Origin of the sequence: Aestuariibacter salexigens DSM 15300, assembly GCF_000429145.1 — a bacterium.
Classification (GTDB): domain Bacteria; phylum Pseudomonadota; class Gammaproteobacteria; order Enterobacterales; family Alteromonadaceae; genus Aestuariibacter; species Aestuariibacter salexigens.
Genome location: NZ_AUBH01000001.1, coordinates 1 through 57,671 on the forward strand (window position 1 = coordinate 1; position 57,671 = coordinate 57,671).

The following is a 57,671-nucleotide window of genomic DNA, read 5'->3' on the forward strand; positions in this document are numbered from 1 at the left end:
GAGCTGTTTAATACGTTGTTCCGGCGTCAACTCTGTTTCTTGCTCGCTCATGGTTGCTCCCCGTTTAAAAAACCTGGGTGTGCCTAAGGACCAATCTAGACGACCATGCCTGCGAAGCCAAACTAAAACTGTCGAACTACCCTGAATACCATACTTGTATTGAGCTTGTTGATACGTCAACTCTCCCTTTTCTACCTGATCAACAACTGCCAATTTAAAAGCGAGGGAATAATCACGCTGAGTTCGTCTATTTATTGAATGCATTACACTCTCCAAAAAAGGTTGGAAAAGTGTCAACGCTATTTAGGACGGGTCAATACCAAAAAAAAGAGAGGTAACCCTCTCTTTTTTTAATGCTCTCATTATTCTTCCGTAAAACGTTACCAGACGATTCCGCCTGTTTTTGGCTTGTGCTTGACCTGCGTGCTGCTGGCTTGAGCAGGTTTTGCCGGAGCATCAGCGCCCTCAACATTTTTGTCCGCAACTGGGGCGGATGTACTCAAAACAAGCGCGACTGCGTAAGCTTTCAACATGTGAGTTTCCTCTTTATTATTTGCAAAACAATCCAACTGACGTTTTTCTGTCAGCAGAGGAATAAGAGCGAGGATTGTGCCAACTCCGCAACTATGCCAATAAAATTGATAAGTAAAGGTGGAAAAAGACTACGACTTCATCGTGGAGTTGGAGCTAACGCCACTAAATAGTTGAGGTCTAGCTGTGTTGGATAAGGTTGTGTAATTCAGCGTTTTCTTTCAGCAGCCTTTCAAAGCGTGCTGAGCTAAGCGGTTTAGAGTACAGGTAACCCTGTAACATCTCACATTCATAGCGACGTAAAATTGACAGTTGGTCTTCTTTCTCAACGCCTTCTGCGACGACTTTCAGTCCAAGGTTGTGCGCAATGTTGATGATCGCGGCCGCCATATGCCTGTCGACGCTACTGTTAGCAATGTCGTCAATAAAGGCCTTATCGATTTTAAGCGTATTCAGCGGGAACTTCTTCAAATAGGCAAGTGACGAGTAGCCGGTACCAAAATCGTCCAGCGCAAGGTGTATGCCTTTTTCACGTAAACGGTCCATCATGCGCAGGGCATGGTCAGGCTGTTCCATCAAGGTCCCTTCAGTGATTTCACATTCGAGATGTAATGCTGACAAGCCTACTTCCCGCAATACGCTTTCGATGCGGTCATCTAGATCTGGCAGCTCAAACTGCTTGGCCGAGATATTCACCGCCACACGCCCCGTGAACAGGCCCATTTCTACCCAACGCTTGGTATCTTTACAGGCTTTTCTTAGAACCTGCTCACCTATTTCTATGATTTGTCCCGTGTTTTCAGCTAGTGGAATGAATTGACTTGGGCTGACGAAACCTTTCTCTGGATGTTCAAATCGCACCAAGGCTTCCATGCTAACCAGCTTGCCAGACATAATGTCTACCTTAGGTTGGTAGAACACTGTGAACAAATCTTCTTTCAGGCCGTGGCGGATGAGGTTTTCAATTTGCAGTTGGCGCACAGCACTCTGGTTCATTTCGCCGCTAAAGAACTGGTATTTATTGCCGCCGCTGTTCTTGGCAAAGTACATCGCTGTGTCGGCATTTTTTAACAACTCCTGTGACGAATGGCCGTCTTCAGGATAAAAAGCAATGCCGACGCTGCCGCCCAGTACGAATTCTTGTTTGTTGATAATAAACGGGCGGGCCATATCATCCAGCATGCGCTGTGCAAAATGAGTAATACTGTGCATATCAGGGTGATTTTCCAGTAAAACAGCAAACTCATCGCCGCCCAGGCGGTAACATGTTGCCGACGTACCGGTAATCTTTTGCAGCCTTTTTGCAATCTGTTTGATCAGAATATCGCCGGTTTGATGGCCCAGAGAGTCGTTAATTTTCTTGAAATTATCCATATCCATGCAGATCAGTGCATGAGGAGTATTTTTTCTCACCAGGTTCGAATGGCTAGCCTGAAAGAAAGAGCGGTTAGGCAGCTCCGTTAGCGGGTCAGTGTTGGCCAGCTTCAGTAATTCTTTTTCCGTACTTTTTCGGTCAGTGATGTCGGAGAAAACGCCCACGTAATGACTGTTTTTTCCGTCTTCATCTTTAATCGCATCAATGTTGAGATCGATGACATATCGCTCTCCATTGACACGACGTGACTCCACTTCACCAAACCAGTTACCTTTTTGCCGCAGGGCTTTTTTGACTTCCTCGGTAAATGCTTCCGGATATTGGTGAAAACGCAGAAAGCTCGCCAGTGCCTGCTCTCTGGTCTCGCCGGTGTATTTGCAATATGACTTATTGATGGTGATAAATTTGAAATTGGTGTCGGCGATAAACACGCCATCAGAGATGGTTTCTACCGATCGCTGGAACAATTTAAGCTGTTCTTCAGCTTGTTTCAGATGGCTGATATTCTTGAGTGTTCCTGTCATACGCAACGGCTGACCATTGCTGTCCCGGCGTACCACTTTTCCGCGATCCAATAGCCATATCCACTCACCTTTGAACGTTTTTGCCCGATACGTCGTTTCGAAGTGCTCAGTTTCTTCTTTAAGATGGGCGTTTAAAGTGTCCTGTACACGCTTAATATCGTTGGGGTGAATATTTGCCTGATACGCGCTGTTGGTGCGAATGTCGTCCTGAGGAAAATCAAGAGTGCCCCAGGTATTCGATCGGATCACTTGTCCCTGATGTAAATCCCAGTCCCACAGTTCGTCGCCGCTACTCCACAATGTCAGTTTGAGACGCTCTTCACTTTCTTTGATGGCCTGCTGCTGTTTTTTGCGGGTGCTGTACTGCTTGAACCAATATAACAGTAGTAAGCTACTGAAAAACGCATAAAAAATCAGTGCATTAGGGTGGAACCAAACGGGAGGCTCTACATAAATATCCAAAGACCTGATGCGAGACCACGGACCATCTTCATACCGAGCTCTTAACTGAAGTTTGTGGTGGCCATAGGGGAGGTCATTAAATTCAATGTTTCTATTATTGTTGGCTCTGATCCACTGGTTATCACGACCGTCGAGTTTATATTCGTAATAAACGCGTTCAGTAGCGATGGGGTTGAGCGATGCAAAGTTAACGTCAAAAGGAAAATCGTCATGCTTCAACGTAACACGCTCAGCGAGGTGTGTGGGTGCTGTCAGATGTTTACTTTCTTCATTGAATGCAATGGGATCGTTAAACACTTCCATGCTTGTAATGTAGGGAATACCTGGCGCGGAATCATCAGTGTTTAATTTTTCGTTCGGATTAAAAATGTGAAACCCGTAGGTACCACCGAAATAAATACGTCCATCATTTGCGATGAATGCAGCACCCTCTGCCAAGTCATTGCCTTGAAGAATGTCATTGTTGAGGTGCTCAAGTATTTCACCGTTCTCCAATGATATGCGTAATACGCCTTCACGACCGGCTAGCCATGCTTCTCGCCCGATAAACAAAGCGGAAACAAGATAATCTTCTTCTGTATAAACATTTCTTATTGGCCTGCCTTGCATTTTTAAGTGGCGATCGACTTTTATTATGCCGTGCTCTGATGTGGCCATTAAGTAGCCTTCATCATACTCATGGACAGCGATGAGACGGGGTTCATCTAGCGGCGTACTAACTTGCTGCATAGACTGAGTATCTGGGTCAAAAACATTTATGCCAAGGTTAGTATCCAGCCACAAACGCCCCTTTTTATCTTGATGAACAAGTCCAACCTTGTTTAATTTCTTTTCATTAAGGGATAGCGTACTTATCTGCAATGTTTCAGGATTGATTGAAGCAAGAATATCTCCGCCAGCCCAGAGCATTACGGAGCTTGAAAAAAATTCAATACGATCAATCAGGTTATTGTCTAGTAACGTAGCGACTTCAGTCAGACCATTTCGAGCGGAATACTCATAAATATGAATGCCACTCGAGGATGCGAGCCAAATACGGTCCGACTTATCTATGACTATGTCAAAGTACTTGAGGTCAGAATCTAGTAAGTAGTTTTCAAACTGTCTGTAAAGCGGATCGAACATCACCAGTCCGGCAGAGAAAGTTGCCATCCATATATTGCCATCGGACGTCTGTTCAATGCCCCACACGAGGTTGTCAGTGACCTTATGCACATCACTCTTTACAAGCTCCCGATAACTTTCGACGCGCTCGAAAAACTGACTAGATTTGAAAACCCCTTTTGCAAATGTCCCTATCCACTGGTCGCCATTCTTGTCAGTGAAGGTGCTCTGTATGGCTGCATTACCCAGTTCCATGTCTCTGGTTACTTTGCCTTTGTGCGAAAGTAATGAAAGGTGTTGAGATTTGAAATCGTAAAAATAAAGTCCTTCCATCGTTCCCAGAAGCAAAGAGGTGCGCTTGAATGGCTCAATAGTTTTAAAAGCAATATTGCTTTTATCGCTATTCATGTAATTCAGCGACGTTACCTTGGCTGATGTACGCTCAAGAATATTGAATGTGTAGAGCCCTTGTTCCATAGCGACAAAATGCTGATCACCGACACGTTTGATGTCATTTACCTCACCGACATAATCGATAGTTATACCCAAAGAGTTGGGCATAGCCATCGAATAAAGGGTGTCAGAAGCGCCATCAATGAAAAATAGGCCGTCATATTTGGTACCAACCCAGATAAGGCTGCCATCTTTTTTTAACATTTTAATGCTAGACGGAACCTCTACCGTTCCGCGAAGGTTATAGTCTTGCAGTTCACCGGTGCTTATATTGAATTGCTTTATCTGCCCTCCAGTGGCATATAACAATTCTCCTGTCTGAAGTTGGCTCAATGCGGCGGCACCATCGGAGGTTTCATTGACAACGACAGTAACAAACTCATCTTTGCTTTCGTCGTAAACACTTAAGCCTTTGGCCATCGCGGCCCACAGGCTCCCCTCTTCGTCGATAAATAGGTCAAGCACCTCGCTTCGGATACCTTTACCCTTGCCATATTCGACAAAGTCATACCCGTCAAAGCGAGAAATGCCGTTATCCGTGGCTAGCCAGATAAATCCGATGTCGTCTTGAATGATCCCGTGTACAGAATTTCTTGAGGTATCGGTATCGTCATTGCTTTTAATTGCCTGAAGGGCAATAAACTCTTTAGATTGCGCAAACGTGCTCATAGTCAGCGCGCCGGGCGTTGCGACGAGCAAAATCAGAGACAATAAAACACGTTGTAGCAGAGGTGTTCGCACAAGATACCTTGGGTAGTGTGTCTACCGTTTTATTATTTTTCTATTTGTTGAACCGGCTCACCCACCGGTTACTGCGATAGCGCTTGGTTAAAGGCTTCGTCCTTCCTTTGGCGAAACATAACAAATATGCCGAATTTAGCGCTCTAGGACAAGTTTTTTTACAGTTGAATCACCCCGTTTGCGGGTTAGATGACCTGGCTAATTTCAAGCGATATAACGTGCGTCATGTTTAAAGGATGCCAACTGTTCAATAGAAATTGCATCGTTAGCCCATGTATTTTCGAGCACACTACCGGTATACAGGATAAGCTGACCGAAGCCATCTCTGTTATTCAGCGCGCTGGCAAAGTCGATGATTTGCTCAAGACCTATCTGGTTCACACTGTCAACCAGGCGGCGGTGTCGGTTAAAGTCTACGTCATCCTTGCCCATTGCAGACCACAGGCGCTGACTTTTCATTGCTAAGCTGGCGTCTTTTTCCATGAGCTGATTGCAGACGCTTTCCTTCAGGTTCTTCCATACCGGTGCATACTCATTAATGTGCTTATCCGCTTGTGCGATGAAGTCACTGATGGCCTTAACCAATCTGTTTACTTCATGCTCGGGAGACTGCACGTAAAACGCCAGGCCCGGGTGCTGATTGAAGGGGAAATAACCACTGCCAACTACGTAGCCTAATTGCTGCTCTGTGCGCAGCTGATTAAAAAACGGGGTTGCTAACAGTTGCTCTAGCAGTATAGTCTTGGCCATATCTGACAGCGACGCACTCGGTGATTGAAAATATACCACCACAGCATGTTCGTTATGGTGACTTTCCACTTCATGCACAAACCCATGCGAGTTGCGCAGATCGGCGACTGCGCGAGGGTTCCTTGAACAGTGGCTGTGGCATTGGTAACGGTCGCCCATGCGCCGATAAAATATCTCTGCCTGCTGTTTGTTCCAGTTACCATGCAGCAAACTCTCCATATGATAGCCAGACAACAACGACTGTTGCACCTTGGCAATATCATCGACAGTGGCGTGTTTGACAATATCCAGACTGTCGACTGGTGCATAGGTGTGCTTCTGCATGAGCACAGAAAGTCTGGTAAACAGGCGGTTTATTGGTTTGTTCAGCAGACTGTTTTGCAGACTCTGCCACTGACGTTTTTTCAATAATTCAAAGTTCGCGGAAAAGTCCGTGCGAGTGTGAATGTCCTCCAGAATGTCTTCTACAAGATGAAGCTGCCGTTCACTAAAACCACTGGTATGCAATGAGAAGCCACCCTGGTGGCTGTACACATGAAAGTTAAGTCCTGCAATACCAGCCTGATAAAATCTTTCATTTAGATCGTCCATCAAACACGCTATCCATAACCGTTTGTGCGTTATGACGCGGATCCCTTGCTGCACTGCTTCGCAATCAAACGAAATGAAGCAGTCACCTTTAGGCTGTTTGTACTTATCATCCTGTAAGAACCAGAAGCTTTGATTTTGCGTCTGGATAACTGCCGTTGGGTTCTCTGCTTTATCTGGCGCGGGCAAGATATTTAGCTGTTTTGGCATATGTGGATTGCGAGACGGCAGGCTAAGTGGCAGGTCAGTCAGTGGTGCACATAAGCGTTCAAGTAACGGCTTGGCAAGCGGCGAGACCTGGTAGCGAGTGCCGTACCATTTGGCTTCTCGGTCGGTACGCTGCTCAGGAGCGATTAACTTGACTCGCATGTTTTCAGGTGTGAAATACGTAAGCATGTCATGCATTGCGTTAGGATTTGCTTCGTCCATAATAACGTCTGCGACTAACGCATGTTCGGCCGGATAATGGAACAGGTTTTCTGAAAGGTGCACTGCTTCGTCAATGGGCTTTAAGCGTTCACCGTATCGCTGTGCAAGCGCTGCCAATGTTGCTTTCTCTTCAAATCGCCATTGTTCATCTACGGCACGTTTTACCAACCTTAATGTGCTGAACATTGCTTCGAGAATAGCGTCAACTTCTTCAACACCTTGCTCAGTAAGCTGCAAATTGACATTAAAATCTTTAAAGTTACTACCTTGAATGCCTCCGCCAGCACTCAAACTGGTTGCCCAGCCTTTTCGTTTCAAATAATCCAGCAAACTGCCTTTCGTTTCATCACCTAAAAGATGGCTGATGACGTTCAGGGGCTTGCTGCGATAGTAAGGGTAAATGCTTGGCAAAGCGAAACTGACGATTAATCTGCGTGCCTGCTTAAGTGGTGCTATGTTGATTTGCACACCAACGTCTTGTGGCCGATATAACGGTGGATAAACCGGGCAAATCCAGCCCTCTGGGGAAGGAGGGACTCGACTGAATACCTCTGCCAGGAGAGACAGCAGTGCATCCGGGATTTGAGGGCCGATGACGGCCAATTTGATATTGCGAGCATGATAATGGGATTGATGAAACTGCACTAATTTTTGCTGAAGCTGTTCAAGCGACATACTGCGAAACACGTCATCATTACCCACTGAAAACTTGCTAAAAGGATGTGCTGGGTTACAGGTTTCTTTATGCACCTGATACAGCCTGCGCAATTCATCATTTCGTTTTAACTTGAACTCGGCATCGATAGCACTGATTTCCCTGTCTAGCGCATCGCGCTCAAATAATGGACAAATGAGCATGCTGGCGAGCTGAACGGTGGCCAGTTCCAACCCTTCAGGCTGGCAATCAAAGTGAAAGTTGGCGAATTCAGTGCCGGTCCAGGCATTAACAGACCCGCCACAGGTACTGACGTGTTCATGCAGTTGATTTGGCTCGGGAAAATATTTATTTCCCAGAAACAGCATATGCTCAAGTAGGTGGGCTAAACCAGGGCAATCATGGGGATCATGAAAATGTCCTGCGCCAATACAGACCGACATGGCGTAACGCTCAATATCCGTGTCCTGCACACAAAACATTTCCAGACCATTAGGCAGATTATGAATTTGCCAGGGACGATGATCGGAAAAGTCGTTGAGCACATTTATTGACCAGTTGTTAACATTATTCGTTAGCATAACGCAAAATATCTAATGGCAAGGAAATTTCGCCGATTTATTTGTTATATTAAACATTGCGTTGTGTAGATAACCCTTTTTGAAAGAGAAACAAGTGCATGTACGTTTTTGTGATGCGACACGGTGAAGCGCAGTTACCGGCAGCGAATGACAGAGAACGACAGTTGACAGAAAAAGGCTATGCGCAGTCGGCTGCCACCGCACAATGGCTTGCACAACATTACCTGACAGGCAATAAGATTGAGCGAGTATTCAACAGTCCATTCAGACGCACAAGACAAACGCAAAGCGTGATCGCCGATTATTTCGACATCGCAGTAGAGGAAGAAAGCGAGGACATCACGCCTTCCGGCAACCCGCATCTATTTCACGACTATCTCGACCACATAATCGACACCGAACATCTTACTTGTTCAGTAATGATCGTGAGTCATATGCCATTCGTCAGCTATATGGTCGACGCGCTAACCCAACATCATCATTCAATGTTATTTGCGACGGCGGGAGTAGCGGTAGTGGAATATGATGCTAAAAAATCAACCGGAAAGCTGGTGGATCATTTTCATCCAGTTGTCTCGGTGTCTGATAGCTAAAAACTATACAGAATTTCTGATTTTTACCGATACCCTCAGTGAAGGGGAGAGGTATGTCAGAAAAATCATTTCCAGCGTATTTACATGATCAGCTTACACGTCAGATAGACCGAGACGTGGAAGATGACAGTAGTGAAATGACTGAATTGTTAGTAAAGCTTAGCGACCTGAGTGATAAGGTTGAAAGCGTGAAACGGCAGATCATGAAAAATCGCGAAAAACGTCTTCATCAGGGCTGACGCGAACTGATGCTCGCGCCACGGCGCTGATGCTAAAAGTAAGTTTATGCTTTGCTGGTATTATCGGCGTCGACAACGGTGGCTTCGCGATAGTACTGTGGCATCACCCTTACGGTCTTAATCATATTTCCCTTTATCTCAACCAGCTCCAGTGGATACCCCGCGAGTCGCAGGCTAATGTTGTATTCCGGAATATCTTCAAGATACTCCAGAATAAGTCCATTGAGCGTTTTGGGCCCTTCAGTAGGGAAGTTCCAGTCCATTTCCTTATTCAGTTCGCGAATGTTGGCACTACCGTCGACCAGAACGCTGCCGTCCTGCTGGATGTTCGCTTCTTTACTGTGTACCGGTAGCATAGTGGTGGTGAAATCCCCGATGATTTCCTCGAGGATATCCTCCAGCGTAACAAGGCCCTGAATGTCACCGTATTCATCGACGACCAGTCCGATACGTTCCTTCGCTGCCTGGAATTTATACATCAAGGTATGTAAAGGGGTCGATTCTGGCGTGAAGTAAATATCCCGCACCGCGCGCAGCAAACTTGCTTTGGTAAACTGGTTCTTGGATAACAGACGTAATGCGTCACGCATGTGCACGAATCCTACCGCGTCATCAATCGTATCGCGATACAGCAGTACTCGGGTGTGCTGGGCGTTAACCAACTGGCGCTGAATGTCTTTCCAGTCGTCATTGATGTCAATGGCGACAATGTCACTGCGCGGCACCATGATGTCTTCGGCCGTGACCTTTTCAAGATCCAGGATGCCAACCAGCATATCCTGGTGCTTTTTAGGGATCATTGCGCCGGCTTCATGGACCACCGTACGAAGCTCTTCTCTGCTAAGCGCATTGTCTCCACCATCAATGGGGCTGATTCTGGCCAGCGCCAGAATACCGTTAGTGATGCCATTAACGAAATACACCACAGGGTAGAGCAATGTCAGCAACGGCAACAGAATAAACGAACTTGGGAACGAGATTTTCTCAGGATGCAATGCTGCCAATGTTTTAGGGGTAACCTCGGCGAACACCAGAATAACGAGAGTCAAACCAATGGTGACAAGCACCGGCCCCCATACAGGACCAAAAAGACGCATACAGATTTCGGTCGCGACCACCGTTGCGGCGATATTAACAAGATTGTTGCCGATTAATATCAGGCCGATAAGTCTGTCTGGACGGTCGAGTAGTTTCTGCACTCTGAGTGCGCCGCTGTGACCTTCATTAGCCAGATGTTTGAGGCGGTACCGGTTGATCGACATCAATCCGGTTTCGGAGCTGGAGAAATACGCAGAGAGTAAAATTAAAATGCCGAGCACGATGTATAACGTACTCGTGGAAATATCGTCCAACTATGTGGGTCCTTTATCGTTCACCGACTGGCAATGTAAGGGGTTCATTGTCAGGATTCAAGTGTTAAGCAACACTTCGCGCACAAAGCGGCTGCCGAAATAGGCTAACGTAAGCAGGAATGCCCCGATAAACGTGGTGGTTAGCATCGAGCGCCCCCGCCATCCCCATTTAGCGTGCCCAATCAAAACGGCAACATAAAGCACCCATGCAATCAATGACAAAATGGTCTTATGAGCCTGATGTTGCGCGAACATATCGTCTAAAAACACAAATCCACTGGCCAGCGAGAGAGTGAGCAACAGGGTACCGACCAGCAACAATTTAAACAGAATGTGTTCAACGGCCATTAGTGGCGGCAGGGATGAATGCAGCAGTGACGCCTTTTTCTGCTTTAGGCGACCGTTGATATAGTTTAGTTGAATGGCATACAACATAGCGATCATCAGACACCCATAGGCGAACAATGCAAGGGAAATATGGATAATAAGCTCAGGGTGCAGCGCAATGTTGACGATGTATTGGTCAGGAATAAGCACGCCGCCAGCCACGACTAGTGCGCTGAAGCCATAAACGACTGGCAGAAGAATCGCATTTGGCAAATAAAAAGACGAGCTGAACATCGCCAATGATACCAGCCAGGCAACCAGCGAAATGACGTTGATAATGCTCATGTTCTGACCCGGTTCGGCGGTCAGACTCTGCGTCAGTAATACAAAGTGTAATGCCAGTGCTGCGCCGGATAACGCTGTCGTAAGCCGCGATTTTGGGCCTTCTTGGTGAAACAAGCGGGACGTCATTATCCCGGCAGTGACGGCATAGCAAAGTAAGCAGAGAAGTGGGAGCACAAACGTCATGAAAAACCTGAATCCGACTTTTTAATGATAGAGAGTAACACCGAACAACTCGTTAAGTGAATGTTGTCGCAGTGAAAAGCTCACCTACTATCGATTTTTATCGCAGAATGGATAATTGTCATGCCATGTTCGATTCTGCATGACGTTTAGGTATACTGTGCGCCTTACATTCACAACCGACAACGCTGCACCGCAATGTTTGAAAATTTATCAGAACGGTTAGGAAAAACGCTACGCGATATAAGCGGACGTGGCAGGCTGACCGAAGACAATATTAAAGACACCCTGAGAGAAGTGCGCATGGCGCTGCTCGAAGCCGACGTGGCACTGCCTGTTGTTCGCGACTTTGTTGCACAGGTAAAAGAGCGTGCATTGGGGACGGAAGTTAACAAGAGCCTCAAGCCTGGGCAGATGTTCATCAAGATCGTTCAGGGCGAGCTGGAATCAGTGATGGGGCAGGCCAATGAGCGACTGAACCTGTCTGCCCAGCCTCCGGCGGTGGTGATGGTTGCTGGTTTACAGGGTGCTGGTAAAACCACCAGTGTGGGTAAGCTGGCAAAATACCTGAGCGAGCGCGAAAAGAAAAAAGTGATGGTTGTCAGTGCCGACGTGTATCGTCCGGCGGCTATCAAACAGCTTGAAACTCTTGCATCCGAAGTGGGCGTGACATTCTGTCCGTCTTCTACACTGCAAAAGCCTATCGATATTGTTAATACCGCCATTGAACAGGCTAAAACACAGTTTTTCGATGTGTTGCTGGTCGATACGGCAGGTCGCTTGCACGTTGATGGCGAGATGATGGCGGAAATTAAATCACTGCACGAGGCGGTGAAGCCGGTTGAAACTCTGTTTGTGGTAGATGCCATGACAGGACAGGATGCCGCGAATACTGCCAATGCGTTTAATGAAGCGTTGCCACTCACTGGTGTGATCCTGACCAAAGCAGATGGTGATGCCCGTGGTGGTGCAGCATTATCAGTACGTCATATCACGGGTAAACCCATCAAGTTCCTGGGTATGGGCGAAAAGCTTGATGCGCTTGAACCTTTCCACCCAGAGCGCATTGCCTCTCGGATCCTCGGTATGGGCGATGTGTTGTCGCTTATCGAAGAGGTCGAGCGTAAAGTAGACAAGCAAAAAGCTCAGAAGCTGGCCAAGAAGGTACAGAAAGGCAAAGGCTTTGACTTGCAAGACTTCAAAGAGCAGCTTGAGCAGATGCGCAACATGGGTGGCATGATGTCGATGCTGGACAAACTGCCGGGTATGGGCAATATGTCGGCTCAGATAAAAGACAAGGCTAACGACAAGCAGTTCGTGCAAATGGAAGCGATCATCAATTCTATGACACCGCATGAACGTCAGAAACCCGAAGTCATCAAGGGCTCACGCAAAAAGCGCATTGCCGCAGGGTCGGGTACGCAAATCCAGGATGTGAACCGCCTGCTCAAACAATTTATGCAAATGCAGAAGATGATGAAGAAAATGTCGGGCGGTGGCGCGAAGAAGATGATGCGTCAGATGAAAGGCATGATGCCACCCGGCGGTATGGGCGGCCCAGGCGGGATGTTCCCACCCCGTTAATCCATCACCTCTCCAGAAAAGCGGACGTCATGTCCGCTTTCTCCCCTCTAAGCCGTGATTTGGCTTGCAAAATAGACTGATACGCGTATACTTCGCCGACCTTTTTTCTTGGTATCAGTAATGATCCCGTAAAGAAGGTAAGTTAACGGTAACGCTACAACGAGTTTGAGGCATTTATGGTTACTATTCGTTTACAGCGTGGTGGCGCTAAAAAGCGTCCATTTTATCAGGTAGTAGTAGCAGACAGCCGTCGTGCACGCGATGGTCGTTTCATTGAGAACATTGGTTTCTTCAATCCTACTGCCAGAGGTCAGGAAGAGCGTCTTCGCTTGGACCTTGACCGCGTTGAGCACTGGGTAAGCCACGGCGCAGGTTTGTCTGACCGTGTTGCTCGTCTGGTTAAAGACGCAAAGAAAGCGGCAGCTTAATTTTAGCTGCTATATAACTGTTTTAGAGGTATAGATGAGTCGCGCGTCTGAGACACTGATTGTTGGCAAAATCGGCGCACCTTATGGTGTGAAAGGATGGGTCAAAATCAACAGCTATACCGAAGAACAAGCCGGCATCTTTGATTATCAGCCTTGGCAACTTGGCGATGGCAAAGAGTACCGTGTTGATCAATGGCGTGTGCACAATAAAAGTCTGGTTGCCAAACTAGATGGGGTAAACGACCGGAATGAAGCGGAAGCTATCAAGAATCTTGATATCCGCATTCAGGCCGATTTGTTGCCCGATCTGGACGACGATGAGTTTTATTGGCGCGAGCTACTTGGTATGAAAGTTGTAACCGAACAGGGTTATGACTTGGGTACCGTTAAAGAGCTGTTTGAAACCGGTGCTAACGACGTCATGCTCGTTAAAGCCAATATCAATGACGCATTTGGTCAGAAAGAACGCATGCTGCCGTATTTACCAGAACAGGTGATCAAGCATGTGGACAAACAGGCGAAAACCATCACGGTGGATTGGGATCCGGGATTCTAATGACACCTGACAAGTGGTTTGGTGTGGTGTCGCTGTTTCCGGAAATGTTCAGTGCATTAACGGAGCAAGGGGTAGTTGGGCGCGCTGTAAAGCAGGGCGCCATTAATGTGGAATTTTTTAATCCACGTGATTACGCCCATGACCGACACCGAACTGTGGACGACCGGCCTTACGGCGGTGGTCCAGGCATGTTGATGATGGTTCAGCCACTAACAGACGCGATTCACGCTGCTCGTAAGGCAGCGGGAGACAAAAGTACAGTGATTTACTTGTCTCCGCAGGGAAAAAAGTTGGACCAGCAGGGCGTCAAAACCTTGTCCCAACACGACAAGCTGATTCTGGTTGCCGGTCGCTATGAAGGTATAGATGAACGGGTTATCCAGAGCGAAGTCGACGAGGAATGGTCAATTGGAGATTATGTACTGAGCGGCGGTGAACTGCCGGCGATGGTACTGATGGATGCAATTGCCCGCTTTGTGCCTGGCGTATTAGGACACGAACAATCTGCAGAGCAGGATTCGTTCACCAGTGGTTTACTGGATTGTCCACACTACACCCGGCCAGAGATTCTCAACGGTCAGCAAGTGCCTGCGGTATTGTTAAGTGGTAATCACGAAAAAATCAGGCAGTGGCGCCTACAACAGTCGCTGGGAAGAACCTGGCAACGGCGCCCTGAGTTGTTAAAAGACCTAGCTCTGACTGAGGAGCAAACGGCACTACTCAACGAGTTTGTGCGTTTGCAGCAAGATGACAGTTAACTAGGATGAGAGGATACGATGAGTAAAATCAATCAAGATATCATCAAGAAAATTGAGCAAGCACAGCTCAAAACTGATGTACCAGCGTTTGGTCCTGGTGACACAGTAGTCGTTAAGGTACGCGTTAAAGAAGGTGATAAAGAGCGTCTTCAGGCTTATGAAGGTGTTGTTATTGCGAAGCGTAACCGTGGTCTGCACTCGTCTTTTACTGTCCGTAAGATTTCAAGTGGCGAAGGCGTTGAGCGTGTGTTCCAGACACACAGCCCAGCGGTATCTGCTATCGAAGTCAAGCGTCGCGGTGCTGTTCGTCGTGCGAAGCTGTACTACTTGCGCGAGCGTTCAGGTAAATCTGCACGTATCAAAGAAAAGCTTAATTAAGATTAATCCCGCGTTACTGTTAACTTTGAAAAAGCCCGCAAATATGCGGGCTTTTTTATGCCTGTTGCTTTTTTGTGGTGCTGGCCTGTGGCACACTCTTGCAGTTAAAAAATATCTTCCAAAATAACAATAAACAGGGAATCCATCGTTATGTCTACGGCAGAATCAACCTGGGTTACACGGGCACTGGATAAAGTCGAACGGGTAGGGAACAAATTGCCCGATCCGGCCATTATTTTCTTTGTCTGCTTACTGATTGTGTGGGGTTTATCAGCCCTGCTGTCTAACTTTACCTTCGACGCTATCGACCCTCGCACAGGCGAAGCGGTGGTGGTGAATAACCTTCTTACCGGCGCATCATTGGCAGATTTTCTGTCCAGGATGGTCACCATCTTTACCGGTTTCGCGCCTCTTGGTGTCGTACTGGTCGCAATGCTTGGGGTTGGCGTGGCTGAACACTCAGGTTTCATCAGCGCTGGTCTCAAGCGCATGCTCGATACCACCCCTGCGAAGTTACTGACCCCCATGGTGGTGCTGGTTGCGATAGTCAGTCACACCGCAACAGATGCCGGATACGTGTTGGTTATTCCGCTGGCTGGCGTGATTTTTTACGCTATGGGTAGGCATCCACTGGCGGGCATTGCGGCGGCATTTGCCGGTGTCAGCGGTGGTTTTTGCGCAAACTTTATTCCATCAGCCATTGACCCGTTACTGCAGAGCTTTACACAGAGTGCGGCGCAAATTATCGATCCTGCGATTCAGGTCAACCCGCTGAATAACTGGTTTTTCAATTCTGCATCCAGTTTGTTGATTATCGGTATTGCCTGGTATCTCACTGATAAAGTGATTGAACCCCGTCTAAAAGATGTTGAAGTAGATGGCGATCCGAATGATATCCCAAAATTCGCCGACCTCACCGAAAAAGAAAGTCGCGCTTTGCGTGCAGCGTCCTGGGTCATGCTGGCTGGTATTGTCGTTTTAGTCGCAATACTGGTACCTGAAAACTCGCCAATGCGCGATCCCAGCGGCCAGCTGACGTCTTTTGCTGCACCGGTTATGCAATCAATCGTGCCGCTGATTTTCCTGCTGTTTTTGCTTCCCGGCGTGGTATACGGCTACATGTCTGGGACCTATCAGTCGACCAAAGACATGATAGACAGCATGACTAAAGCTATGCAGGGCATGAGTTACTACATTGTAATGGCGTTCTTCTGTGCCCTGTTTATCGATGCGTTTGGTAAATCTAACCTAGGGGCACTGCTTGCCATTGAAGGGGCGCAGGTACTCAAATCGTTGGCGCTGCCAAGTATGGTGACCATCGTAGGGATTATTTTCCTGACGGCATTTGTTAACTTGTTTGTCGGTTCATCTTCCGCCAAATGGGCGCTACTAGGTCCTATTTTTGTGCCCATGCTGATGCAGTTAAATATTTCACCGGACTTAACCCAGGCGGCCTATCGTCTTGGTGACTCGTCATCGAATATTATTACGCCGTTGATGCCTTACTTTCCGCTGGTCGTGGTGTACTGCCAGCGTTATGTGAAATCCACCGGGATTGGTACGCTATTGTCAATGATGCTGCCATTTACGATCACGCTGCTGCTCGCCTGGACCGCATTCTTACTGCTTTACTGGGCACTTGGTCTACCATTGGGTCTGCAAGCCAGCTACGTGTATCCAGCAGGCTAATCCCAACAATACCCCCTCGCTGCTGTGCTTTTAGGCAGCGAGGTTTTCCTGCCAACAGCATTGATTGTCTGCATAATCACATTTAAGGGTTGTGTTGCAAAATGGATGCTGTTAAAAAGTCAATACCTGCTGAAAACTGAGCTTTCTGCACTGTATTTTAAAGTTTACATTCGCGGGCGGTGCTCAGACAGGACAGGCGATACGACACTCTTCTGCGCCATCGTTATCGCGCGCACCCATTTTTACTGTTGAGAAACCATGCTACAAAATTCAATCAATAACGTTAACGTCACATCTGAAAGCGTGCTAATTACGCCTGATTCACTCAGTCAGGAATTGCCCGTCTCCGAGCACGCACTGGACGTTATTAAACAGTCACGACAGACGATTGCCGACATTATTCATCGTCGTGATCATCGTTTGCTGGTGGTCAGCGGCCCCTGTTCAATTCACGACGTGGAGGCGGCAAAAGAGTATGCGCTGAAACTCAAAGAATTGCATGAAGCATGTAAGGACACGCTATACATCGTGATGCGGGTCTATTTTGAGAAGCCACGCACAACAGTGGGGTGGAAAGGACTGATCAACGATCCCCATCTGGATGGCAGCTTTGATATTGAAACTGGCCTGCGTAAGGCTCGCGAGCTGCTTATCTGGTTGGCTGAACTTGAGATACCTGTGGCTACCGAAGCGCTGGACCCCATCAGCCCGCAATATCTGGCTGAGCTATTTAGCTGGGCGGCTATTGGCGCTCGAACGTCTGAATCACAAACTCATCGCGAGATGGCCAGCGGTCTGTCCATGCCGGTTGGCTTTAAAAACGGCACAGACGGGAGCCTGGATATCGCTATCAATGCGCTTAAGTCGGCGGCGTCCGGCCACTCATTTATGGGCATAAACAAACAAGGGCAGGTCAGTTTAATCCAGACACAGGGCAATCCGGACGGACACATTATTCTGCGCGGTGGCAAACAGCCTAATTATGACTCGGTCTGTGTATCAGAATGTGAGCAGGAGATTGCTGCAGCGAATTTACAAGCCGGTTTAGTGGTAGATTGCAGTCACGCCAATTCGTCCAAGGATTTTCGCCGTCAGACGCTGGTCGCGCAAAACGTGGTGAATCAGATACTTGAGGGTAACCAGTCAATTATCGGGATCATGTTGGAAAGCCATTTAAATTCAGGTAATCAGCCCAGCGACGGTAAAAAGCCCGGCGAGTTAGCATATGGAGTATCGATTACCGATGGCTGCATTGACTGGGCCACGACGGATGAGCTGATTTCCAATACACGTGATAAGCTTATTACTGTATTACCCATGCGCCTTAAGAAAAGGCATAACCTGGATTAATCAGTAATGACCTCACCTGAACAATCATTGGAGCATTTGCGTGCCCAGATCGACGATATCGATGAACAGTTTGTCAAATTATTGGCAAAGCGTTCAGAACTAACCCGTCGGGTAGGTGAGATTAAAAGTCAAACCGGCATGCCGATTTATGTGCCAGAGCGCGAAGCACAGCTGCTGGCGGATCGTATGCAGGAAGCCGAACAAGCAGGCGTGTCGCCAGCGTTGATTGAGGATTTGCTCAGGCGCATCATGCGTGAATCCTATCAGACCCAGACCGCTCGTTATTTGTGTGTGAATCCAGACATCAAAAAAGTGGTAGTGATAGGCGGTAAAGGCGCGTTGGGACGTGTGTTCGTACAGTTGTTCGAGCGCAGTGGTTATCCGGTTGAGGTTCTTGAGAAAGACGACTGGCCTGAGGCTGACAGGATCCTTGCTGGCGCCGGGCTGGTTATAGTGTCGGTGCCGATCACGCTCACCGTGCCTGTCATTGAGAAACTCGGCAGTTTGCCCGAAGACTGTGTCCTTGCTGACATTACCAGTATCAAAGCAAAGCCGCTGGATGCCATGTTAAGTGCACACCGAGGACCGGTGGTCGGCTTACACCCCATGTTTGGTCCTGATGCACCAGGCATGGTGAAGCAGGTTGTGGTGGTATGTGACGGCCGTTATCCCGAACGCTATGCCTGGCTGATAAAGCAGATGGAGATTTGGGGCGCGTCCCTGCATGACTGCACGGCCCAGGAACATGATGAAGCCATGGCATTTATTCAGGTCATGCGTCACTTCAACACCTTCGTGTATGGGGCTCATCTGGCTGGTGAGAGCCCGGATCTTAAACAGCTTATCGTCTTTTCCTCGCCTATTTACAGGCTTGAACTGGCCATGGTCGGGCGTCTTTTTGCTCAAGACCCTGAACTATATGCCGACATCATCTTTAATAATCCTGATAACATCGAATTGCTGAAGCGATTTCGCGACCGTTTCAATCAGGCCATTGGTTTGTTAGAAGCCGGTGATAAAGGGGAATTTATCCACCGCTTTTTCAGAATAGGCTACTGGTTTGGTGACTATGCCAAGCGTGCCCTGGTGGACAGTAAAAAACTGCTGCAAAAAGCGGACGACGATAGAACAAACTAAACTTCACTTTTGTCTAGTTGCATGAGATGTTAATGACAAGACAATTTGTTACTCGCTGTGTCAAGCTACAGCGCGTCATGAGGAACTAAGATGTCGTTAAAGCTGCGCATACTATTGGTATTTATCTCTCTGATCGTGGTGTCGATTTTGGTAATGGCAATAGTGTCAGTCAATGTGGCCGTCAGTGAATCTGGCGAAGCGTTAAAAGAGTCAGCACAGGAAAAATTGCTCAGCCAGAATGTGCAGACCCGCGAAGCGCTTGATGAGTATATAAGTGGGATAGAATCACAGATCCGTGCAAAGTCATACAGCCTGACGATAGTGGATGCCGCTGCTGCGTTCGTTCCGGCGTTTCGAAACTATGCCAGTCAGCGTGGGGCAATCACGGCGAGTCAGGAATCAGCGCTGGAGTCCTACTACCGTGACGCCTTCGCTGGACGATTTGCTGATTTGAATCCGACGCGATTGAATAACCCGCTGCGCCTGCTTGAGCCGCTAAACGCAGAATCCAAAACACTGCAATATGACTTTATCGCCGGCTCTGATTTTCCTATCGGTGAGAAGGATGGACTGGAACGCCTAAACAACGCTTCAGACTACGCCAGCGCCCACGCAAAGTATCACCCGACGCTGCGTAAATTCCTCTACGAATTCGGTTATTACGACATCTTCATTGCTGACATCGACACAGGCAACATTGTATACAGCGTTTTTAAAGAGCTCGACTATGCTACCAGTCTGAAATCAGGCCCTTACGCTCAAACCGGCATTGGTGAGGTATTTAAAAAGGCCGCACAGCTAAATGACGCGGATGGGGTAGTATTCAGTAAGTTTGATACGTATCTGCCCTCCTATAACGCGCTGGCCGGGTTTGCTGCCAGTCCTATCGCCGATCAAAACGGTCGAATTATCGCGGTACTTATTTTTCAGATGCCGATGGATCACATCAATGATTTGCTGACTCATGAGCAGGAATGGAAGCAGAAGGGGTTCGGCGATTCGGGCGAAACTTATATGGTATCGCCCGGTGGTTTACTAATGAATGAAAGTCGCTTCTTCGTAGAAGACTATGCGAATTACATCAACGCAATCCGCCCCAAGTATCCGGATGCGGCTAAAGAAGCGGAAGCACGTGAAACCTCAGTAGGGGTGCAGCCGGTTGACTCGCCGTCATCGCGCAGCGCATTGCAGGGGAACAGCGGCTTTCTTGAAATCCTTGATTATCGTGATGTGCCTGTGTATTCCGCCTACTCACCAGTACAAATTGGTGAGTACACTTACGGACTGATGGCAGAAATTGACGTAGCAGAAGCGCTTGCACCTGCTGATGCGATAGGTGGCCGCCTGGTTTCGTCGGCCATCGTCGAATTTATTATTATCACAGCCATTGCGGTGGGTATCACGCTGTGGTTCGCGAGTGTGCTGATTAAACCGTTAAATAAGCTTGGCAAAACCTGTGAAGAGCTGACCGAAGGCGAAGGCGATCTTACTACCACTATTGCACCTTCCGGTATTCCTGAAATCGATAAAATTTCCAATAATTTTAACGTGTTTATCAGTCAGATAAGAGACATTATTGCGCAAGTTAAGCAGGACGCTGAAGTGCTCGCGGCAGCCTCTGAGCAGCTTAGCTCGACAACAGAGCAAAGCCTGGCAGTGTCTGAACAGCAGCGCGACCAGACCCATAGCGTGGCTACCTCAATGGAAGAGTTGTCAGCTTCGATAAACGACGTGGCTCGTTCAACCGTTGAAACCAGCACTAAAGGCCTTGAAGCCAAGTCTAGCCTGAAGGAAAACATGGAACGGGCAGGGATGGCCGCAGAAAATATTAAACTGCTGGTCGAGCTCATTCGCGATACCAGTCGCGTGATTGCCTCGCTCAAAGATGAAGTCAATGAAATTACGTCTGCACTGAATACCATTACCGGTATTGCCGATCAGACGAACCTGCTGGCCTTAAATGCGGCAATTGAAGCAGCCAGAGCCGGTGAAGCTGGACGAGGGTTCTCAGTGGTGGCCGACGAAGTCAGAGCGCTGGCGACTCGCTCGCAGGAGAACACTGTACAAATCTCTAAGATCATGGAAACCATGACGGAAACGTCAGACAGGTCAGTGCAATCCATGGAGCGCGCAGAGCGCGCCGCCGACGGTGGTATTCACCTGGTTGATCTGGTGACCACGGCGATGGATGAGCTGGCGCGTACTATCGACGCTGTACAGCAGATGAGTGAAACGGTGGCAACCGCTACTGAAGAGCAAAATGTCACCTCAGACAGTGTCACTGAGAGTGTGACGCGTATCAATGAGATGGCAACGGATGCAGAGCAGGGTGCACGACAAACCAGCGCGTCTGCCCATGAACTGGCACGCATTGCGGCCAACACCAAAGAATTGGTAGAACGCTTTAAGGTATAGGAACGAGCCAGCTGTCGCTGGCTCCTTTATTTCTATTCAGCTAACGCGTTCACCGCAGCAACTCGCGTTGGACTGATCTCTTCACTGGGATAGCAGCCCAGCAGCTTAAAGTAACGGGTGATACCCTGCAGGCTTTCCATGGCGTTCTGCATGGGACCGTCCTGAATATTCCCTTCTACATCAAGATAAAACATCTCTTCCCAGGGGTTTCCGGTGATGGGCCGCGACTCGAGCTTAGTCATGTTGATATTGTTTTCGCGTAAGACTAACAGGGCCTCGACCAGCGCGCCGGGTTTCTGCACCGTGGATATTACCAGAGTGGTTTTTGCTGGCACTTGCAAAGGTACCTTAACGGCATTACGCGCCACTACAATAAAGCGGCTGTGGTTTTCTTTCTGATTGGCCAGGTTAGACTTAATCGCGTGTAGGCCATACAAGGCGCCCCCAGCCTCACTGCCGATGGCTGCTACATCAGCTGACTGCAATTCACTGACGGTGATCATTGCCGCTGAGGTGCTGTCACAGGGTTTTACCTCGACATTGCCCAGCTCAGCCAAAAAGTGGCTACATTGCGCGAATACCTGAGGGTGGGCATACAGCGTTTTGATTTGGCTGATACTGGTGTCCTTCGAGACCAACAAAGCATGTTTGATCGGATGGGTGAGCTCACCAATGATTGACAGACTGGTGTGCTGCAGTTGGTCATAGACTTCGTTGATACTGCCTGAGGAAGTGTTTTCGATTGGCAGTACGGCATAGTCAGCTTCATTACTTTCGACCTTGTGGACAATATCAGCAAAGCTCTGGCAGCCTATTTCAAGCAGTTCGCCAGGGCGTCGGGAAAAATACTTCTGGGTAGCCAGATAGCTATATGAGCCTTTATCTCCTAAAAACGCCACGCGATTGAGCGGCAATGACGCGCCGGGGTTGGCGCGCTCTGCCAGCATGGCCTGTTGATTGAGAACCGAATCCTCGATGATGACATGAAAAAGCTGGGTGACGTAGTGTGGGTCCAGACCAAACTCCTGGCCTTGTTTGATCAGTCTGACCAGTAATTGCTCTTCCCGCTTCTGGTCGCGTACCGGGATATGATGCTGGATCTTCGTCTCTGCAACCTGATTGGTCAGGGTCTGGCGCTCAGCCAACAGGGACAGGATCTTACCGTCAATGTCGCTGATTTGATGTCTTAATGGGGTGAGTGCGTCGTTGGTCATTAATGGTGTCGCCCAGTTTAAGAAAATAAAAAAACCTCCCAGAGGGAGGTTTTGCAAGTGATTCGGTCACGCGCGTTCCTCCCGCTAATGCGGACTAAAAAAGAAACGGAACGTGCATCTAAATAATGTCATAGTCTCGAATTTATATGTCACCGGTGGCATTGTCAACGCTGTATTCAGCAGCCGGGCGTTCACTCTCCCAGCAGCGCCGCCAGCATCGTTCTTACTTCCTGCGCCTCAAAGGGCTTGTCGCACAGTGCATTCACCCCGGTTTGCTGTATGTTGGCCATATGCGGGCTGTCAGCTGCTTCTGAGGTGACCATGATAATCGGAATATGCGCAGTTTCTGGATTGAATCTGACAAACTCAGATAGCTCACGACCGTCCATTTCCGGCATGTTGTAGTCAGTCACTACCAAATCGTAGGTGTTGTCTTTGAGCAGTGTAAGGGCCATGGCGCCATTTTCTGCTTCATCGATACGATTTAAGCCCATGCCCTCAAGAACCCTGCGAATATGATTACGCGCCAGTCTGCTGTCATCCACCAGCAATACTCTGACATCACGCACATCAAACAGCTCCAGCTCCAGTTCTTCGGTGTTGATTAAATCCAGACTGGCTCGAAGTGCACGGGCAAGATGCACCGGCTCAAATGGTTTGGGTAGAATCGCTGCCACGCCGGCCTGTTTGAATTCTTCAAGCTTGGCGATGCGGTTCTCGCTGGACACCAACATAAATGGGATAGACGCTGTTTCTGCATCATTTTTCATGCTCTTAAGCAGATCCAATCCTGTGCCATCTTCAAAGTACATGGCACTCACCACTAAATCCGCACCATGGGAACGCATTGCCGCTTTGGCTTCTGCTACCGTTGATACGGCATCAATTTCATCGACTTTCTCTTTGATAAGCAGCGAGGAAATAATCTTGCGCTGGGTGTCTGAAGGCTCAACGAGCAGGATATGCAGGTCGGAAATTGACAGGTGTTGCATGCTTTTTTCTCACAATCTGCCGGTTTTACCCACCGGCGAGCTTTACCTTGTATCCCTTCTGTTCGAGATACTGCTTGAGTTTTTCGCGGTTATCGCCCTGAATTTCAATACTAAATTGTTTGACTGCGCCACCACAGCCGCACAGTTGTTTCAAGGCTTTGCACAATGATTTGAGTTCTTTCTCATCAAGACCCAGTCCCTCAATGATAGACATACCTTTGCCTTTTCGCCCCTTTGTTTCTCGACGAATACGCACAATGCCATCGCCTTTCGGCGGTTGCGGTGCCTGGGACGAGGTGTGAATACGTCCGCTGTCGGTGCTGTATACGAGTTTGTTGTCTTGCATCAAGGCATACTCCTTCACTGCGGGAATGCGATTGTAATAGCAAATGAATTGATTAACACTACATGACAGTAGGCTGAGCTTGCTATCCTAATCGTTAATGTCTTTACTTGATAGACTTTGTTGCAGGAGTTCCTGATGAGTGTAGAAAAATTACTGAGTGATGATGGTAACGCACTGACCATTGTGATGGACCAGAAGTTTGATTTTAGTAAGGTCCAGGACTTCAGAATGGCTTACTCTGACGTCGGTGATGGTCTGAAAGAAGTCACCGTTGATCTGAAAGACACAGACTACATGGATAGTTCTGCACTTGGCATGCTGTTAAATATGCAAAAAACGCTGAGCGATCGTGTCAGCACCTTCAAGATCGCACACTGCAAACCGCAGGTGATGAAGATACTGAAAATCTCCCGTTTCGATAAAAAATTCGACATTTCCTAGCGCTAACCTTAACTGACCACGCGCTATGCGTATCTTAATTGTTGACGATGAATCGCTGAATCGTTTCCTTCTCCTTCATATGCTTGAGGGAGAGGGCTACACCGAGTGTTATGAGGCGGAAAGCGGTCATGAAGCGCTGCAGCTAGCGGAAAAAATCAACCCCGATTTGGTGTTGCTAGACGTCATGATGCCAGACATGGACGGCTATACGCTGGCGCCACTGCTGAAAAAACTGTCTGGTGACACCTATCTTCCGATCATTTTTATTACCGCACTGGATGATCAGGAAAGTCTGGTTAAATGCCTGGAAGTAGGCGGTGATGATTTCGCCTCTAAACCCTTTGATAAAGTCCTATTGGCGGCGAAAATTCGTGCTCACAGCAGAACGCGACTGTTGAGTCAGCGAATCAATAGCCAGCATCAGGAACTGGTTTATTACCGCAATGCTGTCGAGCGTGAGCACGCGATTGTAGAACATATTTTTAATAATGCGATTAAGAATAATCCCAAAGTTGCCAAGTTTCTGGATTATCGTTTGACGCCGGCCACCGACTTTAATGGTGATCTGTTGCTGTATGAGCCAAGTCCTAGCGGTGGATTCTACATGCTGGTGGGTGATTTTACCGGGCATGGGCTTGCTTCAGCGATAGGTGCGTTGCCCGTCACCCGTGCATTTCAGGCAATGGTGGCAAAAGGACTGTCGGTTTCAGAAATCGTAGGCACGCTGAATAAAACGCTTTTATCGCTGTTGCCCGTGGAAATGTTTTTTGCCGCAGCCGTGCTGGAAGTCAGCGCATCGGGGAAACACTTCAGCGTGTGGAACGGCAGTATGCCAGCGCTGCTGGTAGCATCATCGGATGGCAGTATCAGTCATCGGTTTACATCCAGACATATGGCATTGGGTATTCTTGACCCGGATGAATTCGAAGATCAGGTCGAATTTTTCGAAGCACAGGACGGCGACAGACTGGTGGCGTTTTCAGATGGTCTGGTCGAGATTGAAGATGCCTCTGGCGAAATGGTGGGGGAAGATATTGTCGAACAATGGTTGGCTGAGCGTCAGGATATCACCGTTGAACAAATGTATGCCAATATTGATACGATACTGAACGGTCGGGACGCCCACGACGATATCACAATCGTCTCCTACCGCTGTGCTGACCTGCATGAACTGCATCATATCAACACCGTGTCTACTTTACCTTTTGTCATTGAAGCGACGCTGACGCCAGACGAAATACGCAACACCGACCCGGTTGAGGCATTTATTGAACTGGTTGCCAGTCAGAATGGATTAGCCTGGTTGCGCTCACAGTTGTTTACGGTGCTTACGGAGCTTTACAACAATGCGGTCGATCATGGCTTATTAGGACTCAGTTCATCATTAAAAAGTACCACCGAAGGCTTTATGCAATATTACGAAGAGCGCATGCAACGTCTTGAGACATTAAGTAGCGGGTACATCATCCTCAGAGCCGGCTTTGACCCACTAAATCGGTCATTGCGCATCACCGTCATGGATAGCGGCAAAGGGTTTAATGTTGGACAGGTATCGGACGCAGACGAAGAGGACATGTTTGGACGTGGGATCCCGATGTTATTGGAGCTGTGCGACTCACTGGATTATCGTGATGGTGGCAAGACCGCCGAAGCGATCATGAGTCTGTAAAACTGTTGTTGAGAATAATTCTCAATTCGATTACCCTCTAAGCTTCTTTCATTTTGCAAAGGTAGTGGTATGAAACAACGCGTTCTGGTGTGGCTGTGTGCATTGACAGTGGCCGTGCCGTTTTTCTCCCAAGCTCAACAACTTAATGTGTATTCTGCGAGGAAAGAAGCGCTTATCAAACCCATACTTGATAAGTTTGCTGAACAGAACGATGTGCAGATTAATCTTATCACCGGTGGTGCTGATACGCTGATCTCTCGCATCCAGCGTGAGGGTGAGTTAAGCCCGGCGGATGTCCTGTTTACCACAGATGTTGGCCGTTTGGTCAGAGCCAAACAGGCGGGCATTACTGACCCATATGTTTCGACAGAGCTTCAGAAGCACATTCCCGCGAACTTGCGTGACGCGGAGCATCACTGGTTCGCCTTGACCCGTCGCGCTCGCACCATCATGTACGTACCAGAGCGTGTCGACCCAGATTCACTAAGCCGTCTTGAAGATCTTAATAAACCAGAATGGCAGGGCAGGCTGTGTATCAGAAGTTCAAGCAATATTTACAATCAGTCGATGGTTGCTACGCTGTTGGCGCAGTTAGGCAGTGATGCAACACAGCAATGGGCCAATCAGTTTGTAAACGCGTTCGCGCGTCCTCCAAAAGGCGGTGACCGTGACCAGATCCGCGCCGTGGTAGCAGGCCAGTGCGATGTGGCTATCGCCAATACCTACTATCTGGCTGGCATGCTGACCGACAGCGACCCGGCTACTCGCGAGATCGCCAAGCAGGTGAAAGTGCTGTGGCCTAATCAGCAGGATAGGGGGACGCACGTGAATATTTCTGGTACAGCGATTATCAAAGGCGCACCTAATAAGGCGATAGCGCAGGCATTATTGGATTACATGGTGTCCGAAGAGGCGCAGTCCTGGTATGCCGAAACCAACGGTGAATATCCAGTCAGAGAAGGTGTGGCATGGAGTCAGGTGCTAACTGACATGGGGCAGTTCAAGGCCGAAAATGTGCCACTTGAAATGGTGGGCGAACTCAATGAAGAAGCCCTGAAAATCATGGATCGGGCCGGCTGGAAATAACCTCATTGCGGCGCATTCTCGCCCTTTCTCCAGCGCGCTTGACCACTATGTTCAAGCGCGACCCATGGCACTTATTACTGTTAGTGATAAGTGCCTTGTTGATGCTGCCCGTGCTGGCCGTGGTGGCCAGTTTACTTGAGCCTCAGTGGCAAACCTGGCGGCATCTGGCTGACACAGTATTATCAGGATATGTGCTTAACAGCGTCATTCTGGCAATAGGTACAGGTATCGTCACCCTGGTGATTGGCACGGCCCTTGCGTATTGCATAGAACGCTACGAGTTTTATGGTCGGCGATGGTTACGCTGGCTGGCACTGCTGCCTCTGGCTATGCCAGCCTATATCATTGCCTACACCTACACCGGTCTGCTGGACTTTGCCGGCCCTGTGCAAACGGCATTACGTGACACGTTCGGCTGGCGCTACGGGCAATACTGGTTTCCTGAGATCCGCTCCATGGCTGGTGCGATCACAATGATGGGGCTGGTGCTCTATCCCTATGTCTATATTTTGGCGCGTAGCGCGTTTCGCGAGGAGTCTCAGCAGCTTCGTATGGCAGCAATGAGTCTTGGCGAATCTCCCCATATGTTGTTTTGGCGAGTATCTTTACCACTGGCTCGTCCAGCGTTGTTCACTGGCAGTGCGCTGGCCATGATGGAGGCGCTGGCAGACTATGGCACGGTGCAGTATTTCGGTATTCCGACGCTGACCACTGGCATTTTCAGAACCTGGTTTGGGATGGGGAATGAAACGGCGGCTGCGCAAATGTCAGCATTGTTATGCAGTGTTGTGCTGGTACTGCTGTGGTGGGAACAATATAGTCGCCGTCAACAGCGTTATCACCAGCAGACTCTGTCATCATCGACTATGCCGCGTCAGCGTTTGAGCAAAGGTAAAGCGCTGCTCATGACCTTGCTTTGTATGCTGCCGGTACTATGCGGTTTTATTATTCCTCTCCTGCAGCTGAGTTCATGGGCCATGCTTACCTGGCATGATAGCCTCACCAACGACTTTTTCACGTTGGCATTGAATAGCTTTATGCTGGCGTTTGGTGGCGCCATAGTGACGGTTATCGTGGCGTTGTTCCTATGCTACGGCAAACGTATCAAGCCAGACTGGCTGGCCAATGCACAAGTGCGAATAGCCTCACTGGGCTATGCTATTCCCGGCACCGTTATCGCAGTGGGTATAATGGTGCCCTTAACAGCACTGGACAGGGGCATCAATGCCTGGTTATTCAGCCTGTTTGAGTGGCGTCCGGGGCTGATTTTTTCAGGTACGGTGTTTGCCTTGCTACTGGCGTATTGTATTCGCTTTCTCAGCGTCGCCATACACAACGTTGATAGCGGTCTGGCCAGAATCACTCCCAGCATGGATCAGGCCGCGAAATCACTCGGCAGAAGCACGACGAGCATGCTCAGAGACGTACATGCGCCGCTGCTAAAAGGCAGTCTATTAAGTGCGATATTGTTGGTGTTCGTGGACATTCTTAAAGAGTTGCCTGCGACGTTGATTCTGCGACCTTTTAATTTCAATACGTTGGCAGTAAGAGCGTACGAGATGGCATCAGATGAACGACTGGTTGACGCCGCCTGGCCGTCAATCAGTATTGTGTTGGTTGGCATTTTACCTATCATTTTTATAATGCGCGCGCTGGAGAAAAACTGAGCATGCACCACAACCCAATGATGTTAACTGCTGATGCCGTCAGTATTGCTTATGCCGAACAAACGGTGGTGCAAGATGTTTCCTTTGCGTTAGAGAGGGGACAGATAGGCTGCCTGTTAGGGCCCTCGGGTTGCGGAAAAACGTCGTTGTTGAAAGCCATTTCAGGCTTTGTCGATGTGCAACAGGGTAGTATTACGCTTCGCGACACCCTTGTCTCTGCACCTCATCACAATGTCGCTGTTGAAAAGCGTCATGTCGGTATGGTGTTTCAGGATTTCGCGCTGTTTCCTCACCTTAGTGTGGCAGAAAATATTGGTTTTGGACTGCGCAAGCTGAGTGCGACTAAGCGGACTCAGCTCATTCAGCAATTTGCTGAACTGGTTGGCCTGGCCGATGCGCTGTCCTGTTATCCGCATCAATTATCTGGTGGCCAGCAGCAGCGTGTCGCGATTGCACGAGCACTCGCACCCGAACCAGACGTGTTGTTGATGGACGAGCCGTTTTCCAGTCTTGATAGTGAGCTGCGTAAACAACTGGCCAGCGATGTTCGATTCATTCTTAAGCAGACAGGTACAACTGCGCTGATGGTGACACACGATCAACATGAAGCGTTTGCGATTGCGGATAAAGTGGGGGTGGTACAGGGTGGTCACTTGCATCAGTGGGATACACCCTTCGTCCTTTACCATCAGCCGGCCACACAGTTTGTTGCAGAATTTATAGGCGAAGGGGTGTTTATCGACGCGGTTGTCCGGGACAATGAGCTCATTACAGCGTTAGGCGCCTTTCCGTTGCCGGAACAAATGCCGGACGCTAACAACGGGTATAAGCTGTTAGTGCGACCGGACGATATTCGCCATGTAGATAGTAGTGCCTGGAAGGCGAAAGTGATCAACCGCGCCTTTCGAGGAGCCAATATTCTGTATTATCTGGAATTGCAGAGTACCGGTAACGAACGTGTGTTGTGTCTGGCACCGAGTCATCATGATCATAAAAATGGTGAAGAGGTGGGGATCACCCTGGATCTGGAACATCTGGTGGTGTTTCCGAAGCAGGCCTGACGCACGGGAAAACCAAATGCTGCTGTGCGCGGTATACTTACATAGCGTAAGAGGAGCAGATTTATGTTTAAACAATTTGTGCAGTGGTTTGAAGTAAGGGCCGCTGACCCTCGTACTGGTCACGCCCATACCATAGAACTGGCCACTGCGGCACTTTTGTGCGAAATCATACGCGCTGACCAAAATACATCTGACGATGAACAGCGCGTTTACCGCGATGTGCTCACTCAACATTTTTCACTGCAGGACAATGAACTTGAAGAGCTGATGAAGCTCGGTTCTGAGCATGTTGAAGAAGCATCAGACCTGGTGCAATTTACGCGAGTCATTAATGCGGAATGCGATGCTAAACAAAAAGGCAAAATACTCGATGACTTGTGGCGTATTGCATTCGCAGACGGCGTATTGGACGCCCATGAAGAGCATCTGATTAGACGTATCGCTGATTTACTACACCTGCCTCATAGTCAGTACATCCAAAGTAAACTAAAGGCTGCAGAGCGATCTTAAGGCTATCTGAATATGCAGCGATTGTTAGCTGTCTTTAATTTGCGACACAAAGAGGGGCTTTCTCAGCCTGTGTGATTATAACTTATTGATTTTTAATGGTTATAAATTCTGGCACGTATCCTGATTAGTTGGTTGTACGCACATTGCGTTTTACCAACATTGAAGGAAAGTGATCATGAAAAAAGCAGAATTAATCGGTACCGCACTTCTTGCTGCAGTTTGTCTGCAGGTTATTTCTGCCGCACATGCCAATGAGCAGGACACCCTGCTAGCAAAGCTGGATTTAGATCGTGATGGATATATCACCTTAAAAGAAGCCTCTTCTGTACCTGAAATGCTCAAAGTATTTGGCTCAATTGATACCAATGAAGACGGTCGTCTGAGTCTTGAAGAACTGAACAGCGCAACACTTGAAAAGACATCAACTGACACCGCGTCAGTGCCTGCCGAAACCACTAAAAACCAATAAACGCGGCGGGCTACCTACTTCAAGAGTCTTTGCGCAATGGTGCGCAAAGGGTTACTTGGCAGCAAGGCACTGGCCATGGACAGATAATCAGTGCCTTGAATTTTTCTCAATTCAGGTACACTACCGTCACGTTTTTATTCCACAGATGATTTGCTGTGCAACTTAAGTCGCTCCGACAACTCACTTTAGGCAGCTTTATTCTGGCTCTCGTACCGCTTGCTACCTTGCTATGGCAAAGCCAGCGGGCGCTTGATCAAACTAGTCAGATGGCCGAGCAGGAAACCCGGTTCGCAGTCACCACTGTCAATAAAATGAGTGCTGTTGAGCGTCAGACCGCCGATCTTGAACGCCGCATGCGACAGTTCTTTGTCCTGCGCAGTGACGAATTCAGTCCTTTGCTTTACGCTTCGATGCAGGAAATCTCCGAGGATGTTGGGACACTCTGTGAATTTACGTCCGCGCCCGACCTGTGCCGTCCTTATCAAAACAACCTCGACGCTTTGCAAGACTATGAACACATCAATGATGACATGTTGCTGGAAGCCAGACTTGCAGAATTGAGGCAGAGTATGTCTCAATTACGCCTATCGATCGACGCCATATTGGTCGACCGGATTGCTCAGCAGCAGTCAACGCTGACCAGCATGCAACGGCAACAAGCCTGGTCTACAGCGATATTGGTCAGTCTGTCATTAGTGCTATTACTGTACGGCTCAAAGCTGGTGGTACGGCCCGTCAATAAGTTAAAGCATCTGATCAGAGCCATCGCGTCCAACCAGACAGAGCTTCCCGACATTTCCAAACATGCGCCTTCTGAACTCATGCAGCTAGAGAAGGATTTACACTGGCTATCAGAGCGTCTGCAACAGCTTGAACAACTGCGTGCTGTGATGCTCAGGCACGCTGCACATGAGTTAAAGACGCCGTTGGCGAGTATGCTGGAAGGTTGCACACTGTTGCAGGAGCAGGTAGTCGGGCCGCTGACCGAACAGCAGCAGGAAGTGTTGGATCTGTTACTCAGTAGTACCAGGCGTTTGACACACCTGATGGAACAGCTGCTCGATTATAATGTGCTGCTGCAGCAGGCTGAGCCCACAATGGAGACAACGTCTCTAACATCATTAATGCAGGAATGCATTCAGGAAAATGGTTTGTTATTGCAACAGCATGGCGCTGAGGTAAAGCTGCAACTTGACTGTGAGACGGCAACGATAGATGCCGAACTTTATCGCCGCATTCTGGATAATCTGCTATCCAATGCGGTCGCTCATGGAGCGAAAGGTAAGCCTCTGGCAATACGGATACGGCATAACAATAACCTCCTGATAACGGAGGTGGCGAATAGCGGCAAGCCCATTCCCGCTGCTATTCGCGCCAGCCTTTTTGAACCTTTCAAGCGCGGTCATCATAAACGTAATGACAATGTGGTTGGCGCCGGGCTGGGTCTCTCGATCGTCGCAGACTGTGCGCGAATGATGCATGGTAGTGTAAAGTGTGTTGATGTTGATTATGCGGATGTATGTTTTAGGGTATGTATTCCGCAGCATAGAAGTGAAGCATTATGACTGTTAGCAATAAAGGCGTCGCTGCCTTTCTCGGCTTGATAGTGTTGTGCCTGGGTGGATGCCAACAACTACCCGATTGGGCAAAAATGTCGCGTGACAAAAATGCGCATAACAAGACCATCTGCCTGGTTGAGCCGCCGGTGAAGGCGCCAGAGTACAACTGTGATATACAGTACTGGCTGTTGTATTGGGCAAATGCCGATAGCATACCCTGGCCTGAACGCAGAACGGCAATCAGTACACTTGATGAATCCCTGGATGGACAGTTACGCAAGATATTGCTGAGTCAGCCGGTCAGTACGCCTTATCAGGACAGACTGCGTGCGCAAAGCTGGTTTGATGCAATAAAAAGTCGGCTTACCCAACCTGCCGCTGACGTGTTTACCGCGATTATGGCAAAGCCAAGTCAGCAATTACTGGAATTGGAATCAGCATTAACCGTGATGTCCCGGATCAACACGCAACAGGCTAAGTCGACCGCTGAATTGAAGCAGAAGCTTCAGCAATTGATGAATATTGAAGCTGAATTAGTAGACGCGCAAAGAGAGCAGCAGCCATGAATACCACATCCGAATCTTCAGCTTCGACACTACTCTTGGTTGACGATGATGAGAGCCTGTTACGCCTGTTGACGCTGAGGCTGCAGGGTGAGGGGTTTAACGTCATTGCAGTGAATGAAGGCAGCGAAGCGCTGCGTGTGATCGCATCACAGCATGTTGATGTGGTCTTGAGTGATTTACGCATGCCCGGCCTGGATGGTATTAGTCTGTTCGCAGAAATTGTCGCAATGCGCTCAGAGCTTCCGGTCATCATTATGACTGCGCACGGTAGTATTGAAGACGCAGTGGATGCGACACACCGCGGCGTATTCGGATTTCTGACCAAACCCCTTGACCATAAACAGTTGAACGCATTGCTTGATAAGGCGCTCAGCCAGGGGCAAACCGGACACCAGGGGCAATGGTGTGAAAATATCATCACCCAGTCGCTGGAAATGCAGCAGATACTAGATCAGGCGCACCGCATCGCTCAACGAGATGTGAGTGTACTGCTGACCGGCGCCAGCGGAACCGGTAAAGAGCTGTTAGCGCAGGCCATGCATCAGGCAAGCCCCCGTGCTGACAAGCCGTTTGTTGCCATAAACTGTGGAGCATTGCCGGAAAACCTGCTGGAATCTGAACTGTTTGGTCATGCTAAAGGTGCGTTTACCGGTGCCACTCATGCCCACAACGGACTGTTTAAAGAAGCCGATGGCGGCACGTTATTTCTGGATGAAATTGGCGATATGCCAATGACCCTGCAGGTCAAGCTACTGAGGGCCTTGCAGGAGCGCAAAATCCGTCCGGTTGGCAGTAGTAAGCAGGTCGATATCGACGTCAGAATTCTGTCTGCCACCCACAAAAACCTCAACGACGAAATGCGTGACGGTAATTTCCGAGAAGACTTATACTATCGACTTAACGTGGTTAATCTGCGCCTGCCTACTCTGCAAGAGCGCAGCGAAGATATTCCTATTCTGGCCAGGGCGCTGCTGAAACAAAGCGCTGACAGACACGGTGTCGACGTCACACGTTTTTCCGATGATGCCATGCAGTTGTTGCTGACCGATAACTGGCCGGGCAATGTCAGACAGCTGGTTAACGTGGTGGAGCAGTGCGTGGCCCTTACGCAAACGCCGGTTATACCCGCGCATCTGGTAGAACAGGCGCTATCCTCATCGTCACAAAACTGGCCAACGCTGACCCAGGCCAGAGACGCATTCGAACACCGCTATTTATGTAAACTGCTTAAAATGACCGAGGGCAATGTCACCCGAGCAGCTGAACTGGCCGGACGCAATCGTACCGACATGCACAAGCTGATGAAAAAGCATCAATTGGAAGCAGTTGATTTTCGCTAGCCGCGTGGTGTTTACAGCAGCGAATCCTGGGTAACCAATGACGGCAGGTTTATATCCGGTATGTCATGCCCTGAACCGCAGTCGCGCAGCATACCTGCAAATAACTCTGCCAGCCAGGGTGCCATGCCGTTGTCTGGCATGTGCAAGAAAAACGTCACATCTTTACCGTCGTTTAGCCACTGTGTCACCTTGCGCACCCAAGGTTCTAGAAACGCGCGGTTGGCGGATAAATCGGGATGGCCGACATAGCGAACCACGGGATGGTCAGCGGTGGCAATGACATTGACTGGCACACGGGGTTTCTTGGCTTGCACGTCTGTCAGTAGGTCGTCCCCATTCGCATCTGCACTGAACAATGCCCTTGTATCCATTATGATGCGATTGACACCATGGTCCATAAGCATGCGATTTAGTCTGGCTTCATCATCTCCCTTGGCAAAAAGTAAGGGGTGACGTACCTCAACGGCAAGCGTGGTGAGCGGTGCAATATGACTGAGAAAATTACGTAGATCAGGTAATTGTGATGGATCAAACGACGCAGGTAGCTGCAACATCATTAGTCCCAGCTTGTGTTGCAGTGAAGATAACAGTCGCAACTGCTGCTTTGCTGCATCTATCGACTCAGTGAGCGTGCCTTTGTGGGAAATATCCTGATGGAATTTGAAGCTAAAACGAAACTGAGAGCCCACACTATCATTCCACCTGTGCACCGTGGTCTCGTCTGGCAAATGATAAAACGTTGTATTTCCCTCTACGCTATTAAACCGTCTGGCATAATGACTAAGGGCTTCCTGCTTTGGTGTCGAGGTGCTGAACCATCGGCCAAACCAATAAGGATGTGACCACATAGGGCACCCAAAATAAAGACGTCCGGTCGTGGTGGCGTTAGTTGTTGAATTTATCATCACCCAGTGCTCTTTCACGCAATCAGCGCTGACAACGTGCTGTGCTTTAATGCGGTTTTGTTTATACTATGCCGCCTTAAATTTCGGTTATTTTAAACGCTGTCATAATGACGACATCAAGTAGAGGCGTAGACTACATGCGTACAGACTATTGCGGCAACATCGACGCAGCATATATCGGTCAGGAAGTGACCCTTTGCGGGTGGGTAAATAAACGACGTGATCTGGGAGGCGTAATATTTATCGACCTGCGCGACCGCGAAGGTATCGTTCAGGTGGTCTACGATCCTGACTTGGAAGACGTATTCGCCACGGCCAATAGTCTCAGGCATGAGTTTTGTGTATCCCTGACCGGACTGGTGCGCGCCAGACCAGAAGGCCAGATTAATACAGATATGCGCACCGGGGAAATTGAAATACTCGGCAAATCATTGACGATTTTGAGTAAGTCAGCGCCATTACCGCTGGACTGGAATCAGGAAAATAGTGAAGAGCAGCGCCTGACCTATCGTTACCTTGATCTGCGCCGTCCCGTCATGAGCGAGCGCCTGATTTTCCGCGCTAAGGTCACCAGTGCAGTGCGTAACTACCTCGACGGTCAAGGATTTCTCGATATAGAAACGCCGATTCTGACCAAAGCGACGCCTGAAGGCGCCCGTGACTATCTGGTGCCAAGCCGCACGCACAAAGGCAAGTTTTTCGCGTTACCTCAGTCACCACAGCTGTTTAAGCAGCTTTTGATGATGTCGGGCATGGACCGCTATTACCAAATCGTGAAATGTTTCCGCGACGAAGATTTGCGTGCCGACAGACAGCCTGAATTTACGCAAATCGATATAGAGACCACCTTTCTGGATGCCGATGGCGTGATGGCTATCACCGAGGGCTTGATCCGCACATTGTTCACCGATCTGATGGATGTTGATCTGGGCGACTTCCCGCGCATGACTTATGCCGATGCGATGCGTCGCTACGGCAGTGATAAGCCGGATTTACGCAATCCAATGGAGCTCATTGATGTTGCTGACTTGCTCAAAGACGTTGAGTTTAAAGTCTTTAGCGGCCCAGCCAACGACCCTAAGGGACGTGTCGCAGTGTTGAGTGTGCCAGGTGGTGCCAGCCTGTCTCGCAAGCAGCTTGATGACTACGCTAAGTTTGTTGGTATCTATGGCGCCAAGGGCCTGGCATGGATGAAGATCAATAACCTGGCTGAGGGCGTGGCTGGGCTACAGTCGCCAATTCTTAAGTTCTTACCCGATGACACCGCTCTGGCGATTGTCGAGCGAGCCGGTGCCAGTGATGGTGATCTGCTGCTGTTCGGCGCAGACAGTTACACAGTCGTCTGCGAAGCCATGGGTGCACTGCGCTTAAAAGTGGGTAACGACCTGGAGATCACAGAATCCGGTTGGAAACCACTCTGGGTAGTCGATTTCCCTATGTTTGAGGAAATTGACGGTCAACTGCATGCACTACATCATCCCTTTACTGCGCCTCGCGACCTGACACCTGAGCAGCTCAGAGACACGGCTACGACAGCATTATCCAATGCGTATGATATGGTGCTCAACGGCGTTGAGTTGGGCGGTGGCTCAGTGCGTATTCACAATCAGGCCATGCAGTCTGTAGTATTCGACTTGTTGGGTATCGATGAACAGGAAGCTGAGATTAAGTTTGGCTTCCTGCTCGAAGCACTGAAATATGGTGCACCGCCGCATGCCGGACTGGCGTTCGGACTGGACAGATTGGTCATGCTGATGACCTGTGCGTCATCTATTCGTGACGTGATGGCGTTTCCGAAAACCACCACGGCAGCGTGTCCACTTACCGATGCGCCCGGAGAAGCCAACCCTGCGCAGTTACAGGAATTGAGTATCGCCACGATCAAGAAAGCCGCGAGTGAGGGTGAACAGTAAAGGATTGTCAGCGTGACATTTAAGCGACCCGAATCGGTGCTGGTGGTAATATACGACCAGCACGGCGACGTGCTGGTGCTGCAGCGTAATGATGATCCTGACTTCTGGCAATCAGTGACGGGGGCGCTTGAGTTGAATGAGCTTCCCCGTCAGACGGCAAAACGTGAGGTGCGTGAAGAAACAGGCATAGACATCACAGATGAGCTCAGTCTTATTGACTGCAGACACATCAATCAATATGCCATACGCCCACAGTGGCAACATCGCTATCCGCCTGGAGAGTCGGTAAACACAGAATATGTCTTTGCGCTACAGGTCGACCGCGACGTTGATATTCGCCTCACCGAACACTCCCAGTTTCGTTGGCTGTCCAGACAACAGGCCAGTGAACTCGTCTGGTCGCCAAGCAACAAGGAAGCCATCATTAAATTTGTGCCTGATAGTGCGGAGCTATAGTGGCGATTATTCTGGGAATTGACCCTGGCTCGAGATTTACCGGTTACGGTGTAATCCGCCAGCAAGGCAACCAGTTTACTTACCTGGGAAGTGGCTGTATACGCGTGACCGGTGACGATCTGGCTGGAAAATTGAAACTGGTATTTGATGGTGTGAACGCCATTATTGACGAGTTTAAGCCGACCCGTTTCGCTATTGAACAGGTGTTCATGGCGCGTAACCCTGACTCAGCACTAAAGCTTGGACAAGCTAGAGGCGCGGCCATTGTTGCTGCCACCCAGCACAATCTGCCGGTCGCCGAGTACTCTGCGCGACAAATAAAACAATCGGTGGTGGGTAAAGGCGCTGCCGATAAAACCCAGGTTCAGCATATGGTGACCTACCTGTTAAAACTTCCCGCCACGCCACAGGCTGATGCTGCAGACGCCCTTGCTGTCGCGCTGTGTCACGGGCACACTGAACAGAGTCTGGTGCGTATGGCCGGCCAGGCACGCAAAACTGTGCGTGGACGTTTACGTTAAAAAATGATGTTGAGGTAGTTATGATTGGCAGATTGCGAGGTTTACTGGTTGAGAAAGCGCCGCCTGACGTATTGATAGAGATTGGCGGTGTGGGTTATGAAGTACAAATGCCAATGACCAGCTTTTATCAGCTGCCGGAAACGGGACAGGAAGCCACGATTTATACTCATTTTGTTGTGCGTGAGGATGCGCAGTTGCTGTTTGGCTTCGCCGATAAGTTTGAACGCACTCTGTTCCGTGAGCTAATTAAAGCCAATGGGGTAGGGCCGAAGCTGGCGTTAACCATTTTATCCGGTATGTCCGCACCGCAGCTGATGCACAGTGTCACCATTGAGGATGTGACTGCGCTGGTAAAATTGCCCGGTGTAGGTAAAAAGACCGCGGAGAGGCTGGTCGTCGAGCTAAAAGATCGTTTCGCCAAACTCGAACAACTTAACACCATGCTGCCGACCGGCGACATTGATGTTTCTGCCCCCGCCGCACCGCAAATCGTCGAAGACGATGCCAGAAGTGAGGCACACAGTGCACTGACCGCATTGGGGTACAAACCTGCGCAGGCCAGTAAGATGCTTGACGCTATCTATCAGCCTGAACTGTCAAGCGAAGCATTGATCCGCGAGGCACTTCGCAGCGCTGCGTCGTAACGATTTACCTAAAAAATAAGATCCGATACACTGTATAAAAATACACTGCGAGCACTATAATGATTGAAGCCGACCGCCTTATCCATCCTACTGCCAGTCAAGAGGACGAAGCGGTTGATCGTGCTATACGCCCCAAAACGCTGGCGGATTACACCGGTCAGGCCCATGTTTGTGAGCAGATGGACATTTTTATTCAGGCTGCCCGAAAGCGCAGCGACGCGCTCGATCACCTGTTGATATTTGGCCCACCGGGCTTGGGTAAAACCACGCTGGCCAATATCGTTGCTAATGAAATGGGCGTCAACATAAAGACCACATCCGGCCCGGTACTGGAAAAAGCCGGCGATTTAGCCGCGCTTCTCACAAACCTTGAAGAAAATGACGTCTTATTCATAGATGAGATTCACCGCTTAAGTCCGGTAGTCGAGGAAGTGCTGTATCCTGCGATGGAAGATTATCAGCTCGATATCATGATTGGTGAGGGGCCTGCCGCGCGATCAATTAAGCTGGATTTGCCGCCGTTTACGCTAGTTGGGGCTACTACCCGGGCTGGCTCGTTAACCTCTCCGCTCAGAGACCGCTTCGGTATCGTTCAGCGCCTTGAGTTTTATAACATCAAGGATTTGACCACGATCATCGCACGCAGCGCTGGTTATCTTGGGATGAGTCTAGAACAGGACGGTGCAGTAGAAATAGCCCGTCGTTCGCGGGGAACGCCGCGTATTGCTAATCGACTACTCAGAAGGGTAAGAGACTTCGCTGAAATCAAGGCAGAAGGGCATATCTGCAAACAGGTCGCATCCAAGGCATTAGATATGCTGGATGTGGACACTGAAGGCTTCGACTACATGGACCGTAAATTACTGACCGCCATTATTGATAAGTTCGACGGCGGCCCGGTGGGTTTAGATAATCTTGCTGCGGCTATTGGTGAAGAGAGGGACACGATTGAAGATGTAATTGAGCCATTTCTCATTCAGCAGGGTTTTTTGCAGCGTACGCCGCGAGGCCGTGTGGCCTCACAGCGTGCATATTTGCATTTGGGGTTTGTGCCCAATAATTAAGCGGCAATCTTGCGGCTGTTCATCGCACCCAACACACAGCACTCAATGATTTCATCGTCTGCGTGTAAGCGCAGTGAGCCATGCCAATGGTCGACGTCGAGCGTTTGGCCCATCATGGTGAGGTATATATCGTAGCCGAAAGCGTCGTTTTCAAAACCTAAACCTGCAATTTTGTTAAAGGTATCGGTCAAGTTGGTATCGCTGCTCATTATCATCCGCTCATCTAAGTAGAGTCGGAAACGTGGGGTAGGCTGGTAAAACCCTTTCATAACAAGTACACCTCAAACAATTGTTAGGCCAAAGTGTAAGGTAGAACGTAAAATCATTGTAAATGGTTCATTTTTTCAACGAATTTTTTTTATAAAAAAAGAGGCCACATTCGGCCTCTTCTGTCGTTTAAATGCGTTTACTGACGCTGGAATTCACTGGTTTTGGACCAGGCTGGCCACATATCCGAGCTAACTAATTGATAACCTACGTCAAAAAGTAACTGCGTGTCTTCCTGTACGCCGCCGAAATCCCAGTTTTCACGGAATTGGTCGCATACCTGATGGTAGCAGCCGGTGGTGATCACGCTGGTACGCTTACGGTAATCTGCCGTTGCATCGTCAATTGGCTCACTGCCGCCTTTGGCATATAGCGCCGGCACACCTACTTTGGCGAAATTAAAGTGATCCGAACGGTAGTAATAACCGGCTTCAGGACGATCTTCGCCGACAACGATGCGTCCCTGACGCTGTGCGGCTGTGACAAGATACTCCTCAAGCTGTGATTTGCCTTGGCCAATGACCGACACGTCTTTGGTGCGACCGAGAATATTCATCGCATCCATATTGATGTTGGCGACGGTTTTATCTAAAGGGATCACAGGGTTGCGGGCGTAGTACTGTGAACCAAGTAGTCCTTGTTCTTCGGCCGTCACGACCAAAAAGCTTACCGAACGTTTTGGCGCAGGCTGCAAGGTCGCAAAGGCTTTAGCCATAACCAGACTAGCCGCCGTACCGGTCGCATTGTCGTGTGCGCCATTGTAGATTTGATCGCCTTCTTTAGTTGGATCCGTTCCCAAATGATCCCAGTGTGCGGTGTAGATAATATGCTCATCCGGTGATTCACTACCGGGTAGGGTAGCAAACACGTTGTAGCTCTTGGAACGCTCAATGGTGTTGTTAACCGTTGTGCTGGCGCTTAGGCCCATGGCCTTATGATAGGGGCCCTGCATAGCGTTTTGCTTTTCCGCCGCATAATCCAGTCCGGCATCTGCAAACACTTGCTGCGCGGCTTCAAGTGATAGCCAACCCTCAACGGCGACGCGTGATGCTCCACCATCCTCTGTGACCAAAGAGTATTGTGGGCCACTCCATGAGTTGGCAACAACTGACCAGCCATAGGAGGCCGGTGCAGTTTCGTGCACGATCAATGCCGCTGCAGCTCCTTGACGGCTGGCTTCTTCATATTTGTATGTCCAGCGCCCATAGTAGGTCATCGTCTTGCCCTGGAATTTGCCACTGTCGGGGTTCTCAAAACCAGGATCATTAACCAGGATCACCACAGTTTTGCCTTTCACGTCGACGCCTTCGTAGTCGTTCCAGTCGTACTCAGGTGCATTGACCCCATAGCCGACGAAAACAAGCTCGGCATTATCAACGGTCACTTGCTGTTGTTCGCGCTTGCTGCCTACCACCATATTTTCTTTATAGGCAAAAGTACGCTCGCCAATCTGTAAAGAAACAGAAGGATCGGCAGTGATCTGCATCAACTCCACTTCTTGCAAATAGCTGCCACCATTGCCTGGCTGAAGGCCCATCTTTTTAAAATTGTCGACCAGGTAATCGATGGTTTTCTGGCCGCCCTGGGTAGCAGGCAATCTGCCGCCGAATTCATCGGAGGATAAAATGCGGGTATGCTCACGCAAATCTTCAGCACTGATTTGCGAATAGACGCTGTCAAAGCCAACGATAGGGTCAGCAGGGGCTTGCTCTTGTTGCACGGTGTCTGGCTGGCTACAACCGGCCAAAAATGCAGCGCTTGCCAGCGCCAGCATAGTGAAAGTTTTCATGGATGATCTCTAATTATTGTAAACTGCGCGCCAGAGTATAAGAAAATGACCCTCAATGCTGCAAGGTGCTGCGACGTTTTGATGAAACACTCATTCTGTACCGCCTGGTTTGAACAACACGCTGATGCGTTTGCGCGTAAACCTTTTGAGGCACTTATTGAAAATTTCGATATCAATCAGTGGCTGACATTTCCCTCTGTTGAACAACTTAATAGCAGCTTGTCAGACCGCAGTGGGCAATCTTTACCAACGTTTATTGACCAAACCGAAGCACAACATAGTGGCCTGTATTATGAGCAGCATATCGCTCAGTTTGATGAAGTGCCAACCCGTCAAGATAACTGGCATGATTTATTTAATGCATTGATGTGGTGTCAATTTCCGTTCACAAAGCGCTGCATGAATAATCTGCAGGTAGAGCAAATATCACGACATGGTTTGCATCCCAGAACGCGCGTACGTGATGTATTAACGCATTTTGACGAGTGTGGACTGATTCTGGCCGTCAGTGATGAAAGGCTGACAGATATGCTCCGTCAACACAGCTGGCAAGACGCATTCTACTCACATAAACAGGAATGGGGCGCCACGGTACAACCCTTCATTATTGGTCATGCAATGTATGAAATGTTGATGACGCCCTATATCGGCTTGACCGGAAAATGGTTAGCAGTGTCTGTCGACCCTGGGTTCTTTGCGCTTACCTCTCAACAGCAAGTTGAAGAGCTGGATAAGCAGGTGAGTGATATGCTAACCAAGTCGGTTTTTCTGGAACAGAACAAACCCTTACATCCCTTACCTGTGCTTGGTATTCCGGGCTGGTGGCCCGGACAAGATGAAGCGTTCTATCAGAACACTGACTATTTCAGGCCTAAAAGGCGGCAAAAAGCGCCCACACCGTCCAGATAAGTGCATAAGGGGCAATAGCTATGATATATGCTCGTTGAGTTTCAAAGCGTGTCCATTGACTCACCCCTACAGCCATCAGATACATGCTCCAGAATGCCTCAAGACGAATGCTTTGCGACAATGCGAACCAATCAGAGCCCATGTCAGTTCCAAACCAGAATGCCAGTGAGGTAGGGCTGATGCTGGCCGGCTGCAGTTGATGATCGCCACTTAGTAGGATGACGGCCAACGATACCAGCGCACCAATCACGACAGGCATCGCCACCCACCAGGTAAACCCGTACCAATCTGTAAAGCCGTTCAGGTTTTCTTCGTCAGATTTTGTCACCAGATTCAGGTAAGTGGCGACCAGCGCGTTGATAACGATGTAGCCTAAAAAATTACCAATCAGTGCGAACGTTAATACCGTCTCGCGACTCATATTCTGACGAATAGAATCTTGTTCTGCGGGGCTTAGATCACCGTATGTCGATGAGATGATTAAGTCGGTATACCAGGCGAAATCAACAAAATTGAAATACATGTATACCGGTAAAGAGCTGGCGACTATCACCATGAAGAAGGGTAACCACGACCAGTTATGTTTCTCAGCAATCGCTGCAAACACCCCGTTGGGTTTGATAAAAATATCGTTACAAGCCTGGAACGGGTTACTGACGTGATGCATGTAAAAACTCCATTTTTAGGTTAAGTGCGCACACGTTTTCATGTATATCAAACTGTATTAGGTGATACCAGCGTTGCAAACAATCAATAACACGCGTGTAATAAAAAAGCTTGAATAGAGACTAATCAGGATAATGCATCAACGCATTAGCTGTAACAGGGACCGATAATGATCGAAATTTCACACTTAGCAAAACGCTTCGCCGTAGAAAATCCAAAGAAACTCAGCGAGCAGGAACGCAAGGATCCGCGGCTGAAAGGGCGCTTTTTTCACTCTGTTGTTGACGTGTCATTTACTTGTCAAAAAGGACAGGTACTGGGCCTGCTGGGGCCGAACGGCGCGGGCAAGACCACCACCTTGAGGATGCTGTCAACGGCGCTACGCCCTGATAAGGGACAAATCAATATCAGTGGCACGGATGTACTTGCCAAGCCTATCTTGGCGCGTCAAAAGATTGGTTTTCTGTCGGGGTCGACCGGACTATACGGGCGGCTCACTGGTCGAGAAAATATCAGCTACTTCGCTCAATTACACGGCATGAGCGATAAGCAAATTGAGTCCCGAATCGATGAGTTGGCAGAGCTGCTGGATTTGCATTCATTTCTGGATCGTCGCTGCGAAAATTTTTCTACCGGGATGAAGCAGAAAACCGCAATTGCCAGAGCCGTCGTGCATAATCCGGATGTGGTGATCCTCGATGAGCCGACTACTGGTCTTGATATCATGGCTACTCAGACGGTGTTGGAATTCATAAAACTGCTGAAGCGTGAAAATACACCTGTCATTTTCTCTACCCACCATCTGGATGAGGTCGCTGAACTGTGTGACAGCGTCACTGTGATCAATCATGGAGAGAGTTGCTTTAATGGCTCGCTGGATGAATTCAGTACACTGTCAGATGGCTCTCTACATCAGTCATTTCTTCATACTTTACAATAAGGACATTGCTCATGTGGTTAGTATTTAAAAAAGAGCTAAAAGAATTGCTGAGAGACAGAAAAAGTCTGTTTTTCATGATTGCGCTGCCCGTCATGCTGTTTCCTGCGTTGTTCGGCGTCGTGGCCTATTTCTCAGGTAAGGCAGTGACTGAGGCTGAAACTAAAGTGTTGAACTATGCCGTTGTGGGTGCGCAGTATGCCCCTGAACTCGTTGACCGCCTGGCGAATAATGAGCAGCTCAGCATGGTGGAAATATCAGATTCAGAAGATTACAAAACCTTTATTAATCGTGGCGATGCAGACTTTGTCCTGGTTATCCCCGAATCTTTCTCCGATGACGTGTTGGCAGGCGGGCAGTCGGTGCTGCAGCTTTACCTCAACGATGCAGGCCTTAACCTGGTATATCGAAGGGTCAATGATGTTGTTGATACACTCTCTAAAGAATACCAACAGGCGGCATTTACTATTTTGAGCCTGGACGAAAAGCAGGCCAAAGGACTTATGCAGCCTCTGAAAATTGAAAAGAACGACGTCGCCGATCAGCGTGAAAACTGGGGTGAGAAGATAGGCGGCTTCATCCCTTATCTGATATTTATGTTGTGTCTGCAAGGGGCGATGTTCCCGGCGACTGACCTTGGGGCTGGTGAAAAAGAGCGGGGGACCCTTGAAACCTTGCTTATCTCTCCTATCGAGCGAATCAATCTGGTATTGGGTAAGTTCTTCCTGATCGCTTTTGCCGGGGTTACCTCGGCGCTGATTACGGTAAGTAGCATGGCGTTATGGGGAGTGGTGCTCAGTCAGGGCATGGCGATTGAACTGGTGGCCGAATTTATGGGAGCAATCAGTGCCATTGATTTTGTATTGATGTTCCTGATGCTGGTTCCCGTGGTAGCAATCTTTGCTTCAGTATTGCTGAGTCTGTCCATTTACGCGCGAAGCTTTAAAGAAGCCCAAGGCTACATGACCCCCCTGGTATTTGTGGTGATTGTGCCAGTTATTCTAGCGATGTTACCTGGTGTCGATCTCGACGGCGGATGGGCATGGGTGCCGCTCACCAACGTTGCACTGGCCATAAAAGAACTTATCAAAGGGACAATGGATTACGTCGCGCTGTTTGCTATTTTTGGTTCAACTGCGGTGATTGCGGGTGCGCTTCTGGCGTTTAGTGTTTACTGGTTTAACCAGGAAAAAGTCCTGTTCAGATAAGCAGGTAAAAAAAAGCCCGCTGGAAACAGCGGGCAAAGCAACAAGTGTTGAAGGAAAGCAAATCATTCCAGGGAACTATGTCAACTAGGACGCTGACATAAAATCTGTCCGTCTGACGAAGAGAAAACAGCTCCGTCAGACAACGAGGCGTATTATAGGGCCCAATCGAACTCACACAACTGAGTATTTTTCCAATTTCAGATTATAAAAACTAATCCGTAAATGGGTTGTTAACGGCCTGTTTTGCAACTGTTTATCGGTTGTATATACGCTGGGTAAAACGTCATGATGACGCGGAAATATTGGCGTAAAGCTAGGTAAGCGCTCTTCCTTCCGTTGCCCATTAAAGGTAATGTCGCTGATACTTATAATAGGATTAATTTTATTATGGCTCATGTTCATCCCGTCAGAGTTTATTACGAGGATACCGACGCGGGCGGTATCGTGTATTACGCTAATTACTTGCGGTTTCTGGAGAGAGGACGCACCGAATGGCTGCGAGAGTTGGGTTTTGAGCAACGACAGTTGTTGGAACAATCCGTCGGTTTTGTCGTCAAACGTTTTGAAATGGACAATCATGCTCCCGCTTTATTCGACCAGCTATTGAGTATTCATACCCAGCTAGTAGAATTGAAGCGCGCGAGCATGACGTTCGAACAAAAAATAATAAATCCGGATAACAAATGTCTGGTATCTGCAGTGGTGAAGGTTGCCTGTGTCGACCTTGATAAAATGAAGCCGAAGGCCATTCCTGCTGCAATTTTAGGGGAAATCTCACGTGTCATCTGAAATGAATTTTATTGACCTGTTTCTGCAGGCCAGTTTTCTTGTGCAACTGGTTATGTTGTTACTTGTGGTTACTTCCATTGTGTCCTGGACGTTCATTTTTCAGCGTGTAAAGGTGCTGAACTATGCGCGTGACGAAATGAAGAAATTTGAGGACAAATTCTGGTCCGGTATCGACCTCAATAAACTTTATCAGGAACTGTCCGCGAGACAGCGCGTAGATGGCATGTCGAGCATATTCTGCGCTGGTTTTAAAGAGTTTGTCAGACTCAGGAAAAGTGCTAACACAAGCAGTCAGGCATTGGTTGACGGCACTTACCGCGCCATGAGAGTGTCAATGTCTCGGGAAATTGATAATCTTGAGAGCAATCTGCCGTTTCTGGCCACTGCGGGTTCCATCAGTCCTTACATCGGTTTGTTTGGTACGGTGTGGGGCATAATGAATGCGTTCATCGCGCTTGGCGAAGTGCAGCAAGCGACGTTGGCGATGGTCGCACCGGGAATCGCTGAAGCATTGATCGCGACCGCGATGGGGTTGTTCGCCGCCATTCCGGCCGTTATCGCCTACAACCGTTTTAGTAATCAGGTTGAGAAACTTGAGAACCATTACGGCAACTTCATGGAAGAGTTTTCCGCCATCCTTAACCGTCAGGCTCTGGCATCTCGCCAGGACGTAAACTAGTAGCGGCAGGTCAACGACATGTTTGTGAGAAAACGCCGCCGTCCGGTATCTGAAATCAATGTAGTGCCTTACATTGACGTCATGCTGGTGCTACTGATCATCTTTATGGTAACCGCGCCACTTGTTACTCAGGGTGTAAAAGTTGATTTACCGGATGCAGAGGCTGAGGCTCTGTCTGAAGACAGCAAACCACCGCTTATTGCGTCTGTTGATGCCAGTGGACAGTACTTTCTCAATTCCGGTGAAAATCAGGATCAACCCATGTCAGCGGTCGATCTCGCTACCGTCGTCGCAGAGCAGCTCAAACTTGAGCCTAACACGCCGGTAGTGGTGAAAGGTGATGGTGCAGTACCATATAACGAAGTGGTGCAACTGATGGTGTTATTGCAGCGCGCGGGGGTGCCTTCGGTTGGACTCATGACAGAGACACCACAAGAGTAAAATCTGACAGATGAATACGTTCGGTTTTGCTATCGCCAAATCTGTTGCATTGCACACGTTGATGGGCGTGATGCTGTTTGTCAGTATGGAGTTTGCTGTCCCTCATCAACCAGAGCTGCCCTCCGAGCAGCCTATCATTCAGGCAGTTGTGATCGACCAGCAGGTTATTGAACAACAGTACCAGAAGATAGAGCAAGAGAAGCGGGCTGAACAGCAGCGCGCTGCCGATGCGGAGCGCAAGCGCCAGCAACAGTTAGAGGAACAGCGCGCAAAACAAAGAGCTGCCGAGGAAGCAAAACGCAAACGTATCGAGGCGGAAAAGCGCGAAAAAGAGCGCCAACGAAAAGAACAGGAAGAAAAACGTAAAGCGGAAGAGCAGGCACGCAAGCTGCAGGAGCAAAAGGAACGAGAAGAGCGCGCTCGTCAGGAGGCAGAGCGGAAACGTCGGGAGGAACAGGAGCGGGCGGAGCAGGAGCGTATCCTGCAAGAACAATTGCAGGCTGAGCAGGCAGCTCGACAGCAGAAACGTAATCAGGTCGTGCTTACAGAAGTACAAAAGTATCAGGGATTGATACGCCAGACCATTCAACGACACCTTATCGTAGATGAGAGTTACAAAGGTAAATCATGCCGTTTGAATATTCGTCTGGCATCTAACGGTCTGGTTACTCAGGTGCGTATTCTCGAGGGGGATACAGCACTATGCCGCGCGGCAGAGACCGCCGTGTTGAAGCCTGATACACTGCCGGTATCACCCGAGCCTGATGTGTTCGAGAAAATGAAAGATATTAATTTAACCGTGGAACCACAAAATTAATGAAGCAACTAGTCGTATTTTTCCTCATTACCCTGGCCGTGACGTTTAGTCGCAGCGGCTTTGCTACGCTTGAAATTGTGATCACCGAAGGGATTGATACTGCACGTCCTATTGCGGTTGTGCCGTTTCGCTGGCAGGGAGATGGCATGTTGCCTGAAAACCTGTCTTCTGTGATAGCCAATGATTTACGTCGAAGCGGTAAGTTTTATCCGATCCGTAACGGTCAAATGCCCCAGTATCCGGCCAGCGATGCTGAACTGGATTACAGTGCCTGGGTAAGTGCTGGCGTAGAAGCGGTGCTGGTCGGCACGATTCGACCTGATGGCATTGATCGCTACGTGGTGAGCTTTGAACTAATTGATGTGGTGCGCGGGCAGATCACCGGTGGCCAGTCTAAAGCCCTATCCGGCGGGCAGCTTGTATCTTCGAATGACCATGTACTCGAAGCCAGACAGCACGTGGTTGAAGGTAATCAGTTTCGTCAGCACGCACATTTCATCAGCGATATTGTTTATGAGGCGCTGACCGGCGAGAGGGGCGCGTTCAGAACGCGTATTGCCTATATAATGGTGCGTGACCGCGATACGTATGACTTGCCGTACCAACTGGTGATTGCGGATTACGATGGCGCTAATGAACTTGCGCTACTTTCTTCACCAGAGCCATTGATGTCGCCTTCCTGGTCGCCAGATGGAAACAAACTCGCTTATGTGAGTTTTGAAAACAAGCGTCCACAGATTTTCATTCAAGATATCTACACCATGACGCGCACGCAAATGACTAATTTCCCTGGAATTAATGGCGCTCCACAGTTTTCTCCGGACGGCCGCCAACTGGCCATGGTGTTATCAAAAGACGGTAATCCTGAGATTTACGTGATGGATATTGCTTCTCGTCAACTTCGTCGTGTGACGAATAACCGTGCAATCGATACCGAACCGACGTGGATGCCAGATGGACAAAGCCTTGTATTTAGTTCAGAACGGGGTGGCAAAGCGCAGTTATATCGCGTAAATTTAACCACTGGAAAAGTGCGTCGGCTAACGTTTGACGGAGAAATGAACCTGGGTGGGACGATTTCTCCAAACGGTAAGCAATTGGTATTGGTCAATAGGACGCGTGGTGATTATCATATCGCTCGCCAGGATTTGGAGCGCGGTAACATGCAGGTGTTAACCAAAACCTTTCTTGACGAATCGCCAAGTATCGCGCCTAATGGCAGTATGATTATTTACAGTACGCTGCACGAAGGAACACAAGTGTTGTCGCTGGTGTCATTAGATGGGCGTTTTAAAGCGCGGCTGCCGGCAGCGCAGGGGCAAGTGAAATCCCCCAGTTGGTCGCCATTTTTGTTTTAACGAAATAGTTTATTTTATCTTGATAACAATAAGGATTAAGAGGATGCAACTCAAAAAATTATTCCGTAGTCTGATCATCGTAGTTCCGGCTGTGACACTAATGGCGTGTTCGTCAGGACCCAGCGAAGAGGAATTAGCGGCGGAGCGTAACCGTGTTGCGCAAGAGCAGGCCGAAGCTGAAAGACAAGCAGCGCAAGCAGAACAGGCACGTGTGCAAGCCGCTGCTGCCGAGCGTGCGCGTCAGGCAGAAGAGCAAGCTCGTGCAGAGAAGCAGGCACTGCAGCGTGAGCAAACTGTGTACTTCGACTTTGACCGTTCTACCATTAAACCTGAATTCCGTGCGCTTCTTGACCGCCATGCAGCGTACCTGGTTAAGAACCCAGGTCAGTCTGTAGTGATTGAAGGTCATTGTGACAGCCGTGGTACTCCTGAGTACAACATTGCACTTGGCGAGCGTCGTGCGAAGGCTGTAGAGACCTATCTGAAGAACGCTGGTGTGAGCGGCTCGCAGATTTCTGTCGTGTCGTACGGTGAAGAAAAGCCAGTAGCAATGGGTACCACAGAGTACGCATTCGCACAAAATCGTCGCGGTATCGTTGTATACCAGTAAAACGAGATAACTATGCGAAAAAGCAGCATCCTAATCAGTTTGTTGCTAGTGACAGGAGCCGCAGTTAATGCGGCTCCTGCGCCTGTAACAGACGTAAATAACGGTACTCTTGAACAGCGTGTTGATGCGCTTGAGCGTATGGTAAACACGCGCGCCAACATGCAACATCAAATGCAACAGCAACTCGACACTATGCAGGAAGAGGTGGCTGAGCTGCGCGGCACGCTGGAAGTACATAATCATCAGTTAGAACAGATTCTCACTCGTCAGCGAGAGCTATACCTGGAAATCGATAAACGCGTTGAAGCACTAAAAAGCGCTGCGCCTACCACTACTGCGCCAGTGGCAGCAGTAACTCAGCCTGATGCTCAACCTGCCATGACAATGGATGAGAACAGCGCGTACGATCGTGCCGTGAATCTTATTCTTGAAGAGAAACGGTACGATGAAGCGATTCCAGAGTTTCAGACGTTTTTGCAGAACTTCCCCAATTCCAGCTATGCGGCAAACGCACATTATTGGCTAGGACAATTGCTATTCAACAAGCAGCAATGGGGAGACGCAGCATCGCACTTTGAGTCGGTGGTAAACAATTATCAGGACTCATCAAAGCATGCTGACGCGATTTTGAAGCTTGGCATGGTTGAGCAGCGCCGAGGCAATCTTGCCAGGGCAGAGCAGCTGTTTCAGCAAGTGATGTCTCAATATCCTGATTCATCTTCCAGCCGACTGGCGGAAACGCGTTTGCAAGCAGTTCGTCAGGGCGGTTAATTGTTCGTCGGAGTGCTCACAAAGTGTGCGCTCGGTTTGGATTTTAAATTAATCTGACGTTTTCGCTTGCACCTGAAAAGGAAATGAGTATTATATGCCGCCGTCGCCAAGGTCGGTGACAGACTAAAGAAGAAGGGTCGTTAGCTCAGCTGGTAGAGCAGTTGACTTTTAATCAATTGGTCGCTGGTTCGAATCCAGCACGACCCACCATTCTTCTAAGCAAAATCATTTAATCTCTCCGATTTTTTCAAAGACATCCTAGTTGGGAGTGTGGGGTGAGAACCAGCTCGTTCGACAAAAGCGCCTGGAGCACTTTTGAACATCGCGCAAGCGATGGCCCGAAGGGCGGAGGACAGGATGTCCGGAGTAATCCAGCACGACCCACCATCTCCTCGCTTGGTCAGTCGTTCATCACTTTCCGAGTAATTACCCATTACTCGAAATCTTCTGCGAAGACCGTTCTTCACCCAGCACGACCCACCATCTTTTCTCAAATCAGTCTCACAGTAACAAACATCCATGTGATTAGTGCCAGCCTCAACATCCATGTTGAGTCGTTCATCACTTTCCGAGTAATTACCCATTACTCGAAATCTTCTGCGAAGACCGTTCTTCACCCAGCACGACCCACCATCTTTTCTCAAATCAGTCTCACAGTAACAAACATCCATGTGATTAGTGCCAGCCTCAACATCCATGTTGAGTCGTTCATCACTTTCCGAGTAATTACCCATTACTCGAAATCTTCTGCGAAGACCGTTCTTCACCCAGCACGACCCACCATCTTTTCTCAAATCAGTCTCACAGTAACAAACATCCATGTGATTAGTGGCAGCCTCAACATCCATGTTGAGTCGTTCATCACTTGGTTATTCAAGTACGTCCAATTTTTCTAACAGATAGACCCATTTCTCAAATTATGCGTACAAGACACTTGTGAAGCGCAGCTAGCGCGCCCATATACTTATTGTTTAACTTTTATGACGCTGTTGTATAATCCACAGCCTTTTTCGAATCGAGTAGCGAGACGTATCATGACGCAAGCCCTGCGAGTAGCGCCCATAGACTATCCGTTCCCGGCAAAGCCAAAGCCGTTGAGCATTGAGCGGCAGCAGCAGCTTCGCGAAGAGATTAAGTCGCTTTTGATACAAAGAAACGCCGTGCTGGTTGCGCACTACTACACGGATCCTGAAATTCAGGCGCTTGCAGAGGAAACCGGTGGCTGTATCTCTGATTCCCTGGAGATGGCACGTTTTGGTAGAGATGCTGAACAGCAGACATTAATCGTTGCCGGCGTGCGCTTTATGGGCGAGACCTCCAAAATTCTGAGCCCAGATAAAACGGTGTTGATGCCAACGCTCGAAGCGACATGCTCACTTGATTTGGGCTGTCCAGAAAAAGAGTTTTCAGACTTTTGTGATGCTCACCCCGACCATACTGTTGTAGTCTATGCAAATACCTCAGCGGCGGTTAAAGCCAGAGCAGATTGGGTAGTCACTTCAAGTATTGCGCTTGAAATTGTTGAACATCTGGATGCGCAGGGTAAGAAAATCATCTGGGGACCAGACCGTCATCTGGGCAACTACATCGCCAAGAAAACTGGCGCTGACATGCTGATGTGGCAAGGCGAGTGTATTGTTCATGACGAGTTTTCATCGCAAGCGCTGCGGGACATGAAACATCTTCACCCTGACGCTGCGGTTTTGGTGCATCCTGAATCACCTGCCAGCGTAGTGGAAATGGCTGATGCAGTCGGTTCTACAACACAATTAATCAAAGCGGCAAGCGAGCTGCCAAACGATAAATTCATTGTTGCAACAGACAAAGGCATTTTCTACAAGATGCAGCAACAACAGCCGAATAAGACCTTCATCGAAGCCCCTACCGCTGGAAATGGCGCTACCTGTAAGAGCTGCGCTCATTGCCCGTGGATGGCGATGAATGGCCTGGAAGCGATTCATAGCGCACTGACTGATACTTCGGGCCACGAAATTTTCGTAGACGATGCACTTCGTGAAAAAGCCTTGATACCTCTAGACAGGATGTTGGCTTTCTCAGCAGAGTTAAAACTGCGCAGCGGGGCAGGGCGCTGAGCAACGATTAGACAGGCATTGGTTCAGAAGGGAATTTTCCTTGATTCACATGCTTGAATTCCCTAATATACGCGGCGCTTCGGCAAGTTCAGAATTTGGAGAGATGGCTGAGTGGCTGAAGGCGCACGCCTGGAAAGTGTGTATACGTTAATAGCGTATCGAGGGTTCGAATCCCTCTCTCTCCGCCAAAACACAAACCCCGCTTTTGCGGGGTTTTTGTTTTTGGACCGTAGAGGATTTGATGAGAACCCTTGGTTCGACAAAACCGCTGGGAGCGGTTTTGAACGCACGAAGTGCGGCCCGAAGGGCGAAAGGCAGGACGCCTGAAGTAATCCCTCTCTCTCCGCCAAAACACAATCCCCGCTTTTGCGGGGTTTGTGTTTTTGAGAGTAGAAGAGCTTCTCTTCACAAACCTTTCACTTTATTGCTGCTACACTGGATGCATAAATAACAGGTATCAACAGACGATTTATCAGATGAACCTAAACCAAGTTACTCTGCCCGTTAAAGAGATGAAACAGGCGGTGGAGTTCTACCAAACATTGGGTTTTACTCTCATCGTCGATACGCCGCACTACGCCAGGTTTTTATGTCCAGAGGGCGATGCGACCTTTTCGCTGAGTTTAGATAACTCCGATTTTAGCAATGGAACGGTGGTGTATTTCGAACATGCAGAGCTAGATAACTGGTGCAAGGCATTAAAAGGTAAAGGCATCGTATTCGACCAGGAACCTACAGATCAGCGCTATCTCTGGAGAGAAGCCATTTTGCACGATCCTTCAGGAAACAAGATTAAGCTTTATTGGGCGGGGGAAAATCGCATCAATCCACCGTGGAAAGTTAAAAATAAGTGAAGATAAACAATAACCCGTCAGACAGATGAGGTTACATTCTATCTAGCTTGCCTGCGCAATTTTCTTTTTATACGCCGACGGTGTGCACTCCATCACTTCTTTGAATGCCTTATTAAATGTCACTCTGTTGCTAAACCCTGACTCCAAGGCAATGCGTTCGAGAGACCATGATTGATTTGGCTCTTCAATCAATTCCAATGCATGTTGAACACGATAACCATTAATAAGCTTATAAAAGTTTGTTTTCATGGCCTGATTAATGACTTGCGATAACGTGTGGGCTTTAATCCCCGTCGCTTTAGCTAAATCTGTTAATGTTAGCTTGTCTTTGAGATATAGCTGTTGTTGCTTAATCTGTTTTTCAAGCTCCTGTGACAATACCTCACTGGTACTATCGGGCAATGCAGAGTGCAGATATTTAACATTGGTATCGCCGCGGGTATCGGATGCGTCTGGTTGAATTTGTTGCTCGGCGAGTTTGCACTCTTCTGGTGTGAATACCAGTCCCGGCTGTTGCAAGCCGATATAGCCAATCGCTAAAACCATAAATCCGACAAATAATAGCCATATATCCGATACTGCATTTAATGTTAACAACCCCATCGTCTGCTGCGCGGCAAACAATCCTACCCAAAGTAATTCAAGCAGGAAAAACGCTGCGACCATAAACTGCATATTGGCAAGGATGAATGTGCTGTTGTCTGCTCTCAGCTTGCTAGCAGCCGCTTTAAACCTGGAAATAACGCGCCAACTGGCGAACAGATAAATACCTAAATGGACTTTGATTGACAGTAGTAATGCAATGGCAATAACAGGCAGTTCGCTACTGGACGTGTTTAATGCCGAGCTCCACATCATGATTTTGGCATCCATATGCTGGAATACCGAAGGTGCATTAAGGCACCAGATTGCCAGAGCAGGAATAAAATTCGCAATAAGTAATGCAGGTGGTAAGGGAGGTTTACCACTGACCTGTCGAACGTACATCCACAGCATTGGGCCAATCCATAACACCATGTAAGGAATAAAATCCATAATGTGGGCCACATAGGTGTACAGCCCGGTATACAGCGCGCCTCCCTCAAACAATTTATAACAGATAATAAATGCAATAACGGTAAGCCACCGGGTTGGTGACGTGCGAGATGATTTATTCCATAGAGCGAAGGCCAGCATCAGCGCGTGGCTGCATGCAATGAAATAAATTACGCCAAGGAAAGTGTTGTCCATCTTTTAGTTTATTGCCGTCTGCTTATGTTGTTAAGCATAGGGGAAAATTAACAGAAAAAGGTAAACCTCAGCCGACGTTATCACAAATAATCTGTGGCTCGTTAGCTTATTCATACGTCATTAATACACGAGACTTTTTTATGAATAAGCTGGCGCTGTTTCTTTACTTCACCATGCTCTTTACTCCCTATCTGTTTGTTGGGGAAACACTGGCTAGTAGCGGAGCTGAACATACCCAATATTATCGGCATATTATGTTCCGCGAGACCCCATACGCTGTCTATCGAGGGATCCACCAATTGCATACCGATGATAGCCATAATGTTGCTCTCTATGCATTTGATTACGATGCGCAGGGCCGGATAAAAGAAATCAGCTATCAGATAAATGGCAACATGATTAATGCCAACGAAGTATGGGATTCTTTTATCTGGTTTGCACCGAAGGTGAAAATTAACTATCAGCCGGGCAAAGAGGTCCACACTTATTATGACAGTAATGACCAGCAGATATCAGCGCACGGCAATGTTTATCAGGCAGTCTATACGTTAGATGAAGACAATAACCGAGTGAGCCTGCATTTCTACGATAAACAGGGCGAGCCATCTGAAAATGCGTGGAATATCCATCGTTATCAATGGCGCACCGCCGATGGCAAGGTGTTCGAAAAAAGATTCAACCTGCTGGATGAACAGCAACCTATACGCCCGCAATTTACTTTTTATGAGGTCGAGCTCGAGTATGACCAGGATGGCAAACTGGCATTTGTGCGAAACCTGGGATTAACCGGTCAACCTACCAATAACGAAAGCGGCGCCGGCATTGACCGTATCGTGTACGACCAGGAGGGTAATTTTTCACGATGGATGGTGTATGACAAAGACGGCAATCCGGTCGAGGGAAATCGTCCCATGGTGCATATTGGTGAGCACCTTTACGACGCTTTTGGCAATAAAGTAGGCATGCGAGGGTTTGATCGCAAGGGTAAACGCATTCCTTTTAGCTGGGGTGCCTATGAACATAAGCTTGCGTATAACGAGTTTGGCAATCAGGTCAGTCACATCATGTTCAAAAGTGACGGCTCCTTCGACCGTCATCTGACGCTTGAATATAGCGATGAAAATACACACATCACCTGGCTGAAGTCATTGGATGAACATGGACAGCTTACAGCCAGCCCTATGCTCGGAGGCGCAGCCGCATTACGTTACGTGTACCAAAATGATGGGACACGTCAGCGTGAGCTTTTCAGTGCGGATATGACGACGTTTTCGCCGTCTGTGCAAGAAGATACTGAGTAACGTGTAGCTATGATGGGATTGTTTGGCAGGACGGCACTAGCTTTGTGGGTAAGTGCAACAATCATTTCGCCTTCTTCGCAAGCTATGTCAAATAGTTGGGCGATAGAGGATATTGAAGCCGAGGTCAATAGAGTCGCGTTTTTATCACCGCGACTGGCGTTTTCAGACTGGTTACAGGAACAACAGTCACTGGCACGCGTGAGTCTCACGGATATCAGTCGCTGGCAACGCATGCGGGAAAACATTGCGCCAGGAAAGGGTTGCGCTCGGGTCAGGCATGACAATCTACAGCTGCAACTAAACTTGCTGCGGAATCGAACAAGACTGTTATCGACGCTTCCCAACGATACTGAATACACGGGGGTGATGTCGAATTTGCCTGATGGTAAGGAGTGGTACTCACATTGGCTAAATAGTTGGTTGATGATGGCGTCTGATGGGCCGCTGTCAGAAGCGCACATTCTCACCTTACAGCACATTGCACAGCAAGAGCTTGAGAAGGTGCATCCGCAGTATCTAAGCTTGCAAGCACAAGCAATTCAGCAACAAATGCCGCCTTTTACACGTCATCAGCATGATGCAATTCGCCAGGCACTGCTCGAAAGAGCGCAAGTCGTCAATAAGCATCTGGAAAATGTGTTTGGCGCATTACCAGCCATTCCAGATGTGTCTATCAGGGCGTCATCCTTACCCGAAAGCTTTCCTGCCCCTGGCATTTATAACGATGCCACGCAGACGTTTTATTATCACTTCACCGGCCACACTCTGCCTGCCGAAAGTCTTGACTGGCTATACCTGCACGAGGCGGTGCCCGGTCATCATATGCAGTATGTGGTGGCAAATAGCGAACCACTCTGTGAGAGCGCTGGTATCGCTCGCTTTCCACCGGTTACTGCAGAGGGCTGGGCAGCCTATGTGGAAACTCTCGGTCAGCAGTTAGGCCTGCTGCAGCATCCGGCGAGTTTGTTATACGCCTATGAATGGCGCCAGCTACGCGCACTCAGA

General features: G+C 48.8%; 53 protein-coding genes, 2 tRNA genes, 1 other RNA gene and 1 pseudogene (1 of these 57 running past the window's edge). 43 read left to right on the forward strand and 14 right to left on the reverse strand.

What is annotated here, in order from left to right; translation table 11 throughout:
- From G441_RS0100005 to G441_RS0100020, 4 genes and pseudogenes are all read right to left on the reverse strand, one after another.
- Positions 1–264, reverse strand: a pseudogene (locus G441_RS0100005) (IS3 family transposase); the annotation flags it as partial.
- Positions 265–380: 116 nt separating this feature from the next.
- Positions 381–533: a hypothetical protein gene (locus tag G441_RS19800; protein WP_169726026.1), complete on the reverse strand. Its 153-nt coding sequence runs from the start codon at positions 531–533 to the stop codon at positions 381–383.
- Between the two features lie 178 nt (positions 534–711).
- The gene (locus G441_RS0100015) at positions 712–5,118 is read right to left on the reverse strand and encodes an EAL domain-containing protein (RefSeq protein WP_051275220.1); all 4,407 of its coding nucleotides are present in this window, start codon (positions 5,116–5,118) and stop codon (positions 712–714) included.
- Positions 5,119–5,394: 276 nt separating this feature from the next.
- Positions 5,395–8,193, reverse strand: a complete 2,799-nt coding sequence (locus G441_RS0100020; protein ID WP_084407216.1) for an insulinase family protein — start codon at positions 8,191–8,193, stop codon at positions 5,395–5,397.
- Between the two features lie 98 nt (positions 8,194–8,291).
- Between G441_RS0100020 and sixA the strand changes: the two genes are divergently transcribed.
- Both sixA and G441_RS0100030 read left to right on the forward strand, forming a co-directional pair.
- Positions 8,292–8,786: a phosphohistidine phosphatase SixA gene (gene sixA, locus G441_RS0100025; RefSeq protein ID WP_026374459.1), complete on the forward strand. Its 495-nt coding sequence runs from the start codon at positions 8,292–8,294 to the stop codon at positions 8,784–8,786.
- Between the two features lie 53 nt (positions 8,787–8,839).
- Positions 8,840–9,025, forward strand: a complete 186-nt coding sequence (locus G441_RS0100030) for a hypothetical protein (RefSeq protein ID WP_026374460.1) — start codon at positions 8,840–8,842, stop codon at positions 9,023–9,025.
- A gap of 44 nt (positions 9,026–9,069) precedes the next feature.
- Here the strand turns inward: G441_RS0100030 and G441_RS0100035 are convergent, their stop codons facing one another.
- Together G441_RS0100035 and G441_RS0100040 are read right to left on the reverse strand one after the other, a co-directional pair.
- Positions 9,070–10,377: an HlyC/CorC family transporter gene (locus tag G441_RS0100035; protein ID WP_026374461.1), complete on the reverse strand. Its 1,308-nt coding sequence runs from the start codon at positions 10,375–10,377 to the stop codon at positions 9,070–9,072.
- Between the two features lie 57 nt (positions 10,378–10,434).
- The gene (locus tag G441_RS0100040; RefSeq protein WP_026374462.1) at positions 10,435–11,232 is read right to left on the reverse strand and encodes a cytochrome C assembly family protein; all 798 of its coding nucleotides are present in this window, start codon (positions 11,230–11,232) and stop codon (positions 10,435–10,437) included.
- A 195-nt stretch (positions 11,233–11,427) separates the two neighbouring features.
- Here G441_RS0100040 and ffh point away from each other — a divergent pair, with 195 nt between their 5' ends.
- The 9 genes from ffh to G441_RS0100085 all read left to right on the forward strand — a co-directional run bounded on the left by ffh (position 11,428) and on the right by G441_RS0100085 (position 21,524).
- Complete coding sequence (gene ffh, locus G441_RS0100045; RefSeq protein WP_026374463.1) at positions 11,428–12,813, forward strand: signal recognition particle protein; 1,386 nt, start codon at positions 11,428–11,430, stop codon at positions 12,811–12,813.
- Positions 12,814–12,989: 176 nt separating this feature from the next.
- The gene (gene rpsP / locus G441_RS0100050) at positions 12,990–13,241 is read left to right on the forward strand and encodes a 30S ribosomal protein S16 (protein WP_026374464.1); all 252 of its coding nucleotides are present in this window, start codon (positions 12,990–12,992) and stop codon (positions 13,239–13,241) included.
- 34 nt (positions 13,242–13,275) lie between these two features.
- Complete coding sequence (gene rimM / locus G441_RS0100055) at positions 13,276–13,797, forward strand: ribosome maturation factor RimM (protein WP_026374465.1); 522 nt, start codon at positions 13,276–13,278, stop codon at positions 13,795–13,797.
- Positions 13,797–14,555: a tRNA (guanosine(37)-N1)-methyltransferase TrmD gene (trmD, locus tag G441_RS0100060; RefSeq protein ID WP_026374466.1), complete on the forward strand. Its 759-nt coding sequence runs from the start codon at positions 13,797–13,799 to the stop codon at positions 14,553–14,555. Before rimM ends, trmD begins: the two co-directional genes overlap by 1 nt.
- A gap of 18 nt (positions 14,556–14,573) precedes the next feature.
- Positions 14,574–14,933, forward strand: a complete 360-nt coding sequence (gene rplS, locus G441_RS0100065) for a 50S ribosomal protein L19 (RefSeq protein WP_026374467.1) — start codon at positions 14,574–14,576, stop codon at positions 14,931–14,933.
- Positions 14,934–15,083: 150 nt separating this feature from the next.
- Positions 15,084–16,622, forward strand: a complete 1,539-nt coding sequence (locus G441_RS0100070) for an AbgT family transporter (protein WP_026374468.1) — start codon at positions 15,084–15,086, stop codon at positions 16,620–16,622.
- Positions 16,623–16,880: 258 nt separating this feature from the next.
- Positions 16,881–17,972, forward strand: coding sequence for a 3-deoxy-7-phosphoheptulonate synthase (locus tag G441_RS0100075; protein WP_026374469.1), 1,092 nt, complete (start codon positions 16,881–16,883; stop codon positions 17,970–17,972).
- Between the two features lie 6 nt (positions 17,973–17,978).
- Positions 17,979–19,109, forward strand: coding sequence for a bifunctional chorismate mutase/prephenate dehydrogenase (gene tyrA, locus G441_RS0100080; RefSeq protein ID WP_026374470.1), 1,131 nt, complete (start codon positions 17,979–17,981; stop codon positions 19,107–19,109).
- Between the two features lie 90 nt (positions 19,110–19,199).
- Positions 19,200–21,524, forward strand: a complete 2,325-nt coding sequence (locus G441_RS0100085; protein ID WP_026374471.1) for a methyl-accepting chemotaxis protein — start codon at positions 19,200–19,202, stop codon at positions 21,522–21,524.
- Positions 21,525–21,556: 32 nt separating this feature from the next.
- On the opposite strand, the gene pheA is transcribed toward G441_RS0100085, so the two are convergent.
- The 3 genes from pheA to yciH form a co-directional block, all read right to left on the reverse strand.
- On the reverse strand, positions 21,557–22,738 hold the full coding sequence (gene pheA / locus G441_RS0100090) for a prephenate dehydratase (RefSeq protein WP_026374472.1): 1,182 nt from the start codon (positions 22,736–22,738) through the stop codon (positions 21,557–21,559).
- Positions 22,739–22,929: 191 nt separating this feature from the next.
- Entirely contained in the window at positions 22,930–23,730 is an 801-nt protein-coding gene (locus tag G441_RS0100095; protein WP_026374473.1) for a response regulator, read from the reverse strand.
- A 25-nt stretch (positions 23,731–23,755) separates the two neighbouring features.
- Positions 23,756–24,076: a stress response translation initiation inhibitor YciH gene (gene yciH / locus G441_RS0100100; protein WP_026374474.1), complete on the reverse strand. Its 321-nt coding sequence runs from the start codon at positions 24,074–24,076 to the stop codon at positions 23,756–23,758.
- Between the two features lie 135 nt (positions 24,077–24,211).
- Between yciH and G441_RS0100105 the strand changes: the two genes are divergently transcribed.
- From G441_RS0100105 to G441_RS0100150, 10 genes are all read left to right on the forward strand, one after another.
- Positions 24,212–24,517 (forward strand): STAS domain-containing protein, encoded by a 306-nt coding sequence (locus G441_RS0100105; protein ID WP_026374475.1) that lies wholly within the window; start codon positions 24,212–24,214, stop codon positions 24,515–24,517.
- Positions 24,518–24,542: 25 nt separating this feature from the next.
- Entirely contained in the window at positions 24,543–26,186 is a 1,644-nt protein-coding gene (locus G441_RS0100110) for an ATP-binding SpoIIE family protein phosphatase (RefSeq protein WP_026374476.1), read from the forward strand.
- Positions 26,187–26,255: 69 nt separating this feature from the next.
- Positions 26,256–27,272 carry a Fe(3+) ABC transporter substrate-binding protein gene (locus G441_RS0100115; RefSeq protein ID WP_026374477.1) on the forward strand — a complete coding sequence of 339 codons (1,017 nt, stop codon included), beginning with the start codon at positions 26,256–26,258 and terminating at the stop codon, positions 27,270–27,272.
- A 47-nt stretch (positions 27,273–27,319) separates the two neighbouring features.
- Entirely contained in the window at positions 27,320–28,939 is a 1,620-nt protein-coding gene (locus G441_RS0100120; protein WP_026374478.1) for an ABC transporter permease, read from the forward strand.
- 20 nt (positions 28,940–28,959) lie between these two features.
- Positions 28,960–30,000: an ABC transporter ATP-binding protein gene (locus tag G441_RS0100125; RefSeq protein ID WP_026374479.1), complete on the forward strand. Its 1,041-nt coding sequence runs from the start codon at positions 28,960–28,962 to the stop codon at positions 29,998–30,000.
- Positions 30,001–30,063: 63 nt separating this feature from the next.
- Positions 30,064–30,510, forward strand: coding sequence for a tellurite resistance TerB family protein (locus G441_RS0100130; RefSeq protein ID WP_026374480.1), 447 nt, complete (start codon positions 30,064–30,066; stop codon positions 30,508–30,510).
- Positions 30,511–30,685: 175 nt separating this feature from the next.
- Positions 30,686–30,979, forward strand: a complete 294-nt coding sequence (locus tag G441_RS0100135; RefSeq protein ID WP_026374481.1) for an EF-hand domain-containing protein — start codon at positions 30,686–30,688, stop codon at positions 30,977–30,979.
- A gap of 155 nt (positions 30,980–31,134) precedes the next feature.
- The gene (locus G441_RS0100140) at positions 31,135–32,544 is read left to right on the forward strand and encodes a sensor histidine kinase (protein ID WP_026374482.1); all 1,410 of its coding nucleotides are present in this window, start codon (positions 31,135–31,137) and stop codon (positions 32,542–32,544) included.
- Positions 32,541–33,104, forward strand: coding sequence for a hypothetical protein (locus G441_RS17515; protein WP_051275221.1), 564 nt, complete (start codon positions 32,541–32,543; stop codon positions 33,102–33,104). Before G441_RS0100140 ends, G441_RS17515 begins: the two co-directional genes overlap by 4 nt.
- Complete coding sequence (locus tag G441_RS0100150; protein ID WP_026374483.1) at positions 33,101–34,444, forward strand: sigma 54-interacting transcriptional regulator; 1,344 nt, start codon at positions 33,101–33,103, stop codon at positions 34,442–34,444. Before G441_RS17515 ends, G441_RS0100150 begins: the two co-directional genes overlap by 4 nt.
- An 11-nt stretch (positions 34,445–34,455) precedes the next feature.
- Here G441_RS0100150 and G441_RS0100155 read toward each other — a convergent pair whose 3' ends face one another.
- Positions 34,456–35,292 (reverse strand): DUF72 domain-containing protein, encoded by an 837-nt coding sequence (locus tag G441_RS0100155; RefSeq protein ID WP_026374484.1) that lies wholly within the window; start codon positions 35,290–35,292, stop codon positions 34,456–34,458.
- A 194-nt stretch (positions 35,293–35,486) separates the two neighbouring features.
- On the opposite strand from G441_RS0100155, the gene aspS reads away from it, so the two are divergent.
- The 5 genes from aspS to ruvB are packed head-to-tail and all read left to right on the forward strand — an operon-like array spanning position 35,487 to position 39,947.
- Positions 35,487–37,262 carry an aspartate--tRNA ligase gene (gene aspS, locus G441_RS0100160; RefSeq protein ID WP_026374485.1) on the forward strand — a complete coding sequence of 592 codons (1,776 nt, stop codon included), beginning with the start codon at positions 35,487–35,489 and terminating at the stop codon, positions 37,260–37,262.
- Between the two features lie 12 nt (positions 37,263–37,274).
- Positions 37,275–37,718, forward strand: coding sequence for a dihydroneopterin triphosphate diphosphatase (nudB, locus tag G441_RS0100165; protein WP_026374486.1), 444 nt, complete (start codon positions 37,275–37,277; stop codon positions 37,716–37,718).
- A complete protein-coding gene (ruvC, locus tag G441_RS0100170) occupies positions 37,718–38,239 on the forward strand; it encodes a crossover junction endodeoxyribonuclease RuvC (protein WP_026374487.1) in 522 nt (173 codons plus the stop codon). Before nudB ends, ruvC begins: the two co-directional genes overlap by 1 nt.
- 20 nt (positions 38,240–38,259) lie before the next feature.
- Positions 38,260–38,883: a Holliday junction branch migration protein RuvA gene (gene ruvA / locus G441_RS0100175; protein WP_026374488.1), complete on the forward strand. Its 624-nt coding sequence runs from the start codon at positions 38,260–38,262 to the stop codon at positions 38,881–38,883.
- 59 nt (positions 38,884–38,942) lie between these two features.
- Positions 38,943–39,947 carry a Holliday junction branch migration DNA helicase RuvB gene (gene ruvB / locus G441_RS0100180; RefSeq protein WP_026374489.1) on the forward strand — a complete coding sequence of 335 codons (1,005 nt, stop codon included), beginning with the start codon at positions 38,943–38,945 and terminating at the stop codon, positions 39,945–39,947.
- On the opposite strand, the gene G441_RS17520 is transcribed toward ruvB, so the two are convergent.
- Entirely contained in the window at positions 39,944–40,216 is a 273-nt protein-coding gene (locus G441_RS17520; protein WP_026374490.1) for a hypothetical protein, read from the reverse strand. The two genes, ruvB and G441_RS17520, sit on opposite strands and share 4 nt — an antisense overlap.
- 137 nt (positions 40,217–40,353) lie before the next feature.
- Positions 40,354–42,003 (reverse strand): M28 family metallopeptidase, encoded by a 1,650-nt coding sequence (locus tag G441_RS0100190; RefSeq protein WP_240485057.1) that lies wholly within the window; start codon positions 42,001–42,003, stop codon positions 40,354–40,356.
- A gap of 81 nt (positions 42,004–42,084) precedes the next feature.
- Between G441_RS0100190 and G441_RS0100195 the strand changes: the two genes are divergently transcribed.
- Complete coding sequence (locus G441_RS0100195; RefSeq protein WP_034474035.1) at positions 42,085–42,912, forward strand: DUF3025 domain-containing protein; 828 nt, start codon at positions 42,085–42,087, stop codon at positions 42,910–42,912.
- Here G441_RS0100195 and G441_RS0100200 read toward each other — a convergent pair.
- On the reverse strand, positions 42,875–43,579 hold the full coding sequence (locus G441_RS0100200; protein ID WP_026374493.1) for a YIP1 family protein: 705 nt from the start codon (positions 43,577–43,579) through the stop codon (positions 42,875–42,877). The two genes, G441_RS0100195 and G441_RS0100200, sit on opposite strands and share 38 nt — an antisense overlap.
- A 168-nt stretch (positions 43,580–43,747) precedes the next feature.
- Here G441_RS0100200 and G441_RS0100205 point away from each other — a divergent pair, with 168 nt between their 5' ends.
- The 14 genes from G441_RS0100205 (at position 43,748) to G441_RS0100270 (ending at position 54,135) form a co-directional block, all read left to right on the forward strand.
- Positions 43,748–44,518: an ABC transporter ATP-binding protein gene (locus tag G441_RS0100205; protein ID WP_026374494.1), complete on the forward strand. Its 771-nt coding sequence runs from the start codon at positions 43,748–43,750 to the stop codon at positions 44,516–44,518.
- Positions 44,519–44,529: 11 nt separating this feature from the next.
- Positions 44,530–45,723, forward strand: coding sequence for an ABC transporter permease (locus G441_RS0100210; protein WP_026374495.1), 1,194 nt, complete (start codon positions 44,530–44,532; stop codon positions 45,721–45,723).
- Positions 45,724–46,110: 387 nt separating this feature from the next.
- On the forward strand, positions 46,111–46,512 hold the full coding sequence (gene ybgC / locus G441_RS0100215) for a tol-pal system-associated acyl-CoA thioesterase (protein ID WP_026374496.1): 402 nt from the start codon (positions 46,111–46,113) through the stop codon (positions 46,510–46,512).
- A complete protein-coding gene (tolQ, locus tag G441_RS0100220; protein ID WP_026374497.1) occupies positions 46,502–47,191 on the forward strand; it encodes a protein TolQ in 690 nt (229 codons plus the stop codon). Before ybgC ends, tolQ begins: the two co-directional genes overlap by 11 nt.
- 18 nt (positions 47,192–47,209) lie before the next feature.
- Positions 47,210–47,632 carry a protein TolR gene (gene tolR / locus G441_RS0100225; RefSeq protein ID WP_026374498.1) on the forward strand — a complete coding sequence of 141 codons (423 nt, stop codon included), beginning with the start codon at positions 47,210–47,212 and terminating at the stop codon, positions 47,630–47,632.
- A 10-nt stretch (positions 47,633–47,642) separates the two neighbouring features.
- Complete coding sequence (gene tolA, locus G441_RS0100230; protein WP_026374499.1) at positions 47,643–48,449, forward strand: cell envelope integrity protein TolA; 807 nt, start codon at positions 47,643–47,645, stop codon at positions 48,447–48,449.
- Complete coding sequence (gene tolB / locus G441_RS0100235) at positions 48,449–49,807, forward strand: Tol-Pal system beta propeller repeat protein TolB (RefSeq protein ID WP_026374500.1); 1,359 nt, start codon at positions 48,449–48,451, stop codon at positions 49,805–49,807. The genes tolA and tolB overlap by 1 nt, the downstream gene beginning before the upstream one ends.
- 43 nt (positions 49,808–49,850) lie before the next feature.
- Positions 49,851–50,417, forward strand: a complete 567-nt coding sequence (gene pal, locus G441_RS0100240) for a peptidoglycan-associated lipoprotein Pal (RefSeq protein ID WP_026374501.1) — start codon at positions 49,851–49,853, stop codon at positions 50,415–50,417.
- Between the two features lie 12 nt (positions 50,418–50,429).
- Positions 50,430–51,188: a tol-pal system protein YbgF gene (ybgF, locus tag G441_RS0100245; protein WP_026374502.1), complete on the forward strand. Its 759-nt coding sequence runs from the start codon at positions 50,430–50,432 to the stop codon at positions 51,186–51,188.
- A 134-nt stretch (positions 51,189–51,322) separates the two neighbouring features.
- Positions 51,323–51,398: transfer RNA gene (locus G441_RS0100250), tRNA-Lys, on the forward strand.
- A gap of 44 nt (positions 51,399–51,442) precedes the next feature.
- A non-coding RNA gene (locus tag G441_RS19450) (RtT sRNA) lies at positions 51,443–51,575 on the forward strand.
- Between the two features lie 647 nt (positions 51,576–52,222).
- The gene (gene nadA, locus G441_RS0100260; protein ID WP_026374504.1) at positions 52,223–53,281 is read left to right on the forward strand and encodes a quinolinate synthase NadA; all 1,059 of its coding nucleotides are present in this window, start codon (positions 52,223–52,225) and stop codon (positions 53,279–53,281) included.
- 97 nt (positions 53,282–53,378) lie between these two features.
- Positions 53,379–53,469 (forward strand) — tRNA-Ser (locus G441_RS0100265).
- Positions 53,470–53,757: 288 nt separating this feature from the next.
- Positions 53,758–54,135 carry a VOC family protein gene (locus tag G441_RS0100270; protein ID WP_026374505.1) on the forward strand — a complete coding sequence of 126 codons (378 nt, stop codon included), beginning with the start codon at positions 53,758–53,760 and terminating at the stop codon, positions 54,133–54,135.
- 42 nt (positions 54,136–54,177) lie between these two features.
- Here G441_RS0100270 and G441_RS0100275 read toward each other — a convergent pair whose 3' ends face one another.
- A complete protein-coding gene (locus tag G441_RS0100275) occupies positions 54,178–55,365 on the reverse strand; it encodes a helix-turn-helix domain-containing protein (protein WP_026374506.1) in 1,188 nt (395 codons plus the stop codon).
- A 140-nt stretch (positions 55,366–55,505) separates the two neighbouring features.
- Between G441_RS0100275 and G441_RS0100280 the strand changes: the two genes are divergently transcribed.
- Both G441_RS0100280 and G441_RS0100285 read left to right on the forward strand, forming a co-directional pair.
- Positions 55,506–56,666, forward strand: coding sequence for a hypothetical protein (locus G441_RS0100280; protein ID WP_026374507.1), 1,161 nt, complete (start codon positions 55,506–55,508; stop codon positions 56,664–56,666).
- Positions 56,667–56,675: 9 nt separating this feature from the next.
- Positions 56,676–57,671 carry the 5' portion of a DUF885 family protein gene (locus G441_RS0100285; protein WP_084407219.1) on the forward strand. 306 nt of this gene lie beyond the right edge of the window, so 996 of the gene's 1,302 nt are visible here — the first part of the coding sequence; the start codon lies at positions 56,676–56,678; the stop codon falls past the right edge of the window.

Excerpts from the sequence above, each read along its gene's own strand:
- G441_RS0100110 (WP_026374476.1), top strand. The coding sequence starts at position 24,543 with ATGCGTATCTTAATTGTTGACGATGAATCGCTGAATCGTTTCCTTCTC.
- G441_RS0100130 (WP_026374480.1), top strand. The coding sequence starts at position 30,064 with ATGTTTAAACAATTTGTGCAGTGGTTTGAAGTAAGGGCCGCTGACCCT.
- G441_RS0100075 (WP_026374469.1), top strand. The coding sequence starts at position 16,881 with ATGCTACAAAATTCAATCAATAACGTTAACGTCACATCTGAAAGCGTG.
- G441_RS0100270 (WP_026374505.1), top strand. The coding sequence starts at position 53,758 with ATGAACCTAAACCAAGTTACTCTGCCCGTTAAAGAGATGAAACAGGCG.
- G441_RS0100200 (WP_026374493.1), bottom strand. The coding sequence starts at position 43,579 with ATGCATCACGTCAGTAACCCGTTCCAGGCTTGTAACGATATTTTTATC.
- G441_RS0100020 (WP_084407216.1), bottom strand. The coding sequence starts at position 8,193 with ATGCTAACGAATAATGTTAACAACTGGTCAATAAATGTGCTCAACGAC.
- rimM (WP_026374465.1), top strand. The coding sequence starts at position 13,276 with ATGAGTCGCGCGTCTGAGACACTGATTGTTGGCAAAATCGGCGCACCT.
- ruvB (WP_026374489.1), top strand. The coding sequence starts at position 38,943 with ATGATTGAAGCCGACCGCCTTATCCATCCTACTGCCAGTCAAGAGGAC.
- G441_RS0100155 (WP_026374484.1), bottom strand. The coding sequence starts at position 35,292 with ATGTGGTCACATCCTTATTGGTTTGGCCGATGGTTCAGCACCTCGACA.
- G441_RS0100280 (WP_026374507.1), top strand. The coding sequence starts at position 55,506 with ATGAATAAGCTGGCGCTGTTTCTTTACTTCACCATGCTCTTTACTCCC.
- G441_RS0100135 (WP_026374481.1), top strand. The coding sequence starts at position 30,686 with ATGAAAAAAGCAGAATTAATCGGTACCGCACTTCTTGCTGCAGTTTGT.
- G441_RS0100195 (WP_034474035.1), top strand. The coding sequence starts at position 42,085 with ATGAAACACTCATTCTGTACCGCCTGGTTTGAACAACACGCTGATGCG.
- ybgC (WP_026374496.1), top strand. The coding sequence starts at position 46,111 with ATGGCTCATGTTCATCCCGTCAGAGTTTATTACGAGGATACCGACGCG.
- aspS (WP_026374485.1), top strand. The coding sequence starts at position 35,487 with ATGCGTACAGACTATTGCGGCAACATCGACGCAGCATATATCGGTCAG.
- ybgF (WP_026374502.1), top strand. The coding sequence starts at position 50,430 with ATGCGAAAAAGCAGCATCCTAATCAGTTTGTTGCTAGTGACAGGAGCC.
- G441_RS0100015 (WP_051275220.1), bottom strand. The coding sequence starts at position 5,118 with ATGAGCACGTTTGCGCAATCTAAAGAGTTTATTGCCCTTCAGGCAATT.
- G441_RS0100040 (WP_026374462.1), bottom strand. The coding sequence starts at position 11,232 with ATGACGTTTGTGCTCCCACTTCTCTGCTTACTTTGCTATGCCGTCACT.
- pheA (WP_026374472.1), bottom strand. The coding sequence starts at position 22,738 with ATGACCAACGACGCACTCACCCCATTAAGACATCAAATCAGCGACATT.
- G441_RS0100095 (WP_026374473.1), bottom strand. The coding sequence starts at position 23,730 with ATGCAACACCTGTCAATTTCCGACCTGCATATCCTGCTCGTTGAGCCT.
- G441_RS0100105 (WP_026374475.1), top strand. The coding sequence starts at position 24,212 with ATGAGTGTAGAAAAATTACTGAGTGATGATGGTAACGCACTGACCATT.
- G441_RS0100030 (WP_026374460.1), top strand. The coding sequence starts at position 8,840 with ATGTCAGAAAAATCATTTCCAGCGTATTTACATGATCAGCTTACACGT.
- tyrA (WP_026374470.1), top strand. The coding sequence starts at position 17,979 with ATGACCTCACCTGAACAATCATTGGAGCATTTGCGTGCCCAGATCGAC.
- G441_RS0100150 (WP_026374483.1), top strand. The coding sequence starts at position 33,101 with ATGAATACCACATCCGAATCTTCAGCTTCGACACTACTCTTGGTTGAC.
- G441_RS0100205 (WP_026374494.1), top strand. The coding sequence starts at position 43,748 with ATGATCGAAATTTCACACTTAGCAAAACGCTTCGCCGTAGAAAATCCA.
- sixA (WP_026374459.1), top strand. The coding sequence starts at position 8,292 with ATGTACGTTTTTGTGATGCGACACGGTGAAGCGCAGTTACCGGCAGCG.
- tolB (WP_026374500.1), top strand. The coding sequence starts at position 48,449 with ATGAAGCAACTAGTCGTATTTTTCCTCATTACCCTGGCCGTGACGTTT.
- tolA (WP_026374499.1), top strand. The coding sequence starts at position 47,643 with ATGAATACGTTCGGTTTTGCTATCGCCAAATCTGTTGCATTGCACACG.
- G441_RS0100070 (WP_026374468.1), top strand. The coding sequence starts at position 15,084 with ATGTCTACGGCAGAATCAACCTGGGTTACACGGGCACTGGATAAAGTC.
- ffh (WP_026374463.1), top strand. The coding sequence starts at position 11,428 with ATGTTTGAAAATTTATCAGAACGGTTAGGAAAAACGCTACGCGATATA.
- G441_RS19800 (WP_169726026.1), bottom strand. The coding sequence starts at position 533 with ATGTTGAAAGCTTACGCAGTCGCGCTTGTTTTGAGTACATCCGCCCCA.
- rpsP (WP_026374464.1), top strand. The coding sequence starts at position 12,990 with ATGGTTACTATTCGTTTACAGCGTGGTGGCGCTAAAAAGCGTCCATTT.
- G441_RS0100125 (WP_026374479.1), top strand. The coding sequence starts at position 28,960 with ATGTTAACTGCTGATGCCGTCAGTATTGCTTATGCCGAACAAACGGTG.
- ruvA (WP_026374488.1), top strand. The coding sequence starts at position 38,260 with ATGATTGGCAGATTGCGAGGTTTACTGGTTGAGAAAGCGCCGCCTGAC.
- G441_RS0100275 (WP_026374506.1), bottom strand. The coding sequence starts at position 55,365 with ATGGACAACACTTTCCTTGGCGTAATTTATTTCATTGCATGCAGCCAC.
- trmD (WP_026374466.1), top strand. The coding sequence starts at position 13,797 with ATGACACCTGACAAGTGGTTTGGTGTGGTGTCGCTGTTTCCGGAAATG.
- pal (WP_026374501.1), top strand. The coding sequence starts at position 49,851 with ATGCAACTCAAAAAATTATTCCGTAGTCTGATCATCGTAGTTCCGGCT.
- G441_RS17515 (WP_051275221.1), top strand. The coding sequence starts at position 32,541 with ATGACTGTTAGCAATAAAGGCGTCGCTGCCTTTCTCGGCTTGATAGTG.
- nadA (WP_026374504.1), top strand. The coding sequence starts at position 52,223 with ATGACGCAAGCCCTGCGAGTAGCGCCCATAGACTATCCGTTCCCGGCA.
- G441_RS0100120 (WP_026374478.1), top strand. The coding sequence starts at position 27,320 with ATGTTCAAGCGCGACCCATGGCACTTATTACTGTTAGTGATAAGTGCC.
- G441_RS0100115 (WP_026374477.1), top strand. The coding sequence starts at position 26,256 with ATGAAACAACGCGTTCTGGTGTGGCTGTGTGCATTGACAGTGGCCGTG.
- G441_RS0100085 (WP_026374471.1), top strand. The coding sequence starts at position 19,200 with ATGTCGTTAAAGCTGCGCATACTATTGGTATTTATCTCTCTGATCGTG.
- G441_RS17520 (WP_026374490.1), bottom strand. The coding sequence starts at position 40,216 with ATGAAAGGGTTTTACCAGCCTACCCCACGTTTCCGACTCTACTTAGAT.
- tolR (WP_026374498.1), top strand. The coding sequence starts at position 47,210 with ATGTTTGTGAGAAAACGCCGCCGTCCGGTATCTGAAATCAATGTAGTG.
- G441_RS0100210 (WP_026374495.1), top strand. The coding sequence starts at position 44,530 with ATGTGGTTAGTATTTAAAAAAGAGCTAAAAGAATTGCTGAGAGACAGA.
- G441_RS0100190 (WP_240485057.1), bottom strand. The coding sequence starts at position 42,003 with ATGAAAACTTTCACTATGCTGGCGCTGGCAAGCGCTGCATTTTTGGCC.
- rplS (WP_026374467.1), top strand. The coding sequence starts at position 14,574 with ATGAGTAAAATCAATCAAGATATCATCAAGAAAATTGAGCAAGCACAG.
- yciH (WP_026374474.1), bottom strand. The coding sequence starts at position 24,076 with ATGCAAGACAACAAACTCGTATACAGCACCGACAGCGGACGTATTCAC.